Below are 57,671 nucleotides of genomic sequence, written 5' to 3'. Positions count from 1 at the left end.
ATCTTCGATGATGTCGGCTTCCGAGAAGTGGCCGAAGGCCTCGTGGGTGAAAACACCGGCGAGTGACTGGTCGAGCACGGCACGGTACTCCCCGGCTTTGACCGATTCCGCCTTCAGCAGGTCTACGCAGATTCTGACCCGGTCAGCCATCTCGGCCTCGCGTCCGCGCAGCCGGGCAAGCCCGTCACTGCCGCCGAAACCGAATCGCACCGTCTGGGTCAGGCTGCCCTCCTTGGTCACAATCGAACCCAATATGCGAGTCGTAATCAATTCCTCGCGCAGCCGAGCTCCCTCGGTCGACACAAAGTACTTGTCGCGCGTCAGGTCCCAATAGGCTGCCTGAGTTGTCGCCACTCTGGAATTGTCGAGCGCAATATCGTTGTACTTGCGCAGCAGGTCCAGTTTCTCCTCAGCCGGAACCGTGCGCGGGTCCTCGTTCAGCCCGGGATGGACCTCATCTCTGGCCGGCGGTACCGGGGCAAGCCGGACCGGCCGGGCCCCGCCGCGCGCCAGCAGATCCGCGTTCTCCACGGCCGAGCGGGCAGCCCGCTCCGCGTCCTCGGGCTTGGTGAAGGAGACCTGGGACCAGCCGCCGTTCTTGAGCACGCGCCAGACAAATCCGTCAGTCGAACTGGCCGAGAGCCCGGTGAGTTCGCGGCCGCTGAAATCGATGCTGGTCGCGCGCGCCAGTTCGTAGCGTAGGTCCGCATAGTCGGCCCGAACGAGTCCGAGCATTTTATCCAATCGGTCAAACACACGACCTCCTCTTCATCTTTGTGACTCAGCAGAGCATAGGACGCAATCATCGCCGGTCAAGTTGCGTCCGTGACCACAGGTTTGGCGGCTCCGGCCGTTGCGAGCCTTCCTTGACCCGTTCTTTGCGGTTGCCTACAATCGCCCGAGAACGCTGCCGGGCAGCGTGCCTGCTCAGCAACGCAGCAAGCACCCGAAACAACAGGAGAAGAAAGTGAGCGCAGCGAAGTCGGGGATGGGCAAGACAGTTCTGCCCGTCGTGGTGGCGGGGATCTGGGTCGGGCTTTGCGAGTTCGTGCGGAACCAGTTGGTGCTGGTATCGTGGTGGCAGAACCATTACCGGGGGATGGACCTCGAGTTTCCGTCCAAGCCGGTGAACGGAATGATGTGGATGGTCTGGTCGTTCTTGATGGCGGGAACGACCTTTGCCATCTCGCGGCGGTTCAGTCTGTGGCAGACTGCGCTCATCGCCTGGGTAATGGGCTTCGTGATGATGTGGGTCGTCATCGGGAACCTCTCGGTCCTGCCTCTCGGAATCCTCCCGATTGCGGTTCCATTCAGCTTCGTGGAGGCCCTCGGCGCCGCGTTTATATGCCGCAAGCTGGCACAGCCGGGCCGGCCCTGAGCCGCCCGGGCCGTCGGCAACAATCTGCGGTTGCTCCCCATCTGCGACTGACTTGACTTGCGGCGGCCCGCGCCGATGCTTTGGAGATGGCTAGAAAGGCAATTGCCTACTGTGGCATAGACTGCGCAAAGTGCCCGGCCTATCGGTTCCCGCGGCTGGGGGAGAAGCTGCATATGAAGCGGTTCTTCCAATGGCTGCTCAAGAGCCGGATGAACTCGAAGCCTGAGGGTTACATCATTTGTGATGGATGCACAACGATTGATGCACGATGCGTACAGCACTGTCTGACCTGTCCGGTGCGCTGTTGCGCGATGGAGACGGGAGTTGAGAACTGCGCGCACTGCGACAAGTTCCCGTGCGAGCGGCTGCAGGACATCTGGAAGATAACTGTGTTCAAGGACGCGCAGCCGCGCCTTGAGAAGCTGCGGGCGAAGCTCGGTGCCCGGGCAAAGTAGGACCGGAACACGGAGTAGAGAGCGAAGCCACGAAAGCACGAAAGACGCGAAGAGGAGTCCGGGCCCGTTTCATCCGTCTCGGTGGTTTCGTGGCCATCTGATTAGGAATCAGGGCAGGAGGCAGACACGGAGAAGATGATTGGCTACTGCGGGTACAACAGCGATGCGTGTGCGGCGCGGTCGGATGACCCGGCCGTGCGGCACAAGCTGGTTGACGGCTGGCGCAAGCTGTTCGGCCAACAGGCGTACACGGCCGAGGACGTCCGCTGCGACGACCGGCTGCCCGCCTGGACCGCAAAGCGGGGCAGCTCGAAGTAGAAACATGTTCGAGCTACCCGAGTGCGCCACGCTCGTCCGGCAGATGAACGACACCGTGCGCGGCAAGACCATCGAGCGCGGCCGGCTGGGCAACTCGCCGCACAAGTTCGTCTGGTACAACCGCAAGCCGGCCGAGTTCGAGCGCCTGACCAGGAGTAGGAAGGTAGGGGCCGCCGTTGCCAAGGGACGCTGGATGTTCATTCCGTTTGAGCCGGGCTACGTGCTCGTGCTTGGCGAGTGCGGTGGCCGATTGCTGTACCACCAACCGGGCAGCGACCTGCCGCAGAAGTACCACCTGTTCATCGAGTTCGAAGACAAGTCGGCCCTGTCGGTGACAACCCAGATGTGGGGCGCGATGGAGCTGTTCGAGAAGGGCAGAGAGCAGGAGCGGAAGTACATCAAAGGGATGCGGCCGACTCCGGTGGACAAGGAGTTCACGTTCCGGTACTTCTCCGGGTTGGTGGATGAACTGCTCGCAGGGGAGAAGCGAAGCGTGAAGGGGCTATTGACGCAGGACCAGTTAGTCGCCGGCCTGGGTAACTCGGTTGTGCAGGATATCATGTTCCGCGCCCGTCTGCACCCACGCCGACCAATATCCGACCTTTCGCCGGTCCAGCGCCGGAATCTGCACGAGGCGATTATCAAGACGGTGCGCGAGGTCGCGGCCCGGGGCGGCCGGAGTGACGAACTCGACCTCTTCGGCAAGCCGGGCGGATACGAGCGCATCATGTCGGTGAAGACGGCGGGCAAGCCCTGTCCAGCTTGCGGCGCCAAGATACAGAAGATTGCCTTTCTCGGCGGAGCGTGCTATTTCTGCCCGAAGTGCCAGCCGGCGGGGACATGACCCAATTGCCCTCAATCCGGATCGTGTACCAAGCCGACGCCCGAAAATGGGTGACTGTACCTGACTGCGGTCGCGTTCTCGCGGCCGGGGGCTGTCTCCCTTTTCGCAGGCCGAAGTCACGACATCAGTGAGTGGAGGTCCAACGATGATCGAGCTTGACGATAGTCTTGTGTCGGGGGTCAAGAACCTGAGGCGCTGGTTCCACCAGCACCCGGAGCCGAGCTTCGAGGAGCGCAAGACGCAGGACAGAATCGTGGAAGTACTGAATGGGCTCGGCATCGAAAACCGGCGGGCAGGGGAGACCGGCGTGATTGCCGACATCCGCGGCAACGGCACGGGCAGGACGATTGCGCTCAGGAGCGACATGGACGCGCTCCGTATCCAGGAGGCCGAGACCGAACTCAACGGCGAGTACCGATCGCAGAACGCCGGCGTGATGCACGCGTGCGGGCACGACGGGCATATGGCGATGCTCCTAGGTGCGGCTCGCTGGCTGCAGGAACACTGGGACAAGCTGGCGGGCAATGTCCGCCTCATCTTCCAGCCGGCCGAGGAGGTACCGCCCGGCGGCGCCGTCTCCATGATTGCCGACGGTTGCCTTGATGGCGTCGATGCCATCATCGCCGCTCACATTTTCGGCAACATGCCCCTTTCGCGAATCGGTTTCAGGCCCGGTCCGTTCATGGCTTCCAGCCGTACATTCAAGGTGAGTATCAAGGGCAAGCCGGGACACCATATGTGCCCGCAGGAGAACATCGACCCTATCCAGATTGCAGCCCGGTTCATCAGCACCATTCAGACCGACATCCGTCAACGGTTGAATCCGAACGCCAGATACGTGTTGGGGTTCGGCGAAGTGCACTCAGGGATGCAGCACAACCAGACTCCGGCCGAGGCCGAGGTCGTCGGGACCTTTCGTGCGTACGATCTACGTGACTCGGAGACAATCGCGGGCGCAATCAAGTCCAACCTCGACGGCCTGATGCTCTCTTTCGGTTCATCGCTCACCCCTCACCCCTCGTCCCCCGTCCCTTCCTATACTCTCGACGCCGAGCCGGCCTATCCGCCGCTGGTGAACAACCCGGCGTTCACCAAGCGGGCCTCGGAAGTGCTGAAAAGGAGCTTCCCGGACGTGGACGATGACATGGAGCCCAACCTCGGGGCCGAGGACTTCGCCTGCTACCTCGACAAGGTTCCCGGCATGTTCCTTTTCCTCGGCGGCGCGAACCCCGAGCGCGGCATCACCGCGATGAACCACTCCGACCGGTTCGACATGGACGAGGCGGTGCTGGCCACGGGCACCAAAGCGCTGGTGACTCTCGCCACCGACTTCCTGCGCGACCCCGCTTCGTACCTCAGCCGCTAGCCGCTCTTGGCTGCGGGCCGCAGCCGCGACCGGTCCTTGCTTCAGTTGGCACCGGACATGTTGCCGTCGCTGCTCGAGACGACGGCTGCTACTTGACATCGAAAGAGGGGTTGGTATTCTTCGCGCCGGGGCACGATGGAAGCGTACTCGCCAAAGGCTCGGTCATCTACAAGATTGCAGCCAGACTCGCGACCAAGCGTGACCCCTTTTCCCTTTGACCGGAGCATTCAGAAGTCAGAACTAGGATACCGGAATCCGGAATTGCTGACCTCCGGACATCGGGAAATAGTCAAGAGCGCCGAGGATTGCCGCTCCGGCGGAAGAGCGACCAGGAATCCAGAACCTCTGAACCCAAGAACCCTTGCTTCTACCGATGGTGCACAGCATTACGATTGAGGTCTCGACGCAGGGGTTCTGCGACGTGATTGACGTCACGCCCCAGGTCATTGCTGTCGTCGAGAAGTCAGGCATCAAGAGCGGGATCGTATGCATCGCGAACCCGGGGTCAACAGCCGGCATCACGACAATTGAGTTCGAGCCGGGGGCGGTCGGTGATCTGAAGGCTGCGTTGGAGAAGCTTGCGCCCGAGGACGGGCACTACCGCCACAACGATACCTGGGACGACGGCAACGGCTTTGCCCATCTCCGTAGCGCCCTGATCGGAGCATCGCAGTCTTTCCCGGTACGCGAAGGCAAGGTTGCGCTGGGAACGTGGCAGCAGATCGTGCTGCTCGATTTCGACAACCGCCCGCGCAGCCGGAAACTCGTCGTGTCTGTCGTCGGCGAGTAGGCAACAAGAGGAATCGGACAGAGGAGAATTCAGAAACCAGAGACCGGAAATCAGGGTTGCGGACGCGGAGCTCGCCACAGAAGCATCAGGACGCAAAGGGCGGGGAGAGTAGAAATCACAAGCCAGGTACCTGAGTACGGGGCTGCGGAGGGAAAGAGCGGTCGCGGATTCCAGGGTTCGGAAGCGACAACGCGGCGCAATGGTCTGACCCGGCGAGAGGTGCGGCGGGGCTGCGTGTCTACAGTGATGTGATCCAGAGCGAGGACCGGCTGCTGGTCGAGCAGGCACAGGCCGGAGACCTGGCTGCGTTCGACGCACTGGTTCGGGAGCACCAATACCGGCTCTACTGCTACCTCTATAGGACGTGCCGTAACGCGGCCGAAGCCGAGGAGATGACACAGGAGGCTTTTGTGAAGGCGTGGGATGGGCTGGGCCGCTTCCGGGGCGCGGCGAGTTTCAAGACCTGGCTGTACCGGATCGCCACGAACCTCTGTATCAATCGGCTGTCGCGGCGGAGGCCCAATGACCCGCTAAGCGACGAAATCCCCGCGGCGCGCCGGGATGAACCGGAGGAGGTGTTCCGTAGGCGGGCTTTGGCAGAGTCCATTTCGCATGCGCTGGCGGTGCTCCCTGCTGATCAACGGTCGGCGCTCGTGCTTTCCATCTACGATGAGATGAGCCACGAAGAGATCGCCGCGGTAATGGGCCGTTCCCTGGCCTCCGTTAACATGTTGCTCTACCGGGCACGCATGAGCGTGCGGCAGACGCTCGAGGATTTCAGAAAACGGGGACTGATATGATGTCGGGCGAAAGCTGGGAGGCCCGGCCGTGTCTATGAAGGTGATGAGTATGAACTGCGACGAGGTGAGACTCCGGCTCGTGAGCCTGGCCGATGGCGCACTCAGTGCAGGCGAGGCTGAAGAGGTGCGTGGGCACCTGGCCGGCTGCGAGGGCTGCCGGAGGCTGCTGGAGCAGCTTCGAGCCGACGCCGAGTTGCTGCGCCGGGAGCCGGCTCCGGAAGCTACGGACGGGCTTGCGACCAGGATAATGGCCGAGGTCAGAGCCCGTGAGCGGCGAGCCGAGCTCTGGTCCGGCCCGAGCCCGGCACTGGCCCGGGTCGCGGCTGTAGTGCTGGTCGCGGTCGGAATCTGGCTCGGGGTCGCGCTGGGCCGTGGCATAATGGGTAACCAGCCGAGCCTGGACCAGCAGTTGGCGGCGTACGGAATCCGGGTCGCGGAGCAAGGCCTGTGAAACAGCGGTGGCTCTACGCGGTCCTGATCCTGTCGCTCGCGGTGAACGCCGGGGCGATCGGATTCTACGGCGTGAAGAAGTACAGGGACGATCGTCACTTCCGAAGCTATGTCGGCAAGTGGTTCAAGCCCGGGACCACGCCGGCTCAGATCGACCGGCTCTTCTCCGACCTGACAAAGACCCGCAAGCCGTGGTTCGATTCCCTGCGCACGGCGACCAGGGAGCTTGGCATGCTGGCCACTGAGCCGAGCCCGGATTCGGCGCAGGTGAACGCGGCCCTCGACCGGATTGCCCGGGCGGCGCGGGAGCAGCAACGGCTCCTGCACGAGAACACGCGCGAGTTCGGGCGGCTCTACCAGCCGGAGCGGCTTGAGTTCTACAGGAGAATGTCCGAGGCCGAGCTCGACTCGATTCTCCGGGCCGAATCCAGTGCGGCCGAGGTAACCGGGGGCAAGCGGTGAAGCCGAAGTGGCTCGCGCTTCTGCTGGTGGTTTCCCTTGCCGCGAACCTCGTGGAAGTAGGCCTGTATGTCCGGGCCGAATGGCGGCGCCGGCGCGAGATGGACCGCTTCTTCCGCTGGGTTCAGACCGGTGCGGCACAATGGCACCTCAGGGTGGTCGTGGAGAGCTTCGTGCCGGAGATGCGATGGCTGGAGGGCCGGGCCCTTCGCTGGAAGGCGGAGTTGAACCGGCAGAACTACCTGCCGCAGCCGGATTCGGCCAGGGACCGGCTCGCACTCGACAGCATCGCGAGCACAGCCCGGCAGCAGTACGATCTTCTGTATCGGTCGCGACGCGCGCTGCCCAGCATCAAAGACCATAAGCTGCGGCAACGGATGGAGAAACGCTGGCGCATGCAGATGGGCCTCGACGACTGACGCGGAGAGTCCTGACCTTCGCTACTGATTTCCGAGACGAACCCGTGCCGAACCGATCCCCCGCCGGGATTGACAAACGGCCGAGGCGGGGCTACGTTGTGGGCATGAAACGCCTGCTCCCGTTGCTGTTGCTTCTCCTGCCCGTCGCTTGTGGTGAGAAAGTCGAAGTCCGTGTCCAATGCGGCTCATGGGATGTCGTGGAGGGCCGATATGCCGCAGATGGAGTGGAGACGGTCTTGGTGTCGTGCAGGCCTTTCCGCAACGTCAACTTCGTGGAGCTGTGGATTGATGGAGTGCTCGCGGGCGCGGATACTTTTCCGGGTCCGGTATCAGGCTTCGAGTGGGACTTGAGGCAGTTGCCTGAGGCCAGCATGCACAAACTGCAGGGCAAGGCGATTTCCGGCAGCCGCGAGTACGTCTCGCCCGAACTGCAGGTCTGGGTCGGGTTTCGATCCCGGCTGATCGTCGACGGGCTGGACGATTCCTTCTATGCCTATCTACCCGATGGCAAGCTGGAACAAACAATCAGCCCGATACAGGATGTGAACCCGTCATCTCCCAGGCTAGGCCCCGGCTCCCGGTCGATTGTCTACATAGCGGACCACGAACTCTACAGGGAATCACTGGTAGTCGGTCGACAAGCGCAGTTGCTCGCCCGGGTCGCCAACGGCATCTATGGCTGTGACGCGTCACCGGTATCCGATCTGGTCGCATTCGTGGGCTACCCGGCCGGAACCGGGCACTTGTTCACGGTGGACGGCTCCGGCAACCAGTCCCAGCTGACGCATGACAGTGACTACGTCATCATCGACTCCAGTCGTTTCACCTGCATCGAGAACTCGGCGCCGGTGTTCTCACCGGATGGTACGAAGCTCGCCTACTTCCGCAGGAGCAAGTGTCTCGTATCGGGGGACCCGCACCATCTCGAGACCCGGAAGGATGCGTTCGTGATGAACAGCGACGGCGGCAACCCGCTCAACCTGACCGCGGGCGTGGACGATGCCGAATTCTCGAGTTTCACTTGGACGTTCGACGGCAAGTGGGTCATGTTTCGAGTGGGAACGGGCCACAACCCCCATGGTGTGTGTGCGGCCAACATGAGCGGGCACGCGATCACGGGGCTGCCAGTACCATCTGCAGCCATAGCTTGCTCACCGCTCGATTCGATCCTCGTCTATCTTGACCCGGACCTCGGCGGACGCCCGATATTCTGGAAGAGACTGGGATGGACGAGCGATACTATCTACGCTGACACGGCAGGCCTACCACTCGGTGTCGATGCCGTAGCCTACAAGGACCACTTGGATTGGGCGAGATTCTGGAAGTAGCAAGAAAGAGAGAGTCACGGGCAGACCAGTGTGGCGGCAATGTGTTGACCGAAACGGTTCATGATACCGAACTGCCGTGCTCTCAGTCAGTCTAGGTGCGTAGGGGTTCAGAAGGGTCCGGCTGAATCTCCTTGTCCGCGGTGCTGCTTCACAAGATTGTAGCTAGGTCTATGTAGTGCAAGAGGTTGCCGATCTGGTGGTCATCGGCGGCGGGGCCGCGGGTCTGGCCTGCGCGGTTGCGGCGGGCAGGCTGGGCATGAAGGTGACGGTCCTGGAGCGCACCGACCGGTGCGGCAAGAAGCTCATGGTGACCGGCGGCGGGAAGGGCAACTTCACCCATGCTGAATCGCCGAGGATGATGGCTGGCCGGTTCGACTGCGATGTCCGGCTCATCATGCCGCTGCTGCGTGGGTTCCCCTACCAGCGCATCACTCAGTTCTTCTCGAGCCTGGGAATCGAGGCTTGGACCGACGACGAAGGGTGCGTCTGGCCGAAGGGGACCGATGCGGCCGGTATCAGGGATGCGCTTCTGAGGGAGATAGCGGAGCATGGCGGGAATGTGAGAGTCGGTTGCCGGGTAGCCGGTCTTGAGCCGGGCTGGCGAGTTCGGCTGGTGGATGGCAGCATCGTAGCCGCACGTAACGTCTGCGTTGCGACTGGTGGTGCGAGCTATCCTCGGACCGGTTCGACCGGTGATGGACTGGCGCTCTGCCGTGGCCTCGGCCTCGCGACGGTAGAGTGGTTTCCTGCACTTGCTTCTTTGCGGACAAAGGACGACCTGAGCGAACTGGCCGGGGTCACCCAACCTCGAGTGGAGATGACGTTGCTTGTCGCCGGGGATGAACCCAGGACTGCGACCGGGCACTTCATCTTTGCCCATGCCCACGTGTCGGGTTCGAGCGTACTCAATCTGTGCGGGCACGCGGCGCGAGCCCTGGCGGAGAAGAGGCAGGTGGTTCTGCGAATCAACTGGGCGCCGGACAGGAGCGAGTCAAAGCTGTCCGAGGAGTTTGCAGCTGCCCGCGCCGGACATCCCAAGAGGCAGCTTGGTACGTTCCTCGGTTCGTTCGTCGCCCGGCGACTGGCAACACGGCTTTGCGTGCTTGCCGGAGTTCCGTCTGGCCGCATCCTCACCGACCTGAGCCGGGCAGAGCAGGAGAGTATCATCCGTCAGCTTGGCTCGACCGAGTTCGCCATCGTCGGCACCGAGCCGATTGAGCGAGCAACTGTGACCGGTGGTGGTGTGAGCTTGGACGAGGTTGACCTGAAGACGATGGCGGCGCGGCGCTTTTCCGGGCTCTACTTCGCGGGAGAGGTGCTTGACGTATGGGCCGAAACCGGCGGGTACAACCTGCACTTCGCCTGGGCGACCGGAATCACGGTTGCGGAATCGGTCGCCGCCAGCCTGGGCCGGGTTTCCTCTATCTGAGAACCACCAACTTGGTGTTGTAGTCGTCCCTGCCGGCGAGCGTCAGCTTGACGATGTACACGCCGTTGGCCGGCGGCGTGTACGGGAAGCTGTGTTCTCCCGCGCTGAGCCTGCCATCCATCAGGTTCGCCACGACGCGGCCGGACGGGTCAAGTACGCGCAGCCGGGCCAGCCCGGAACCGCTGGTGCCGAAGCTAATCAGTCCGCTGCGGGCCGCAGTCTGCACCGCACGCAGGGGCCGCGACAGCACCGCAAACGGCGGCTCAGCGACCGCCACGCCGTTGCGGGTCCTGACCTGCATCGAATCTAGCGTCGTATTGCCGTAGACGTCGCTCGCGCGTACATATACCCAGTAGGTTGTATCGCCCACGAGCCCGGTGTTCCACATGCCGCTCGTGTCTGATGCCTCGATTACCGAGTCAGCGTCGGTGTTGGTGACGACATAGTAGTACTCCCGGTACTCGTAGTCGCCCTGCGTATTGCAGGTATTGTCGTTCTTATAGACGACGTGAACGAGCGCGCCGTCGAGTCGGTTCGAGAACTGGACGCCGATGGTCCAGGGCACCACCACCAGTCCGTCCTCCCGCTTGATGGAGTAGTCGACCTGGAATGGGGCGAGCTTGTCCCAGGTGTCCTGTCCGGTCGTGTACCCGGTCTTGTCATAGACCTTGGCGATGATGTCGACTTCACCGACCAAGCTGTCATAGCCAAGGTAGCGGTTGTTCCGGTTGTTTCGGCAGAAGGCGAACTTCTGATTCGTACGAGCGTTCTCGATTACCGGTGCGAGCAGATCGGTGTTGGGCTGGATGATGGTGAGAGGATTCTGGATGAACCACCAGGTAACGTCCGGGAAACGCATCCAGGTCGCGCCCGTGTCGGAGATGCGCGCGAAGTGGAGGTGGTCGAACGTCGAGGCGATCGGCCACGCTACCAGGTAGCCGATGGAGTCGCCTTCCTGGACTTCGTCGCCGAGGCTGCGGTGCCAGCGATAGGGGTCGATGTGGGCGTAGAGCCAACCCTCGGCCCGCTCGGTGAAGTCGGAGTTGGTGTCGCAGATCGCGAGCCGGTAGTGGAGTTCAGCCTGGATTGTGCCCCAGCCCTTCACCCATCCGTGCCGGACTGCGTGAACTCGGCGTCCCTGGACATCAGGTGTGATGACGTCGATGCCGTTGTGGAAGTACGGGCTGCCGCCGTAGTCCTGGTAGTTCCCCCAGTTGTTGCCGAGCGGGTGGACGGAATCAAGCGGCACGACAGGCCAGATCGCGGCGCGGGCCGGGCATGCCAACGCTACGGCAAGGAAAGCTAGTACGATGGCGGTTCTCAAGAAACTTCCTTTCGTTAGGAGAAGACCCCAGATTCTAGGTCGTCGTCAGACGTGTGTCCAGCAGTCCGCACACTTGGTGTCTTTGTGTCTTGGTGGTCGGATGCCTGGCCCGTCGCTAGAGGCCGCGCAGGTATTCAGGCTTGAAGCGGTGGTGTTTGATTGCCTCGGTCAGTTCGGCGACCATGCGTTCTTTGTCCTTTGGCAGGCGGCCCTCAAGCGGTACGTAGTTGGAGGCGTGGTTGGAGCGGAAGACGGTTGCCTTCACGTCAACCTGTTCGAGGAACAGTCTGAGCTCGGCCGCGAATTCGTGCGGCTCGGGCAGTTCGAACTCCCCGGACTTGAGCTGCCGGGCAAGCGGGGTGCCGGGAACCACCGTCACGGTCAGGGCTGACAGGTAGTTCGGGTTCATCTGCGATACGGCCCGGGCTGACTCGATAGCGTTCTCGCGCCAGAGTTTCCTGCCGCCCAGTCCGAGCAGGAAGATGACCGATGACTTCATCCCGGCCGACATACCGTGCCGGACGGCGGCGATCATCTCGTCGGCAGCAGCCTCCTTGTCAATCTGCTTGAGTATCTCATCCGAGCCGGACTCGAGCCCGAGATAGAAAATGGCAAGCCGGTGCGCCACCATTTCCTGCAGCTCCGCGACCGACTTCGAGACAAGGTCGCGAGCGTTGGCATACACTCCGACGCGCTGCAGGTCAGGGAACGTTTGCTCGAGGGTGGCAAGGATCTTGAGCAAATGCGGCGTCGGCAGGATGAGTGCGTTGCCGTCGCAGAGGAACACACGCCTGACCTCGGGGCCGTAGTACGCGCGCGCTGCCTCGATATCTTCCAGTACGTCTTCAATCGCGCGCACGCGGAACTGCTTGTCCCGATACATCGCGCAGAACGTGCAGCGATTGTGCGAACAGCCGATGGTCGCCTGCAGGAGCAGGGAATCGGCTTCAGAGGGCGGGCGGAAGATGTTGCCTATGTAGCGCATGCGTGTCTGAGCGGAGGAGATTCTACAGCGGGCCGGAGAAGTGGTCTAGCGGGGAACGGGAGTCAGCCGGGCTGCAGACGCTTGACTGGGGAGCCACCCGGGCTAAGATGACGGCGATGCTCGAGCCCAACCCCGACTTCTCTGCACGAATCCTCGATCTTGGGCCGGAAGGCGTGGACGGCCTGGAGGTCGAGCGGCTCCGTCGCATCCTCGCAGCCAAGGAGCCGGCTTCGTCCCTGCTCGGGTTCTCAAACGACGAGCTGCTGGAGCGGCTTGGAGTGCTGGTGAGGGCAGAGGGAGTCGGGAGTGGGGGGTCGGGAGTGCTGCGGCTGACGGTGGCCGGGCTCCTGCTCGTTGGCAAGGAGGACGTGCTCAAACAGCAACTGCCCGGGCACGAGGCCATCTACCTGCACATGAAGAGCGACACCGAGTACGACAAGCGGGTCGACTCGGCCAGACCTCTGCTCGCGATACTCGAGCAATTCACGCAGGCGCTCGAACCACACAACCGCATCTATACCCTGAAGCTCGGGCTGTTTCACTTCGAGATCCCCGACTTCCCGGAGGAAGTCTGCCGCGAGGCGCTCCTGAACGCGTTCGTCCACCGTGACTATAGTGTGAGCGGGCCCATCTACGTGCGTCACTTCCCGGACCGGCTCGAGATTTCAAACCCGGGTGGGTTCTTCGGCGACGTCAACCCGCAGAACATACTCGGGCACGAACCGGCGTCGCGCAACCGGCTGCTGGCCGAGAGCCTGCAGAAGACCAGGATGGTCGAGCGCGCCGGCATGGGAGTGAAGCGCATGTTTCACATCCTGCTATCGTACGGGAAGGAGCCGCCCAGCTACGAGTCAGGACCTGATTATGTCCGGCTCATCCTGCGCAACGGCCGGGTCGAGGCTGCGCCGGGCAACCGCGACGAGTCCGGTTTCGACGAGAACTTCGCCCGGTTTGTTGTCAACCGGCACCAGGAGGGGCGCGAACTGACACTGCACGACCTGCTCGTCTTCTCCTTCCTCAAGCGGAACCGAGAGATCGACCTGTCCGAGGCGGAGCGGATACTCCAGCGGAGCGAGAACGAGGCGCGTGAGACACTGAGTTCGATGGTGCTGCGCGGGCTTCTGGAGCCGTTCGGCCAGAAGAAGGGCAGGGTCTATCGTCTGTCCAAGGCGGTGTACAACCAGCTCAAGAAGAGCGTGAGCTACTCACTCTTCCGTCGGGCCGAGGCCGCGTTTGCCGAGACCGCGATACTGGGCTACATCGAGGAGCTTCCCGGCCCCGAGGAGAAACGGTTCGTCACCAACGAGATCGTCCGCACGCTGCTGCGGGTAAGCCCGGCCCAGGCCGGGTACGTGCTGTCCGGCCTGGTCAGGAAGAAGCGGCTCGTGCTCCGCGGTTGGGGCCGCGCCGCCAAGTACTACAAGTCCAGCCAACTTTCGGTCTTCTAAGGCCCGCAGCCGTAGAACAGCGATGCCCTCCACGGAGGAGGGCATCGAAAGCGGAACGGGCGAGCGGCTACTTGATGGTGGCCGAGGTTAGTTCCTCGTCGATGACCTCGACGGATCCCATGAACTCGGCTTCGCTGTGCATCTTCACGTTGCCGACACCCCTGGCATACCAGGTGTGGACTTCGACAGTCATCACCCCCAGGTTGGCGACGGTTTTCACCTTCCACGCCTTCTTGTAGGTCCCGGCGGGAACGGTTACGGTCTCCTGGCCGATGACGATGGCAGTCGCGGTGCCCTGGCCCCAGTTCTGACCGACCGCGGGATTGAGCAACATCAGGGTATCACCAGTGGTATCGTCCAGCGCGGCGTACACCATGATTACCTCGTTCTCTTCGCGCAGGAGCGTCTCCGTGGTGCTAGAGTAGCTGGAATCGGGATCGAACTCGTGGACCGCGCTTTCGTGTCTGAACCTCACGACCTCCTTGCCGTTGGTTAAGACGGCTTTCTCCAGAGCAGTGGTCGTGGTCACTGCCGTCTGAGACGTATCCAGGACGCCGCCGGATGGCCCCCCAAGACTGCGGGATTCAGTATTCCAGGTGCTGCCGAGTGTCAGCGGGAAGACGGAGCCGGCATTCGGATCGCAGTTCATCCCGGTCAGAACTGCGGCTGCAGTCGCTGCGACGATGAACATTCCTCTCACGGGTGAGTTCATTTGGGAGGCAGTCTAGCGGGGTCCTGCCCGCGAGTCAATGCAGCGGACGGCGTTTGCGCTCTGCGATCGCGATGGACAGACCGTTGTTCACGCGGACTGGGGATGTCCTGTTCCGCGGAAGAGTAGCGGGCGGACGCTTGCGCCCGCATCCTGTGTTCGGCTCGGTCTAGCGGCCGACTACCACCTTGAGCGAACGTTGTCCGCCTGCAGCGGTCAGCCGGAGAAAGTAGATGCCGGTCGGGACGTCACGGGTGTCCCAGGTCGCGGAGTGCGCGCCGGCGGAAGCTGAGCCGGAAGCCAATGTCGCCAGTCCTCGTCCGGAGCGGTCATAAGCTTCCAGCTTGACGCTTGACGCCTGACGCAAGCTGAATCGAACTTGTGCGGTCCCGCGTACCGGGTTCGGCTGGAGAACGAGCCCATAAGTGCTGCCGGACAAGAGGTCGAAGGGCGCGGATGACGACACGCCCGCCGGCAAGGGCTCACCCAGAGTCGCCAGGGCCGCGACGCCGGCCCGGATGACTTCGGTGCAGAAGCCGTTGTCGTTGTACCCGGCGCCAATCGAGTCGCCGGGTGAGTGATAGTACGGGTTCGGTGGCCAGAAGTCCTCGCTGCCGCAGAGCGCCACGTAGCCGTTGTTCCAGAACGAAGCATGATCCGAATACGGCATGTCCGTCATCATCCGTTTGTTGCAGTTGAGTGTGGTGTACGTGTCGGCGGCTGCCATGAACAAGTCGCACAGCGGTTCGCAGGCCGGGTTCGCGATCTTGCCGATGACCTCGAGGTCCTCGGGCACGGAGTCCGCGTAGCCAATCATGTCGAAGTTGAGGACGCCGAGGATAGAGTCGCCCCGGTTCCGCGCCTGGCCGGCATAGTAGGGGCTACCCAATCCCAGTTCTTCGGCGGAGAAGGCGATGAAGCGGAGGTCGCGACGGAACTGGAAGCCCTGTGTCACGCGGCAAGCCTCGATTGCTGAGACCGCGCCCGAGGCGTTGTCGTCGGCGCCGGGCGACCAGGGGATGCCGTCGAAGTGACCGTCGATGACCGCGTAGGTCTGGCGCCGGCCGTCAGAGCCGTAGCGGACGCCGACGACGTTGGGCGCGTAGTCCGCATCGTGGTCCTGGAGGATGACCGTGTCGCATCCCCAGTCTCGAAACCTCCCGGCAATCCACCGGGCAGCTGCCTTGCCCGATTCTCCGAGCGCATAGCGGTTGCCGAAATCCTGGAGCCGCTGCACGAACGCGAGCACCGAGTCCGGGGAGACCCGCGCCACGATCCGTTCAATTGTCGGATTGGACAGGACGCGAGGCAGCTCGGGTGCGGGCGTGCCCATTACCCAGCCGTCCAGGCTGATTCGGCCGCGCATCGCCGGCACGGCAAGGAAGCTCTCGATCGCGTCGGGATCGACCTCGACAAGGTACTGCTCGCCGTCGAAGTCGAGGATGCGGGAGACCGCGGCAAGGTCGGCGCGGGACGAATCAGCGAGCAGGCGCACGGTGTGGTAGCGGTGTGCCTTCGGGTTTTCGGCCAGGAGCCGCCCGTGCAGCGCCGCGAAGTCGCCGTCGGCGGCTTCGCCGGACAGGATCAGCACGCCGTGGCTGGTGACGCCGACGATGGTGTAGCGGCCGGCCAGGTCTTCCGGAGTCGAGTTCGGCACCAGTCCGAGGAACTCAGCGGCCCCGGCCAGAGAAGCCGCGACGGTGACGATCAGCAGAAACGACTTCCGCAGCACAGCCCTCCAGGCGATTCTGCATATGAGAAGGACGGCGGGTCAGCGATCTTCAGCCGCAGCCGGGTCATCCTGCAGGCAATCGCTGCCGCAGGTGCCGCAACTGCGAGAGTTCTTCGCAAGTGGCGTTCCTTTGAGGAGCAGTCTAGTTGGACACCGACGGCGTGTCAAGTTGAGGTCCCTTCCCTGGCTTGCGCGCCGCAGAGGCGCGGCTATACTCTGGGGACGAGAGTGTTGACAAAGCCATCTCCTGTGAAGCCCGTACTCGCAGCCGTGCTCCTGGCGCTAATCGCGCCGGCATGGGCCGACTTCAATCGTACAACGCTGCTGATGGATACGCCGACCGCGGACGTGATGCCGGCCGGCGCGCTCGCCATCGCCCCGAACGTGACATTCTCGCTGGTGGATTCACCGCGGGACCCCGGATGGGAAGGGGGCAGCAGCGTGCGGGTGGCGCCGTTGAAAGGCCTGGAGGTCGCCCTCACCGCCTACACTCCACGAGACTACGTCCTGGGGCTGACCTATCAGCTGGTCAGCGGCCGGTTCGACCGGGTCGGTCTGCTCAAGCTGTTCCATGTACTTGACCCCTGGAAAACGAGGCAGGCCGTTGAAACGGCCCAGCACTTGTCGCTCGCATTCGGTGTCTACGATGTCGGCACCCACGGCCACGTCTCTCCGATCGGGCGCGACACCGTCGCCTGGTCGGACTGGCAGTACTACTCCAATGACGGCAGCAAGTACATCCGGCCGCTTGAAAACCTCTCCGCGTTCGTCGTGACGAGCATTCCGATTACCGGTTCCGCCCGCGTCAGCGTGGGACTCGGCCGCGGGCGGTTTGTCGGATACGATGGCATCAACGACTACCTGAATACGGACGTCTTCTTTGACGACTACCACCAGTGGACTTTCGGGCTGTTCGGTGGCTTCGAGTTGTACGTCACGCCTGAGATTGCCCTGTGTGTCGAAGCGAACAGCCGTGACGCGAACGCCGGGATCAAGGGATTCTATGGTCCCGTCAGCGTACAGGTATCGGTATGCAAGCTGGAGGGGCTGATTCACTCCGGAGAGGAGAGGTTCGGCCGCCTGGCGATTGACGTGGGCTGGCAGTTCGAGAATCTGTTCGGCAGAAACTGAAAGGGTTAGACGCAACCGGGCGGCTGCCTCTTCCTTTCCTCCGGTTCTTGACGTCTGACGGTCCCGTAAAGATGTAGCGGGCGGGCGCTTGCGCCCGCCCGCTGTGCTTGGCTCGGTCTAGCGGCCGACTACCACTTTGAGCGAACGTTGTCCGCCTGCAGCGGTCAGCCGGAGGAAGTAGATGCCGGTCGGGACTTCACGGGTGTCCCAGGTCGTTGCGTGCGAGCCGGCGGATGCGAAACTGGAAACCAGGGTCGTGAGCTTTCTGCCGGTCCGGTCAAAGGCCTCAAGCCTGACGCTTGACGCCTGACGCAAGCTGAACCGGACTTGTGCGCTCCCGCATACCGGGTTCCTGTCGAGCGTGAGGTGAAAGGCGTCCGGCGTGAGGCGGCGGGTCGGCTCGGCGACCCCGGTGCCGGGGGCCGTCGTGTACTTGATGGCCCGGCCGGGGACAATCGGCGATGCTCCGTGGGCCAGCGTGCCGTTGAAAAGGTCCTGGATCGCGATGGCCCGGGTCGAGTCCTGGATACCGACTGTGGAACTCGTGAACCCGGCCGCGGTCTTGTATTGCGCGACGATGACGTTGTCGCCGGTCGGAGTCGTAACCGTGGTGTCGTAGAAGATGACCTCGAACTTGTCTCGGTTCGAGCCCGAGTAGTACTTGACGCTGTCGTACTCAACGATGAAGCGGTGATTGGCCGAGTCGTGGAACCAGTACACGTAGCCGGCTCCTCCGCTGCCCGACACCGGGTAGAGGTCGTCCCAGTTGGCGAAGACCGTGGCGCGCGGGGCCGAGGTGCTGGGCAGGATGGTGTTGTCGAAGTTGGACGTGGTGTAGTTTCCGGCCGCAATCCAGCCGTCGGCAGATACCGATATCTGGCTGTAACTCCGGCCGTAGTACCGGAACGGGCCGAATGCTGCCGGCAGGCTGACCGGGACGACGTCGTCGTTGTCCGAGAATGTGAGCCTCGTACCCTGCGCGTTTACTTCGACCCACTCGTAGTTCGGGTGCTCGGGATAGAGCGTATCGACGTCGTCGTAGGCCCAGTAGCGCGCGGGCACGCGCGGCCCGTCCGGTATCGGGTCCGTGTTCAGGTACTCGCCGATGGGGAAGGAGAAGGTCGTCTGCCAACTCGACTCGGCAGAGGAGATCGTCAGGTCGAAGTCGGCCACGTGCTCGCGGGGAGTGTTGGGGGCGGCTTTCATCGTGAAGGGCACCGCGTTGACCGCTGTGTCCAGCCCGGCGATGTCGCCGTAGGCCGCGTCCACGTTGTAGAGCGTGACATACGGATCGGTGGAGCTGACCGCAGCGCTCACACCGGTGGCACCGGCCATACCGAAGTTCTTCAGCGTCAGAAAGACGGCGACCGATTCGCCCGCGTCCCACTTGCCGTTGTCGTTGCCCGCAGAGTCGTCGAGCAGCTTGTGCAGCAGGCCGACCGAGGGCACGTTCTGCGGCACCGGCTCGCCCATCGTGGCGAGGGCAGCGACGCCGGCCCGGATGACTTCGGTGCAGAAGTTGTTGTTGTTGTACCCGGCGCCAATCGAGTCGCCGGGTGTGTGGTAGTACGGGTTGCCGGGCCAATAGTCTTCGATGCCGCAGAATCCCAGGTAGCCGTTGTTCCAGAACGGCCCCTGGTCGGAGCTCTGCATGTCGGAGACCATCTCTTTGCTGCAGGGCAGGCTCGTGTAGGTGTCGGCGACCGCGATGAACCAGTCAACGAACGGCCCGCAGGCCGGGCTGGCGATCTTCCCTATCACCTCGAGGTCCTCGGGAGCGCTGTCTTCGTAGGCGATCATATCGAAGTTCAGCACGCCGAGAATCGAGTCTCCCTGGCTGCGCGCCCGCCCGGCGTAGTACTCGCTGCCGAGCAGGCCGAACTCCTCGCCCGAGAAAGCGATGAACCTGAGGTCGTGCCGAAACTGGAAGCCCTGTGTTACCCGGCAGGCCTCGATTGCGGACACCGTGCCCGAGGCGTTGTCGTCCGCGCCGGGCGCGTTCGACGCGGCGTAGGCATCGAAGTGGCCGTCGATGATTGCATACGGACTACGTTGTCCTGAAGTGCCGTAGCGGACCCCGACGACGTTGGGCGCGTGGTTGGTAGTATGGTTCTGCAGGATGACCGTGTCGCAGCCGTAAGCCCGGAACGTCGCCGCAATCCACTGGGCGGCGGCTTTGCAGGAGTCACCGGTCGAGTAGCGGTTGCGGTACTGTTGCAGCCGGCGTACGAATGCGAGCACCGAGTCGGACGAGACGCGCGCCACGATCTGCTCGACCGACGGGTTGGAGAGAACAACAGGTAGCTTCGGTGTCGGGCGGTCCATGACCCAGCCGTTCAGGCTGATGCGGCCGCGCATTGCCGGCACGGCGATGAAGCGCTCGACGGCATCGGACTCGACTTCGACCAGGTACTGCTCGCCGTCGAAGTCAAGGATGCGGGAAACCGCCGCCAGGTCGGTGCGCGAAGCCTGGGCGAACAGGCGAACGGTGAAGTACAGGTGGTCCTTCGGGTCAGCGGCGAGCCAGGACCCGTCGCGCGCGAAGAGGTCGGCGAGCTCGGATTCGTCCCCCAGCACCAGCGTGCCGCGGCCGGTGACGCCGACGACGGTGTATTGCCCGGCGAGGTCGTCCGGGGCCGTGTTCGGAACGAGGGCGAGGAATTCACCGGCCAGGCACAAAGAGAGCCCGACCGCGATAATCAGGAACAGGGATTTCCGCAGCATAGTCCTCCAATTGATACAGAAACAGAGAAGGGCGGCGAGCCTGTGGTCCTCGGCCGCACCTGAACAATGTTACAGCGCGGACCGGCAGCGTGTCAAGGGGGGCGTACCCATTCCCTTCTTCTGTTTCGCCTCGTGCCTGCAGCGTCGGTTCAGGGGCCGGAGCGGGCTAGCGCTTGGAGATATGGCGCAGGGCGAGGATGCCGCCGACCAGCGCCCCGCCGTAGAAGCTGAAGAGCCGCCAGAGCACGACGTAGACGCCGAGCATCGCCTTCGGGCAGACCGCCGCGTACAGCCCCGCCGCGCCGACCTCGGCCACGCCGCTCGCGCCCGGAGTGGGTACGAACAAGAGTACCGCGGTGAGCAGCAGGTTGAGCGCCATCACCCGTAGCGCATCGGTCTGCACGCCTAGCCCGGCCAGCAGGGTCGCGCTCATCCCGAACAGCGAGACGATGCAGACCACGGTCACCAGCAGGCCCAAGGCGAGCCAGCCGAGATTGTGCGACTGGCGGTAGACCTTGAGCCCGTCCACGAACTCGTCGAATTCATCCAGCACCCAGATCACGCCGCGACGAATCAGCCCCGGTTTCGCTGTCTGTGACAGCCGGGCGTGCCACCGCCGGAACCGGGCCGGAAACGCCACGCTCGCTATGACCAGCGCCGCCCCGGCGGCGATAATCACCCCGATGTAGCCGGCCAGCACCCTGACGATTGCGGTCGAGGCGTTGAGCCGGATGGCGACAACCGGCGCGGCCGCGAAGAGCAGGCCGTAGAATACCACGCCGCGCATCAGCAGCAGCGAGGTCGCTTTGCCCGGGGAGATGCCACGGCTGTTCATGATGTAGAGCTGGAGGGGCAGGCCGCCGACCTGGAACGGGGTCACGGCAGCCATGAAGTAGCCGATGAAGATAATCTCGATTGAGGCGCGAAGCGACAGCCGGTGCTCGGTCGCCCGGGAGAACACGGCGAGGCGCAGGCCGTCGAAGATGGACGCGACCAGCCAGAGCGCGCAGGTCGCGGCCAGCCAGTACCACTTGACGTGGGCGAGTCCGGTCAGGGTCTCGCTGCTGGCGGTGAACGCCAGCAACAATACCGCGGCAGCAACCGCGATGAATACAAACACCCGCACCCCACGGGCGATGGTGCGGCGCGTAAGGCTTGGTGTCGGTGCGGGTTGTTCGTTCACTGTCGGTGTTCCGCTTCCGCATGTGCGGCCGGACCAAAGGGATGCTAACTCCCAACTGCGCGCGGGTCAACTCGGGGCACAGGCCGCAGCCGAGGTCAGAAGCCAGATTGCAGAACTGCGAACCCGGTATGACGAACCACGCATGCACACGAATTGAGAGGTCGATTGAACCCGGCTGAGTGATTCGATCTCGGACTCGGTCCCTACGGAGCCGGGCGAGTAGACAAGTCCTCCATACTTCTTCCTTGCCGCATCCTTGACTTGCTGCGGCGGCGAAATACACTCGTAGGTGATGATGTCGGGCCGGTCCGCCCCCGGGGTCGAGCCGACCCGCGAATTCGTTCTAAAGGAGAAAAGATGTCGCGAATGTTGACCGTACTATTGGGCTGCTGTCTTCTGGTGGGGGCCGCAGGCGCGCGAGCCGAATTGCACCGCCTGGGTTTTGTCCGGGAGGACCTGAGCAAGGTCGCGCCCGAACACGAGGTGAAGAGCATTCCGCCCGCGCTGGGCGCGAAGTCCTTCCTTGACCTGCCGGTGGTGGACCTGACCAGCGAGATGCCACCGGTCGGCAATCAGGGCGGTCAGGGTTCCTGTGCTTCGTGGTCGATAGCCTACTATCACCGCACCCAACTCGAATACCACGAGCGGCACTGGGACCTGAACGACCCGCACCACCAGTTCAGCCCGGCCTTCTGCTACAACCAGGTGAACGGCGGCGGTGACAACGGCTCAGGCTTCGGTAACAACATGCCGCTCATCTGCGAGTCGGGTGTCGCCAGCTTGGCCGACTGTCCGTACAACGACGGCGACCCGGTCAGCTGGCCGTCCGAATCAGCGTACTCGAAAGCCACCCCGTACCGCACCAAGGACTGGGCGTGGTTCCATACGGACGACACGACCGGCGTGAACATGATCAAGCAGTTGCTGGCCAACGGCAGCACGTCGTGTCTCTCCATCGGCGTCTGGGGCAATTTCGACAACATCGCCGCGCACAACTACATGTACTGCTCCGCCGACCGGGAAGGCGAGAACCGGGGCGGGCACCTGATAACCTTTGTCGGGTACAACGATACCCTGACTACGGTCGACGGAACCGGCGCGTTCCGGATGGTCAATTCGTGGGGTCCGGGCTGGGGCCAGGCGGGCTACTTCTGGATGTCCTACGAGGCGGTGATGGACAGCTTCCTCTGTCCCGGTCGGGAGGTCGCGTACCTGACCGATACCGTCGGGTACGTGCCCAGGCTGCTCGCGCGCGCGAACATCGACCATCCGACGCGTGACCGGTTCGGGCTCCAGTTCTCGGTCGGCAAGCGCTGGAGCGCGCTCTGGCTGTACAACTTCCGCTCCTGGGCCCGCGCGAGAACCGATCAGCCGTTCCCGGACAACAAGATCGTGTTTGATCTCACCGACGCCGCCTCGTTTATCGAGAGCAAACAGACCGACTCCATCTACTTCGTCGCCACGGACGGTAGGCGCGACAGCAAGACCGGCTCGGTCCTCAGTTCGTCTGTGCAATTGCTTGACTGGGGCACCCTCTTCTACGCGGAGTCCTGCCCGCGTTCCATTCCCGACAACGGGAATGCGGTCCCGTTCGGCCATCGCCTGGTCCAGCTGGACAACAACGTTTCCACGACCGTAATCCTCGCCCCGAGGGGAATCCTCGAACCGGACAGCTCCTACGTGCCGACCGCCGAGGTGCGTAACTTCGGCACGGCCACGGCCAGCTTCCCGGCAATGGTCTCCATCGGCGCCGGCTACGCCGATACCGTACAGGTGAACAGCCTCGCTCCGGCCAGCGCGGAGACGCTCGAGTTCGCGCCCTGGGTTGTTCCCGCCCGCTGTACCGCCGTGGTCCGGTGCTCGACCGCGCTCAGCAACGACGAGTACCACGGGGATGACGTCGCTACGTCGCTGGTGTGGGCCCGCTACCACGACGCGGGACTGGTCGACATTCTCGTCCCGGCCGACACCGTCGACTCCGGCAGGATCATCTACCCCTCGGTAAGAATTCGGAACAACGGCACGCAGGCGGAATACGTGACCGCCACCTTCCGCATTCCCGACGCGGGCTACCTCAGGCAGTCGCGCGTCACGGTTCCGTCCAACGGAGAGATGTCGGTGACGTTTGCCACCTGGGTCCCCAAAGAGCTGGGCAGCCACGTGCTGCGGTGCAGCCTGAACTTCGCCGGTGATGCTGACCCCGTCAACGACACGATGGGCGGCACGACATTCGTGGTGCCGGTCGGAATAGCGGAAGGGAAACAAACGCCGCCCCCGTTCCGACTCGATGTGCCGCGCCCGAGCGTCTTCGACCGCAGCGTTGCCATCGCGTTCGCGCTGCCGAAAGCGGCCGACGTCTCCTTGTCTCTCTACGATGCTGCCGGCAAGCTGGTCAGACAGCTCAGGAACGGTACCGCGGCGGCCGGAGATCACCGGTTGACCTGGGACGGCCGCGACGGCCAGGGCCGAGCCGTGCCTTCCGGCGCCTACTTCTGCCGGCTCGACGCGGGCGACCGCCGCGCGACCGCCGTCCTGCTCAAGCTGTAGCCGCAAAGAGCAACCACTCACTCGTGACGGCGCGGCTCTGCCGCGCCGTTTCGGTTGTCGGCTGACGGATTCTCCAGCCTCTCGTACGACGTCGCGAAGCACGCGGCGAAGCAGGAGCCGAAGCACGGCTCGAAGCACCGGCAGAAGTATCGCTCGCCGTGTACTGGACTGCGTCGGCAACTTCATCCTGCACTCGACCTTAACCTCGACCTCAATCTCCATAGTCCATCGCTCGCCGCATCGCTCATCTAGAAGCTCAGTGCGTCGCTTCTTTGATTGCTTGCTTCAAAGCTCGACGCAAAGCTCGGGTCAAAGCTCCTCTGAAAGCTCAACTCAAAGCTCATTTCAAGGCTCGTCTCATGGCTTCGTCGAAAGCTCCTCAAAGGGCTAGCCCCCAGGCGACCCCTATATGCGAACTCCCGGGCTTGCGACCTGGCCTAAAGCTTCAATAATATGGTAGTTACGCCTGCTGGGCGTCTTGCACTAACTCCTCGGTTCTTTTCGGGCACTTCCATTCGTCATTCGAGCTTCGACCTTCGAACTTCCGTCCGCAGGGAGGGCAAGCCCCGGGACTGCCCGGGGAGTAGCCCGCCGTAAGAAGCAGAGTCTTTGTCGGCCATCTACTCAAGATGCCGGACAGGATTTCAATGTCAACACCTATATGTAGTGGTGTGGACAACTCGGTGGATACAGCGTATAGTAGTTCGCCCAAGTCACGGCGGGTGTGGAAAGTGTGGATAGAATGTGGATAACTATGTGGATAACTAACCACAACCTGTAGTGGAGACCCCCGGACACACCGAGGAAGATGTTGTGCAGGCTGAGGAGCTATCCACATCCATCCACATCCCAACAGCAGCAACAGGTTCTTCTAACTAGTTTTGTTGTTGTTCCGGAAGCGTGTGGATAAACGCAAGCCGCAAGGCTCAAACAGCAGGCCGCAAACTCGGGCAGGGGGGGTGACCTGGTGTATCAGTTGTTCCAGCAAGTGCGTGCGATGCGGCTGCGCACGACAGAACCAGCCCGCCATTGCGTCTGCTTCAGGTGAGCAAGGATCTTGCCCCACCCCGCCCGCAGAACCGTCCAGCGGCTGCGGTCCTGGATCCGACTTTGGAGCCACGAAAGCACGAAGGACACGAAACGAATGGGTGCGGGATACGACATGTCCGTTTCACTCCGCTCTCGTGTCTTCGTGGCCATCAATCTCGGTTCTGGGGCTGCGGCCCTCGGCTTGACTCGGGGCAAGGCAGGCATATTCTAGACGTCCATGGGAGCTTCTCCTCCCGCATTGGTGGCTGACCTTGTCGAGCACTTCTCCCGCGACCGCGAGGTCTTCCAGTCCCTTGACGACAAGGACGAGCAGTTGCCCAAGGCCAAGACCCCGCAAGAGCAAGAATCCCTCAAGCGGACGATAGAGGCAACCGACAACCAGATCGACGTGCTCGTGTATGAGTTGTACGGACTGACGGAGGACGAGATTCGGATAAGAGAGGGCGGCTGGTGTCAGAGTCACTGATTCCGAAGCACGGCGGGTATCGCGACCTAAGGTCGTTCCAGAACGCCACCATCGCCTATGATGCCACCGTGGCGTTCTGCAACCGGTTCATCGACAAGCGCTCGCGCACGCACGACCAGATGGTGCAGGCCGCCCGTTCTGGGAAGCAGAACATCGCGGAAGGAAGCATGGCCTCCGGGACCTCGCGCAAGACCGAGCTCAAGCTGGTTGGCGTGGCCAGAGCCAGCTTCGAGGAGTTGCTTCAGGACTACCTGGACTTCCTGCGGCAGCGCGACCTGCCGGAGTGGTTGAAGGACGACCCACGCAAACAGGCCATCAGGAGGTTGGCTCAGGCGCCGGAAAGGTCGTACGGGACATACCGGACGTACGTTGAGGACGGTGACGCGGAGACTGCCGCCAACTGCCTGGTCTGCCTGGTCAACCAGACCAACTACCTGCTCGACCAGCAACTGCGCCAACTCGACCGTCGTTTCCTCGAAGAGGGCGGAATGACCGAACGCCTGTACCGCATGCGTCAGGAAAGGAGATAGCATCCGTACGGCTTGTCTGTCCTGTATGCCCTGTCGCATCCGGACTGGGAATTCGGTGGGCTGCAAATGGCTATTGACACGGCCCAAGTCACTTTGGATTGACGATTCCAGATTGCCGATCGACGCGGGCGCTGCCCGCGGGCCTCAAGCCTCAAGCCGAGAGCGGATGTCGATTGCTGATTGGCGGAGCGGTTCTGACGGCCGACAGCGATGAGGGTCTACAGCCTACAGCTAGCGGCACGGGCCGGACGGCATGATTGACATACAGGAGGTCGGTGCGGACCGGCTGCCCGAGTACGCGCGGATCCCAATCGCATTCGAAGTGCGTTCGGCATACCGTGTCGAACCACTCGACCCTGGGTTTCGCCTGGTCGAGGAACCCGTGCCAGAACCCTACGTGAAGGACTACGACGCTTCTGAAGACCCTGATGGCCGTGTCCTGAATTGGCCCGCGCACTTCGACGTCTCGAAGTGGGGCTTCTTCATTGCCCGCGAAGGTAGCGATGATCTCGGGGCGGCAACCGTAGCTGTGCACACGCCTGCAGTGCACATGCTTGAGGGGCGCTCAGACCTCGCGGTCCTGTGGGACATTCGGGTCCGTCCGGATAGGCGTAGACATGGCGTCGGCACCGCCCTGTTCCAGCGTGCCGCAGACTGGGCGCACCGCAGAGGCTGCCATCAGCTCAAGGTCGAGACGCAGAACACGAACGTGCCGGCTTGCCGCTTCTACGCGCGGCAGGGTTGCGTGCTCGGAGGCATTAACCTCTTCGGCTACGCCGCCTGCCCGGCCGTCGCTCACGAAGTGATGCTGCTCTGGTATCTCGATCTCCGCAATGACATTCGGGAGACGCAGACGATCACTGACTCGGCGGGATGACGGCCGTTAGTCCATTGTAGATTGCCGGAGCGGCAAGCCGTGAGCTGTAAGTCGAGAGCGGATGTCGATTGCCGATAGGCGGAGCGGATGAGGGCGGCCGACAGCTTGCGGCCGGTCAATCCGGGCCCGCTGGTCGCGGCAGGCGTCATGAGAGCAGGGGCGGGCCCTCTCGCTTCCAGCAGGCTTGACACGGTTGCTGTAGGAACTATGATTGCCGTCGAAAGTGGATTCTCGGTTTGGTGTTCCTGACTTGAGGAGACCGTGACGCCGGCCTTGGCTGAGAGACTTCCCGCTCGGGAACCGATGCCTCATGCGCCTGGCGGCGTGGCTACTGCGGGTCGAACCACAGGCAGTAGTACGTCGTTTCGGACCGGCGCGGTGGTACGGACCGAAGCCGGCAGGCGTCAGCCGTGACATCGGCAAGGAGGATAGCAGTGCGTAATCTTTGTCTGGCAGCTTCTCTGTTCATTGCGGGTTGTGTTACGACGCCGGACCCGCCCGAACAGCAACTGATTCACTACGGCGACAACACTCATGCGTCTATCGGCATGGCGGCGGAGGTAGACGAGTATGGGTTTGATGGGAACGCGGGCGAAGTAGTCACGCTAGTGATGGTGGTGGACTCGGGGACCATGTGGTCCCGGATCGACCTCCTCGATCCGTCCGGCACGAAGATCACCGACGCCAGGCATCCGACCCGGGCGAGGATAGACACCGTCAGGTTGACAGAGACGGGTCGCTATGCGGTCCTGGCGATGGATGGGTTCGATAGTACGCGGACGGGCAGATACGGCCTGTCCGTTCAGCGGACGGCAGACCCCGGGAGTGCGATTCCCATTACCTACGGGTCAGGAGTACAATCCTCCATCGACAGTACGGCCCAGATTGCCGCCTATACTTTCGAGGGGAATGCGGGCGACATCGTCACGATGCTCATGGCCGTAGATTCGGGGACTCTGTGGTGCGGGATCGAGATCTACGATCCGTCGGGAACCAGAATCGCGGAAGCCATCGATCCGTCCGATGCGCGGGTCGACGGCGTAGGGTTGGCGACGACAGGCCGCCATGCCATCTTGGTTACCGACGGGTTCGATGGCAAAATGACAGGAAGGTATGGCTTGTCTTTGCAGCGTACCGCCGACCCGGGAAACGCCACTTCTATTGCCTATGGGGCGAAGGTCGGACTACTGATCGATAGTACGGCTCAGATTGATGCGTATACGTTTGACGGGAACGCGGACGACGTCGTCACGATAATCGTGGCGGCAGACTCGGGAAACCTGTGGCCCAGGGTCGAACTTTACAATACGGCCGGCACTAGAATCGCGGGAGTTACAGATCCCACCAATGCGAGAATCGACACAGTGAGGTTGGCTTCGACAGGCCGTCACGCGATTCTGGCAATGGATGGCTTCAATGGAATCCTCCAGGGGAGATGCAGCTTGAGCCTCTCGCGCGCCAAGAGCGGGAAGCCGGAAGCCGGAGTGCCTGCGAGTTCCGGCCTTCTTTCACTTCGCTGAAATCCGCCGAGTCTCTTCAGTCTTGCCACGGGGCTAGAATCTGGACTGACCGCTGGGGGGCTCGCGAGGCCCAGAGACACCTATCCACTGCGGTCCACATTCTTGCAGATGATGTCACGCCGCGGCGGCATTTGACTCGTCCGGGGGGAGTGTCTATCATCGTACGGTGAATGTTGATAGGTCTCTTGTGACGCGCCGGAGGCGCGTGCCATGACTCGGCACTTGTGCCGGGGCCGTGCGCCTCGGAGACCGGACGAGACGGACTCAGTTACCAGTTTCCAGTTACCAGTTTGCTGTTACAGAACCACAACCACAACCTTAGGTAGACAAGCGGTATGATTGACCGGCTTTGTGCCGGCAGTTTGCCGGCCAGACTAGAAGAGAACCGCCAAGGACGCCAAGAGCGCCAAGGCTCGGTAAGAGACCTTTGGAGCTTCAAGCGTCGCCGCGGAGCAACAAACGGCGGATCCGGAGTTCGGCGTTCGGACCTCGGAGTTCGCCGTTTCCACGAGGAGGCATGATGCCGAAACGTTACGACTATACAGGCAAGGACGTTCAGGACGTTTATGACGGGCCGGGCGGCTTGCTGTGGGAAGCAGTTATGTCCGAGCAGATTCACTCGGGCAAGGATGAGGTGACCGACCGAATGGCCGCAGCGGTCGGGCTGAAGCCGGGCATGCACGTGCTCGACGTCTGCTCGGCCCTGGGCGCGCCGGCGCGGCACATCGCGAAGAAGTACGGCGTGAAAGTGACCGGGCTCGACTTCACCAAGACGATGCTCACCAAGGCGATTGAGCGCACCAAGGTGGCGGGTCTCGATAACCTGGTGTCCTTCGTCGACGGCACGGCGCTCGATATGCCATTCAAGAAGGACACGTTCTGTGTGGTCTGGGGCCAGGAAGCGTGGTGCTATGTCACCGACAAGGACCAGCTCATGGCCGAGGCCTTTCGCGTGCTGGCCCCGGGCGGGAAGATCATCTTCACCGACTGGGTCGTTACTGGCAAGGTTGACGAGCCGCTTATGGCCAAGCTGAACGAGTCGATGGCCTTCCCGTACATGGAGACCTTGCAGGGCTGGGGCGACCTGATGAAGAAGCACGGGTTCGTGAACATCAAGGTCGAGGACCAGACGGCGGAGTACGCGAAGTGCTTCGACGAGTACAAGAAGATGGTGGAGGTGGATCTGAAGCCGACCATCCTGAAGAACTTCGGGCCGGACCTGTTCGGCTTCGCTACCGGGCTGGTGAACCTGTGGCGCGACGCGGCTCATGCTCACCAGGTTGGTCGCGGCTGGTACATGGCCGAGAAATAGTGCATAGGACGGGCTAGCGACGGTCAGTCTGCGGGCGGGCTGCACGCGATTGTGGCTCGCCCGCGGTTTCCTTTGCCCGAAGCTATCCGGACAACTATCATAGAAGGTATGGCTGAGAAAGATCTCTTCGCCCGACTGGCTGATGCCGTCACTACGATGAAGCCGGAACTGGTGGCCGAGCTGGCGCGCAAGGTGCTTGAGCAGGGTTTGTCGCCGCAGGACGCAATGACGCAAGGCCTTGCCGCCGGCATGCGCCGGATGGGGGAGAAGTTCGCGGCCAAGGAGTGCTTCGTCCCGGAGGTGCTGCTCGCCTCCAAGGCGATGTACGCCGGGTTCGACATACTGTCGAAGGCCGCAAGCTACAAGCCGCAGGCTACAAAGGGCAAGGTCATTCTGGGCGTGGTGCAGGGCGATATCCACGACATCGGCAAGAACATAGTGAAGGTGATGGTTCAGGCGGCCGGATTCGAGGTTGTCGACCTCGGCCGAAATGTCCCGCTGCCGGAGTTCGTCAAGGCGGCTGAGAACGGTGCCGCAGTGCTCGGCGTTTCGTCGCTGATGACCACCACCATGCCAAGGATGGGCAAGGTGGTCGAAGCGCTGGACAAGGTAGGACTGCGCCCCGGCGTGAAGGTGATCGTCGGGGGTGCGCCGGTCACTGCGCAGTTTGCCGGTAACATCGGCGCGGACGCGTTCGCACCCGACGCGCACACAGCGGTGCTGGAGATAGAGCGGCTGGCAGGGCAGGCCAGCAGGTAGCAGTTAGGAGTTAGGCGTGGGCGAGCAGAACCGGAGCAGGCGGTTTGCCGCGCTGATGCGCGGCGAGAAGCCGGCCCGGCCCGTGGTCTTCCCGATGGTTGCGGCGAACCATGCCGCGCGGCTGGAGGGGTTCTCCATCTCCGAGGCCGTGACCCAGCCGGACACACTGGCGCGGGTGCTCTACTCGGCGTATCGGTTCTATGGCTACGACCTCATCATGGTTTTCACCGATACGATGGTTGAGGCGGAGGCGATGGGGGCGCAGGTGCTGATTCCCGAGGATGATGACCCGTTCCTGCTCGAGCCGCCGCGTCTTTCCAGGCTCGAACCGGCAGACCCGGAGAAGGATGGCCGAATGCCGGTCGTACTCGAGGCCACCAGTCGGCTCAAGGCGTTGCTCGAAGACGAAGCGCCGATTCTGACCTCTCTCAAAGGCCCCTTCTCCCTCGCATCCTTCTTGCACGGCATCGACAAGTTCCTGGAGGATCTGCTAACCGACCCCGGACGGGCACACCAGTTCCTTCGAATCGCAACCGACAACCAGCTCGCCTACGCCGACGCCGTCGTGAAGGCGGGTGGGATTCCGTTCATCGGCGACCCGGTGGCGTCCGGCAGCCTGGTGAGCCCGGAGATGTTTCGCGAATTCGCCCGTCCGTACCTTGAGCAGTTGGTCCGCTCGATCCACGAGGCCGGCGCCAAGGCCGGGCTACACATCTGCGGCGAGACCAAAGGCCTGCTTCGCGACATGGCCGCCACCGGGGCGGACTTTCTGAGCATCGACGAAATGGACCTGGCGCTGGCGAGACAGGAAGTCGGCGACCGCGTGGTTCTCATGGGCAACGTCTCGACCAATCTCCTGCTGGAAGGCCCGCCGGAACAGGTCACGGCCGCGGCGACAACGTGCCTCGATCGCGGCGGACAGAGTCTTATCCTCTCATCGAGTTGTGATGTGCCGACCGAGAGCCCGAAGGAGAATGTCCGGGCACTGGTGGCAACGGCGAGAGAGTGGAGGTCGGCTTGAGGGTGACGATCGCGCCGCATGGCGGACAGAACCTGCGTGAACTTCTCCTCGGCGCCGGTGTGCGGCTTCCTTCGGACTGTGGGGGCGCGGGCACCTGTGGCAAGTGCAGAGCCCAGGTTCTAGATGTCGGAGGCTGGAGCAGCGTTCTTGCCTGTCAGTATGCGCCGGCTTTGCCCGTCTCGGTGAAGGTAGCGAGAGACGTACCGGTCGTACGGGGCAGAGGTGTCAGGCGCACCGGAAACTCGGCAAGTCTCCGCCTTGCCGTTGACATCGGCACTACGACGATCTCGCTCGCCGCAGTCGACGTGGAGCGGCGCCGGATCGCGGCCCGTCGTGAGGAGCTGAACCCGCAGATTGTCTTTGGCGCGGATGTGATGAGCCGGATCGCCGCCGGCGCAAAGCTCAGCCGGACTCCGCTGACGCCGGTGCTGCACAGGTTCATCGACGATGCGGGAATCCCGCGGGAGCGCCCGATCATCGCGGTGGGCAATACCGCGATGGCTCACTTCCTGATGGGCAAGAGCGCGGCGACGCTGGGTGAGTTCCCCTATGAGCCGGAGCTGACGCTGCGCGAGTCCCTCACGAGCCAGCGGGACGGCCGTTGGACGAGGATGCTGCCGCTGCTCGGCAGCTTCGTCGGCTCGGACTGCGCTGCGGCGATCCTGGCCGCCGGCATGCATCGGACCAGGCGTCTGTCGCTGCTGGTTGACGCCGGGACCAACGGCGAGGTGGTACTGGGTAGCCGGGAGCGGATGCTCGTGACCTCGACCGCAGCCGGCCCGGCATTCGAGGGCGCGACCCTGGAGTGCGGTAGCCTGGCACAGGCCGGTGCGGTGAAGGCGGCGCGGTTCAGCCGCGGCAGATTCAAACTGGACGTCATCGGCGGCGGAGAGCCGAAGAGCATCTGCGGTTCGGGCGTACTCGACGCCGTGGCCGAAGCGGTCCGGGTCGGCAAGGTGGATCCTTCCGGCAGGATTGCCGGCCACGACCGTCTGGAACTGAAGCAGGGACACAAGCCTATCTACCTCACCCAGGCCGACCTGCGTGAGATGCAGCTTGCCAAGGGCGCGATTGCCGCAGCCATCAGAGTGCTGCTGGCTGAGTGGGGTGCGGCCGCCTCGGATATCGAACGTGTGCACGTGACGGGGAAGTTCGGCGCCGCGATGAACCCCGGCGCGGCCGTGAGAATCGGATTGCTGCCGCGGACACCGCTTGACCGCATTCGCCAGCACGGCAACTTGGCTTTGCTCGGGGCTGTCCGGGCCACACTGGACACCAGTCTGTTCACGGAAGCGGAACGGTTCGCCGCCAAGTGCCGCGAAGTGGTGCTGAGCAGTCACCCGCAGTTCGAGCAGATATTCGTCGAATCGATGGGGCTCGAATCATGGAACTGATACCGCGCGCGACCCTCGAACAGATACGGCAGGAGAGGATAGAGGAGATATCCGCCGCCCGGAAAGCAGGCGTGAAGGTTGTCGGCTACTTCTGCATCTACGCGCCGGTGGAACTGGTTCAGGCGGCCGGTGCCATTCCAGTCCGCTTGATGCGTGGGGGGCAAGCGGCCGAGGAGGCGGGAGAGCAGTACCTGCGGGCCGACGCCTGTTCATTCTGCAATGCGTGCATGGGCAACTTCGGTCGCGACCGGTTGTACCAGCAGGTGGACGCCGTGCTCAGCGTAAACACGTGCGACATGATGCGCCGGCTGCCGGAGTCGATTGAAAAGCACTTCGGCATCCCGGTGTTCCAGCTCTACCTGCCGCGAACGTCCGAGCCTCTGCCGCATCGGGTAGCGGAGTTCAGGCGGCAATTGGAGTTGCTGACCGGGAAGATGGAAACCCTGACCGGCACCGCCATCGTCACAGATCGGCTGGAATCCGAGATTGCCGCGTTCAACCGGATGCGGGGAATGCTGCGGCAGGCAAGCGACACGCGACGGATGAACGGGCCGTTGCTCTCCGGCAGCACGATGCTCGACCTTGCGGCGACTGCGTGGCTGCTGGGCCCGGTCAAGGCGGTCTCGCTTGTCGAGGAGGTGCTGCGGATGGTAGCCGCTCGGCCGCGACCGGAAGGACGACGGCCGCGACTTATGCTCGGCGGCAGCATGTTGACCGAGGATGACCGATGGCTGCTGGACCTCGTCGAAGAGAGGGCGGACATCGTGACCGACATACTCTGCACGGGGACGCGCTGGTTCTCGGAGGACGTGCCTGCAGACGGTGCGCCGATAAACCGGATCGCCCGCTTCTACTTCAGCCGGCCCTGCATGCATCGCCGACCGAACTCGGCCACGTACGAGTACGCGCAGAAGCTCGCCCGCGAGTTCCGGGTAGTGGGGCTTGTGTACAAGACCTTGCTCTACTGCGACCCATGGAGTTTCGAGGTCAGGCGACTGCAGGAGGCGCTCGGTCTGCCCATGCTGCATCTTGACACTGACTACTCGACCGAGAACCGGGAGCAGATGCGCACCCGGGTCGAGGCGTTCCTGGAGACGCTTTAGCATGCGAAGTCCGAAGTCCGAATGTCGAATGTCGAATGTCGGGTACAGCGACCCGCAGCCGGCGCGGGTCGGGTTCGATGAGTGGATGGACTTGTTCGACCGCGTGCCGGACGAGCTGATTGAACGCTACCACTACTATGGCAACGGCGAGGCCTGGTCCAAGTACCTGTTCCCTCCCCAGACATTCGCCATCTATGGTACGCGTCACCTGCGCCGTCTCAAGTTCGACAACTCCCTGGCGGCCCTGCGGATGTGGGGGTTTGTGCAGAATGAGACCGAGCGGTTGTTCCGCGCCCGGCAGACCGGGCGGCGGGTCATCGCGACGATGGGCGACCTTGGCGCAGTGCCGGTGATAGTCAATTCGTTTCCAAACTCGGTGGCGTTCTACCCCGACTGCATCTGGTGGACTCCGTTCGCGATGGAGAGCCGCGTGCTCTTTGATGCTGCCGCCGAACTGGGCGTCGGCGATGCAACCTGCTTCTCGCGTGCCGCCCTGGGCGCGTTCTCCAAGCACTCGTACTTCCCCAATCCAGACCTGGTCATTGCCTCTACCGGCGCGTCCTGCGACGACTACTCCGGGGTCGAGCAATTGGTGGAGTCATTCGCGTCCGACATGCTGTGGGTCGAGGAGCCGATGCGCTGCGACGCAAGGCCCACGGGACCGCTGGAAGAGTTGCTGGTGAAGGAGTACGAGCGTGTCGTCGAGCGGTTGGAGAAGCTCACGGATCACTCGATCACTGAGGACGAACTGCGCGAAGGCGTGCGGCGGGCGAACCGAGTGAGGAGACTGGTCGCGAGGCTGCGCGAGTTATCGTTCCGGGACGCGGCGCTGGCTGCTCTTGAGATGATGGTTGTCGAGTTTGGCAATCTGCACTACTACTCGGATATGGAGGAGTGGACGGAGGTGCTGGAGCACCTGCTGGCCACGGCCGAGCGCCGCTTGGCAAGTGGGCAGAGGGTGCTTCCTGAGGATGCGCTTCGGTTGGTCTGGGTCACGCCGCCGGCCGACCCGCTGCTACTCACCTACGTCGAAGACGCGGGGGCGCGCGTCGTCGGCACCGAGTACGTCATCAATCAGGCGCTCGAAGTGATGGACGAAGCGAGGCCGCCACTCCAGGCGATTGCCGGGTCGTTCCTGGCCGCTTCGCTGATCGGCACCTCGCGGCAGCGGGCCGCGTCGGTGATACGGCAGGCGCGGGAGCGACAGGCCGAAGGTGTGATCATCTCCGGTATCCTTGGCGGCTCGCACTGTGCGATGGAAGCGCGGCTGATATCCGACTTCGTGAAGCAGGAACTCGATCTGCCGGTACTGGAGTTCGACGTCGCGCCGCCCTCAAACGAGATTGGGCTGCAGCTGCAAACCCGGATCGAGGCTTTCCTCGAAGTGCTGAGGAGCCGCCGCTGAAAGACCTGCTGACCCCGCGCGAGCGCTTCGGCCTGCTCGTCATCGACGAACCGCAGGACCGGGTGCCGGTGTTCCCGCTGGTCACTGCCCACGCGGCGCGGATCGCCGGCATCCCCGTACGTGAATACTACACCGACGGGATGGCAATGGCGCGGAGCCAGCTCGTCGCGCAGGAGACCTATGGCATCGACTTCATCTCGTTCTTCTCCGAGGTGGGGATGGTTGCCGAGGCGCTGGGTTCCCGGTTCGACTACCCCGAGGACGACCTGCCGCTGCTGGCGAAACCGAAGTGGACGGATCTCACCACGTTGGACGACCGCCTGGCTGACCCGCTGCGAGACGGACGGCTGCGAGTCTACCTCGACGCCGTAGCCTACGCCTACGAGGCCAGGGGAGACACGGTGCCGATTCTCGCCTACGTTCCGGCACCATTCACAACCGCCCAGCAGCTGGTAGACCAGGAGGCTTTCCTGCTTGGTCTGCTGACCGAGCCGGAACGGGTGAAGGGCCTGCTTGCCTACGCGACGCGCTCCATCGTTCGATTCTGCCGGGCGATTATCGGCGCGGGCGGCCTGCCGATTCTCGTCGACCCGCTGGCCTCGGGCAGCGTCATCTCGGCCGAGCACTACCGCGAGTTCGCTCTTCCTTCCGAGGCGGAGGTGATTCGCTACCTGCATCGGTACGACCTCGACGTCGTCCTGCACATCTGCGGCGACACCCGCGCAACTATCGGCATGATGGCTGAGACCGGCGCCGACCTGCTGAGCATCGACCGGATCGAGATGGCCGACGCCGAGGCCGGTGCTGGTGATACGTGCCGCATCATCGGTAACTACGATACTTCGGCCATCCTGCTCTCGGGCCCGACGACCATTGAGTCCGCAGTAGCGGAGATGGTCATGGCCGGGCGGAAGTGTCCGAGGGGGTTCGTCGCCGCCACGGGATGTGAAGTACCGGTCGAGACTCCACCCGAGAACGTCCGGGCGTTCGTGCGTGCGGCCAGGCAGGTCGGAGTCAACCCCGACTACGGCCGGAGGAGGAGAGCGTGATCACTGCAGGAATAGACGTGGGTTCGGTCAACACCAAGCTGGTTGTGTTCGACCGCGCGAGCCAACAGGTCTTCTGCGAGAAGGTCGTCCCGACCGGGCCGAGGCCGAAGGAGACTGCTCACCAGGTCATGGCTGAGTGCCGCAGCGAGCACAGAGATCTCTCCGGACATGTGCGGGGAGTGGTAGCGACCGGGTATGCCCGACACGTCGTGGACAAGGTCGAAGGGACCATCACCGAGATCAAGGCCGCGGCCCTGGGTATCCGCTACTGGCACCCGACGTGCCGCACCGTCATCGACATCGGTGGACAGGACTCAAAGGTCCTCAGCCTCGAAGAGTCGGGCAAGGTGCGTGACTTCGTAATGAACGACCGCTGCGCAGCCGGGACCGGGCATTTTCTGTCGGTGCTGTCAAGGACACTGTCAGTTCCGCTCGAGGATTTCGGCCGGCTGAGCCTTGAGTCGCGAAGGCCCGTGCCGGTCTCCAGCCTCTGTGTGGTGATGGCCGAGTCGGAGATACTGTCGCTGCTTGCAGCCGACACTCCGGTTGCGGACGTGATTGCCGGTCTGCACGAGGCGCTTGCCAGACGGGTCGCCAACATGGCAGCGCGGCTACGGGTTGAGCCTGACGTCGTCTTCACGGGTGGAGTCGCGCAGAACCCGGGGATGGGGGCAGCTTTGGAGAAGGCGCTCGGTATGCCGATCACGGTTGCCCGTAAGCCGCTGCTGGCTGCGGCGCTCGGTGCGGCGCTGTCAGCCGCGGACTAGGGACGGGACTTCCGGACTTCGTGCAGCAGGGACTGAACCAGCTGGTCTTCGGCGCAGGTCTTGACCACACGGCCATGAGCGAAGACAATGCCGCGGCCCTTGCCGCCGGCAATCCCGAAGTCCGCCTCTCGCGCCTCGCCCGGCCCGTTCACCACGCAGCCCATCACCGCGACCTTGAGCGGCGAGGGGTGATCGCGTAGCGCCTGCTTCACGTCCCGCGTTAGTCTAACAATGTTGATACCGGTCCGGCCGCAGGTGGGGCAGGAGTAGACCAGCGGGCCGCGGCGGCGCAGGCCCAGAGCCCCCAGCAGTTCGTACGCGGCCGTGACCTCCTGCACCGGGTCTCCGGTCAGTGAGATGCGAATCGTGTCGCCGATGCCCTCCAGAAGCAGAACCGCGAGCGCGGCGGCGGAACGGATTGCGCCCTCGAAGGGCGGTCCGGCCTCGGTCAACCCGAGGTGAAGCGGGTACGACCAGTGCCGTGACAGCTCACGATACACGGCAATAGTCTCGGACACATCGGTGGACTTGGCCGACAGCACGATGTTCTTGAACCGTAGCTTCTCGAACGGCGCAAGGCAGACGGCCATGCTTTCGACCATGGCCGCGACCGATGGGCGGCGGTGTCTGCGCAGTATCGATTTCTCGACGGAACCGGCGTTGACTCCGACCCGTATCGCCGCACCGGAGCTCTCAGCCGCGCTGATGATCTCGCGCACCTTCCAGACCGCGCCGATGTTGCCGGGGTTGATGCGTACTTTGTCGAAACCGGCCTTGAGCGCGTTCAGCGCCAGGCGATAGTCGAAGTGGACGTCGGCAACAAGCGGCAGGGCGATGCGCTTGCGGATCTCCGGCAGGGCCGCGGCAGCCGCGGTGTCCGGGACTGCCAGGCGCACCATTTCGCAGCCGGCTCGTTCGAGTCGTCTTATCTGGCGGACGGTTGCCCTGACATCGTCGGTGCGGGTCTTGGTCATGGATTGAACTGATACCGGCGAGCCCCCGCCAATGACGAGCGAGCCCACACGGACGGACGAAGCTCTGCGTCCTAGGCTTGACGCCGGCCGTTCATTGCGTGATGCGTGAAGCATGAAGCGTTCAGCTTCTTCAGTAACTGACGCGCTCGATCTTCGCTCCGACCCCGCCCAGCTTCAGCTCCATCGATTCATATCCCCGGTCCAGGTGGTAGATGCGCTGGACTTCGGTCTCGCCCCTTGCGGCGAGCCCGGCCAGCACCAGCGCGGCCGATGCCCGCAAGTCCGAGGCCATCACCTGAGCACCGGACAGGTACTCCGATCCCTGGATAACCGCCATCCGCCCGTTGATGTCGATCTTCGCACCCATGCGGTTCAGTTCCAACGCGTGCAGGAAGCGCGATTCGAATACGTTCTCGGTGACGATGCTGGTGCCATGGCCGGTCGCCAGCAGCGCGGTGAACTGCGCCTGCAGATCGGTAGGAAATCCCGGGTACGGCGCGGTTGCGACCGTGACTGCCTCGGGGCGTCGTTCGGCGCTGACGACCATTCGACGTTTGCCCGTCTCGACGGTCACGCCGGCCTGGCGCAGGCAGTCGATTGCCGCGACGAGGTGCGCGGGTTCGCAGCCGGTGATCTCCAGTTGGCCGCGCGTGATGGCGGCGGCAACGGCGAGCGTCCCGGCTTCAATCCGGTCTGGGATCGGCCGGTAGTCGGCACCGTGCAGGCGCTTCACGCCTCTGATTCTCACGACCGGCGTGCCGCAGCCCTCGATCTTCGCGCCCATGACAGTGAGGAAGCCGGCGAGGTCTGAAACCTCGGGCTCGCAGGCCGCTCCCTGGATGACGGTTTCGCCCTCGGCGAGCACGGCGGCCATCATCGTGTTCGCAGTGGCGCCGACACTCGGGCCAGAAGTCCCTTCCAGCAGCATGGTGCCGCCGCGCAGGCGGCCGGTAGCATGGATATAGCCGTGCTCAAGATCGACTTCGGCACCCAGCGCCGCGATGCCTTTGAGATGGAGGTCAACCGGCCGCGGGCCGATGGCGCAGCCGCCGGGCAGCGAGACTCGCGCGTCCCCGAATCGACCGAGCAGGGGTCCGAGCACGTAGTAGCTGGCCCGCATCTTGCGCACGATGTCATAGGTCGCGGTCCGTTCTATCTTGCCAGCAGCCGCGAGCTTGATGGTATGCTTCCGCTGCTCAACCTGCACGCCCAATGACCGCAGGAGCCGGGCCATTGTCTTAACGTCTTCGAGCAGGGGCACGTCCCGGATAACGCAAGGTTCCTCGGTCAGCAGACAGGCGGCGAGGATGGGCAGTACCGCGTTCTTGGCGGCTGCGGTCGAGACCGTTCCTTCAAGCCTGGTCGGGCCGCGGACGATGAACTTGTCCATTTGCGTGATATTCTTGGTCCTTATCGCGCAAAGTCAAGTAGTAGCCTCGCGAGCGTGAGTGACGGCGGCAGTGCCGTGGCATGGTCCTCAACGTCGTTACCCGTGTCCACTTCTCCTTGACTTCCGGGACGGACGGCCTATATTCAACTCTGCTAAGAGCCCGCAGATGATACGGTGCTGCCCGGTTAGCGGCCGGGCAGTCATCAAGTAGAGCGAACTACAGCCCTGCCCAGGCGGGGCTGAAAAGGAGGACTGATGTTCGTAACTATTCTGTCAATCGTGCTGGTGGCGCTGACCCCGGGGGGCATGTTGCCGTCCAGCGCTCCCGTGCTTGGTGGCGGTGGCCCGGATACATATGGCTACAAGTATCTGGACTCGGACACCACCGGCTCGGGCGCTCCAACCTACAATTGGGTGAGCATCAAGGGTGTCGGTACCGAGATAACGACCCTCGGTGATGACAACAATGCCGGGCCGTTCCCGATCGGATTCGATTTCCCGTACTACTGGTATAAGGTCAACTCGGTAATTGTCGGGTCCAACGGCTACATAGCGTTCGGTGACAAGTCGGCGAACGCGTCGCCGTTCAAGCCGGTCCCGGGCACGGGCAAGCCGAACAACCAGTTGGCGGCGCTGCTGAGTGACCTCGACTGCAGCGCGACCGGCTCCCCGAACGGTTCGGTTTGGTACTGGTCGAATGGGACGGACAGCTTCATCGTGGAGTACGACAGCATCACTTTCTGGAGTACCGGCGGGAACAACACATTCCAGATGATTCTGACCAAGGCCGACTCCTCGGTCACGTTCCAGTACAAGGAACAGAGTGGCGCGCCGTTCAACGGCTGGGGGCCGGATGCCAACCAGACCGGCATCGAGAACATATCGGGCGCGATAGGTCTGAACTACCTTTCGGGTACGACCCCGTCGGGCAATGTGCTCCACCCCGATCTTGCGGTTCGTTTCTTCCCGCCCGAGTCAACCTCGCTGCAGATCCATGACGTGGGCGTCCGCAACGCGATGAACGACCGTAGCGGCGGCCTGTTCGCCATCAACGACCGGCCGCTTTCATTCTGGGCGGTGGTCAAGAACTTCGGCAATCAGCCGGAAGCATCCTACACCACGTACTTCAAGGTAACCAGGCAGAACAACGCGGTTGTCTTCTCCGACTCGATGACAGCGATGGCAACGGGCCCGGGCGAGACCGAATCGCTCGCCCTCGGCAGCACCTGGCGTCCGGTCACCAACGGCACGTACATCATCAAGATAATCACCAAGATGACCGGCGATATGCTGGCCGCGAACGACACCGCGATGATCGAACTCCGCGTGGTCACCCTGCCGGGGATGCTTACCTTTGACAGCGGTACGCCTGGCAACTCCATGTCCTGGAACGGTCCGGGCGGGTTCGGCAATCGTTTCGTGCCGCCGGTCTATCCATGCTCGATCAGCGCCATCCGCCAGCACATGACCTCGGCCGGCACGGTCGACGTCCTGATGGCGATATACGACGACGACGGTCCGGGCGAAGGCCCTGGGACTATCCTGTTCGCGGACACGGTTTCCGTCTCCGCGGCCAACTGGTACTCAGTCAATCTGGCGACGCCGGTCGTCGTTACGGAAGGCGCGTTCTTCGTCGGCTCGACCTCTGAGACGGCCAGCGACCCGTCGTACGGTATGGACTCAGTGCCGCCGCTCTGCTACCAGGGCTGGGAGAACACCGGCGTCTGGGGACCGAGCCGCGACGCAGTGGTGCGTGATGTCTGCGCTAATGCGACGGTTTCCGGGCCAGTCGGTATCCTGGAGTGGCTGGAGCCGGCGCCGGCGCGCGTGCCGGTACGGATTGACGTCAATCCCAACCCGTTCGGCAGCGTCACCACTCTTCGTCTACTCAACCCGACCGGGGCGGAGAGGGCGATCGATCTCTACGACGCGACCGGCAGCGTCGTGCGCACGCTGGACCTCAGCCGCGACCAGGTTGTCCTTGATGGTCGGCTGCTCGCTGACGGGATCTACTTCGCGCGGGTCGCCGGTACCGATGCGCCCGTGGCCAAGGTCATCGTTACGCACTAGGCCGACGGCTTTGCAGATTGCGGCGGGGAGGAGAATCCCCGCCGCTCCTTTGTTGCCTCGACGTCTGTCGCCCGCCTTCCCGCCTCCTTGACCAGAGCCGCGGACGGGGTAGAATCCCAAAGCTGCGGTCACGACCAGGCACCGTCGTTGTTCCGGGTCGGATGCCGCGCAACGTTAGGAGCCAAGAGAACCAGGGCCCTGCCAGAGCAGGGTCCAAAGGAGGTCTGATGTTGGTGGCGATTCTGTCGATCGCGTTGGTAGCGTTCACCCCGGGCGGCATTGCTCCGTCGAGTGCGCCCGCGGTGCTCGGTGGCGGCGGGCCGGATACCTATGGCTACAAGTACCTGGACTCGGATACCACCGGTTCGGGCGCTCCGACCTACAACTGGGTGAGCATCAAAGGAGTTGGTACCGAGATAACGACACTCCTGGATGACAATACCGCCGGGCCGTTCTCCGTCGGATTCAACTTCCCCTACTACTGGTACAATGTCAATTCGGTCATCGTCGGGTCAAACGGCTACATCACATTCGGCGATGCTACCGCCAACGCTTCGCCGTTCAAGGCCGTTCCGAGTACTCAGAAGCCGAATAACCAGCTTGCCATGCTCCTCAGTGACCTTGACTGCACCACGGGCGCTTCGCCCAACGGTTCCATCTGGTACTGGTCCAACGGCGCTGACAGCTTCATCGTCGAGTACGACAGCATCGCGTTCTGGAGCACGGGTGGCAACAACACCTTTCAGGTCATCCTGACCAAGGCGGACTCGTCCATCACGTTCCAGTACAAGGAGCAGAGCGGCGCTCCCTACCAAGGCTGGGGTGCGACCAACAACCAGACCGGCATCGAGAACATATCCGGTGCCATCGGTCTCAACTACCTTTCGGGCGCAACTCCGTCGGGCAACCTGCTCCATCCCGACCTGGCGGTCCGCTTCTTCCCGCCCGACTCCAGTACGCTGCAGATCCATGACGTGGGCATTCGCAACGCGATGAACGACCGCAGCGGTGGCCTGTTCGCCGTCAATGGCCGCCCGCTTTCGTTCTGGGCAGTTGTCAAGAACTACGGCAACCAATCCGAAGCTGCCTACCAGACCCATTTCAAGGTCACGCGGCAGAACAATGCCGTCGTCTTCTCCGATTCGATGATGACGATGGCGTCGGCCCCGGGCGAAACCGAATCACTGGCACTTGGCAGCACCTGGCGCCCGGTCACCAACGGCACATACATCCTCAAGATCTACACCAGGTTAGCCGGTGACATGCTGGCCGCAAACGACACGGTGAAGCTTGAACTCCGCGTGGTCACGATGCCGGCGTTGCTCTCCTACGACGGCGGCACACCGGGCAGCATGTGGTACTTCTACTCCGCCGGCGGAGGGTGGGGCAACCGTTTCGTACCGCCGGTCTATCCTTGCTCGGTGCAGAGCGCACGGGTCTATCTGGGCATGCGGTCGGTACCTTCGAGTCCCTACATCGCTATCTTCGATGACAATGGTCCGGCCGGCACACCCGGGGACACGCTGTACAAAGCGACAGTCAACGTGGCGGGCGATAGCTGGTTTACTGTGACTCCGTCAAGCCCGGTGGTCATCGGTGAGGGCGCTTTCTTCGTGGCCGCGATATCCGTCGCGGACAGCGAACCGACGTTCGGCATGGATTCGGTCCCGCCACTGTCGTTCCAGAAATGGGAGCACTTCGGAGGCTGGAGCCTGGACCGGGACGCCGGGGTGCGCGATTTCATGGCGAACGCAACGATCTCGGGTCCGGTCGGGATCTTCGAGTCGGTAGAGCCGACCCCGGCCCCGGCGCCGGCGCGCATCGACGTCAGTCCGAGTCCGTTCCGGGGCCTGACGACGCTACGTCTGCTCAACCCGACCGGGGCGGAGAAAGCGATCGAGCTCTATGACGCAACCGGTAGCGTCGTCCGTACGCTAGTCCTCAGCCGCGACCGGGCCATCCTCGACGGCCGGCAGCTGGCAGACGGAGTCTACTTCGCGCGCGTCGCCGAGGCCGAGGCGCCTGTCGCCAAGGTCATCGTGACGCACTGAGGAGCTGGTCCTACACACTGCGGCGGGGAGGTTACTCCCCGCCGTTCTTTGCACGTTCTATTGCCTCGACTGATTCGAAGAGACTCCAGCCAAGCCTGAGCCGGAGCTCTCGATCAGGCGACCAAGTCGGGATTGGGCACGACTCCATCTGCCCAACGGAACTGGGTCGTGTCCCGCACTCCAGCTCTTCACGCCGACCCTCTCCCTGGCGGGGAGAGGGCGAGCGGCGCCAGGGTGAGGAGGGTTACCCCAGTCCTAGTTTGACAGACTGAGGTCGGGCGGTATAGTCCTGTAATGCGTGTTAGTAGCGGCCGGTACAAGGGTAGAGAGCTTGAGTATCCACGCGCCGGCCTGCGGCCGACCAAGGCGATAACGCGACAGGCAATGTTCAACATCATCGGGACGCGGGTGCGCGGGGCCAGGGCGTGTGACCTGTACGCCGGCGGCGGATCGCTTGGCATCGAGGCGCTGTCGCGGGGCGCGGCATCGGTGGTCTTCATAGAGCAGCAGGCGACGGTGCTGCGGTTCCTGCGCGCAAACGTGAGGGGTCTGCCGGATGCGACGGTGATACGAGGCGACGTGCTGCGGGTCCTGAAGAAGCTGGCTGACGCCGGCTTCGATCTGGTTCTGGCCGACCCTCCCTACCTGCACGAGCTGGTGCAGGCGACCATCGACCGGTCAGCCGAGTTCGGCGTTCTGGGTCCGGACGGCTGGTTTGTTGCGGAGCACCACCGGCGCGAGATGCCGCTGGCTCCGGCTGGCTGGGAGATGGTGAAGCAGGGAGACTACGGCGACACCATGGTGAGTGTGATGAGGAGGATGGCGTGAGGAGACTGACGAAGGCCGAAGCTCGAATGACGAATACGGAAACACAGGCTGCGGGTGGGCAGAGGATTGCCGTGTATCCCGGCAGCTTTGACCCGATCACACTCGGGCACCTGGATGTGGTCAAACGGGCAGCGCATCTATTCGACAAGGTGGTCGTCGGTGTTGCGAGCCGGCAGGAGAAGAATCCCCTGTTCTCCTGGAAGGAGCGCATGCAGCTGGCAAAGGACGTCACGAGGGGTATGGATCGAGTCGTCGTGCAGGGATTCGATTGCCTGCTCGTGGACTTCGTGCAGCAGCAACGCGCGCAAGCCATCATCCGCGGCATGCGGGCCGTGATGGACTTTGACTACGAGTTCCAGATGGCGCTCACCAACCGCAAGCTCGCCCCGGCAGTCGAGACTATCTTCTTCGTTCCGTCGGAACGATACTTCTACCTCAGTTCGTCGCTGGTGCGCGAACTCGCTGCCAAGGGCGGCGAACTTGCCTGTTTCGTACCTGAACAGGTGATAAGTGCGCTGCGACGGAAGGTCGGGGAGACGCGGAGCAGCGGATAGGGCTAAAGAGTGACCGCTACTCGTCGCACTTCATCCCTCTGCGGACATGCGATTCATTGACGTAGTAACAATCCAGGTGCGGGCCGGTTCAGGCGGCGACGGCTGCGTCTCGTTTCGACGAGAGAAGTTCGTGCCCAAGGGCGGGCCGGATGGCGGCGACGGCGGCGACGGTGGCTCGGTCGTGCTCTGGGGTAACCACTATCTCCAGACGCTGGCCGACCTCGAGTATCACCGATTCTACAAGGCAGGCGCGGGGGGCCACGGCAGGGGCGCGAACCGACACGGCCGGAATGGAGAAGGTGTGCGCGTGCCCGTGCCGCTGGGCACCGACGTATTCGATGCCGGCACCGGCGCGAAGTTGGGGGAGATCCTGAGGTCGAATCAGGAACTGGTCGTGGCGCGCGGTGGCAGAGGTGGCCGGGGTAACGCCAGGTTCGCATCCTCGACCGACCAGGCGCCCCGCCGTTTCGATCCGGGTGAAGCCGCCGAGGAGCGCAAGATCAGGCTGGTCCTGAGACTGGTGGCCGATGTCGGAATCGTCGGGCTTCCCAATGCCGGCAAGTCAACGCTGTTGTCGCGGCTGACGCGGGCCAATCCCAAGGTCGCGAGCTACCCGTTCACCACGCTGACTCCGAACCTCGGCGTGATGCAGACCAAGGACGTGCGGTTCACGGTCGCAGACATGCCCGGTATCATCAAGGGTGCGCACGAAGGCAAAGGACTGGGCCTCGCGTTCCTGCGGCACATCGAACGGACGCGGATGCTCGTGTTCGTCATTGACGCGTCGGCGGGGCACCCCAAGCGTGACTACGACGAGTTGGTGGGCGAGATCGGCGACTACAACGGGGAGATCCTGAAGCGGCCGCGGATCATTGCTCTCAACAAGGTGGACCTTCTGGCCGGGCGCAAGTCTACCGCCCGCTGGGACGCCGAGCGGGTCTGGGTGTCGGGTTTGACCGGGCAGGGGATCGAGGAACTGCGGGAGTCGATCAACCGGCTGTTCCCAAGGACAACCTAGGCCGGCATGAACGCGGGGTTCGTCGACCTGTATGCAGTGCCGCGGATGAACGAGACGCGGCTGAAGAATCTGCTGGCCCGGTTCCGGACTCCCGAAGCCGTGTTCAAGGCGGGCCAGGATGACCTGCTCGAGGTGAAAGGGATAGACAAAGAGCTTGCCACGGCCATCCGCTCGTACCGGCGGAGCGACGAGACCGAGCGCCGTTTGAAGGCGGCGCAGGCGCTTGGTATCCGGACCATCGGCTACACCGATGAAGACTACCCGGAGAATCTGAAGCAGCTTGCGCATATGCCACCGGTGCTGTTCTTGCGGGGCGAGATTCGGCCCCAGGATACGACCGCCGCCGCGGTCGTGGGTACGCGCGTGCCGTCGCACTACGGCCGGCAAGTGGCGGAGAAGCTGGGACGCGAACTGGCCCAGCATGGCGTCACGGTCGTGAGCGGGCTGGCGCGGGGTGTTGATACGTTCGCGCACAAAGGTGCGCTTGATGGCGGCGGCCGGACAGTGGCCGTGCTCGGCTGCGGCATTGACGTCTACTACCCGCCGGAGAATCGGAAGTTGTACGACGCCGTCAGCGCTCAGGGCGCGGTCATCTCCGAGTTCTCGCTCGGGGTCGAGCCGCTGGCGATGAATTTCCCGAAGCGTAACCGGGTCGTATCCGGCCTGTCTCAGGCAGTCGTGGCCGTCGAGGCAGGGGAGAAGTCAGGCGTCCTGAACACCGTGGCCTGGGCGGCCGATCAGGGCAGGGCCGTGTTCGCGGTGCCGGGCAACATCACGTCAGAGCAGAGCCTCGGTATCAATCGGCTGCTGAAGAACGGGGCAAGGCCGATGCTCTCGGTCGACGATGTCCTGCGCCAACTGGGAGTGGCGAAGCGAGCCGAGGAGCGGTCGAAGGTTGAGGTCGCGGCTGAGGAGAAGCCGGTGATGGAGTTTCTGACCGCTGAACCGGCGCACGTGGACGAGATCTGTGAGGGGCTTGGGATACCGATGGCAGGCCTGCTTTCCGTATTAATGCAGCTCGAGATCAAGGGCCTGGTACGGCAATTGCCGGGCAAGTACTTCGTGAAGGAGATCTGACCGGGACAGGACCAGTGGTCTAGTGGTCTAGTGATCGAGTGGAGGAACCGGCGTCCAGCGTCGCGCACTGGATCACTGGGACACTCGATCACCCTTCGAAATCGAGCGCGATGTCCGCGGCCGGAGCCGAATGGGTTATGGCTCCGACTGAGATGTAGTCAACCCCGGTGTGCGCAACCCGGCGCACGTTCCGCAAAGTGACTCCGCCCGAGGCCTCGAGCTGCGCCTTGCCGCGGGCGAGCGCAACCGCTTTCTTCATCTCTGCCACAGTCATGTTGTCGAGCAGTATGCGCTTCGCTCCACCGGCCAGGGCCTCTTTGACATCAGCCAGGGTCTGCGTCTCGACCTCAGTCGATAGTCGGCTGGAGCGGCAACGCTCGAGGGCCGCCGTGATCGAGCCGGCAGCCGCGATGTGGTTATCCTTGATGAGAATCATGTCGTAGAGGCCGGCACGGTGATTGGTGCCGCCGCCGCAGCGGACCGCGAACTTCTCCAGCACTCTCCAGCCCGGCGTCGTCTTGCGCGTATCGAGGATGACGGCCTTGGTCCCGCGGGCTGCGTCGACGAATCTGCGGGTTGCCGTGGCGATGCCGGACAGCCGCTGGATGAAGTTGAGGGCGGTGCGTTCGGCGGTGAGAATCGACCGGGCCCGGCCGCTGACGACAGCAAGCACCTGGTTCCTGCGGTACCGAGCGCCATCCTCCAACCTGGGCGCGAAGCGGACAGACGAGTCAACGGTAAGGAAGACCCGGCAGCACACATCGAGGCCGGCAATTACTCCGGCTGCGCGAGCGACCAGCCGGGCAGAGGCAAGCCGGCGAGCAGGAACCGCAAGTCGGGAGGTGACGTCACCCGTGCCGACATCTTCCGCCAGCGCGAATCTGATCAACTGTGGTGTTGTCACGGTCTGCGGGCTAACGGTTGCTCGGCAGGCGGCGAAGATCTGCCGTGGGGAGCGCTATGCTTTGCGGTTCTTGTCGGCGCGGGCCTTGGCTTCGGCCTCCAGCCGGGCTTTCCGTTCGGCGAGCTTGCGTTCCTCTTCTTCGCATTCCCGTTGCAGCGCTTCGGCGCGGGCCTTGGCTTCGGCTTCCTCCTGCGTGCGCTTGCGTTGGGCCTCGGTGCGGGCCTTGGTTTCGGCTTCGAGCTTGGCACGCTGCTCGGCAACCTGGCGCTCCTTTTCGGCCCGAGCCTTGGCCTTGGCTGTCTCATTGGCGCGCATTTCGGCCAGCTTGCGCTCCGCCTCGGCGCGGGCCTTCGCTTCCGCCTCCTCCTTGGCGCGGTGCTCGGCCAGCAAACGTTCCTCTTCCTCGAGTCGCTTGCGTTCCGCTTCGGCGCGTGCCTTGGCCTCGGTTTCCTCTTTGGCTCGCCGCTCGGCCACCTTGCGCTCCTCATCAGCGCGTGCCTTGGCATCGGCCTGGAGGCGGGCACGCTTCTCGGCCAGTTTGTGCTCCTCTTCCTCGATTCGCTTCCGTTCTGCTTCGGCGCGTGCCCTGGCCTCGGCTTCCTCTTTGGCTCGCTGCTCCTCTTCCCGTCTCCGGCGCTCCTCTTCCTCTTTCCGCTTGCGTTCTGCTTCGGCCCGTGCTCTGGCCTCAGCTTCTTCCTTGGCGCGCTGCGCAGCGATCCGCTGTTCCTCTTCTCTCCGTTTGCGTTCCGCTTCGGCGTAGGCCTTCACCTGGGCTTCAAGTTGCCCGCGCTTCTCGGCGAGTTTCCGTTCCTCATCCTTGCGCTTGCGATCCTCATCAGCGTAGGCTTTCACCTGGGCTTCAAACTGCGCCCGTCTCTCGGCGAGCTTTCGCTCCTCTTCCTCGAGTTTTCGCCGTTCTCCGTCGAAGCGGGATTTGGTCTTGGCGTCGTCCTTCTCGCGTTGCTGGGCGAGTCTGCGTTCCTGCTCATCGAGCCGCTTGATCTCGGCCTCTGAGCGTGCCCGAGCCTCGGCTTCCTCGCGGGCTCGCTGCTCGGCGAGTCGGCGAGCTTCTTCTTCTTTCCGCTTGCGTTCGGCTTCGGCGCGAGCCTTGGCTTCGGCTTCCTCGCGGGCGCGTTGCTCGGCGAGTCTTCGTTCCTCTTCCTTCTTCCTGCGTTCCGCCTCAACGCGCGCTTTGGCCTCGGCTTCTTCCTTGGCGCGCTGCGCCGCGATCCTCTGTTCTTCTTCCCGGCGTTTGCGTTCGGCCTCGGCGCGAGCCCTGGCTTCGGCTTCTTCCTTGGCCCGCTGGGCGGCGATTCTGCGTTCCTCTTCCTCACGCTTCCTGCGCTCGGCTTCGGCGCGGGCCTTGGCTTCAGCTTCCTCGCGAGCGCGCTGCGCCGCGATCTTCTGTTCTTCTTCCCGGCGTTTGCGTTCGGCCTCGGCGCGAGCCTTGGCATCGGCCTCTTCCTTGGCGCGCTGCGCGGCAAGTCTCTCTTCCTCTTCCCTGCGCTTACGTTCGGCTTCGGCGCGAGCCTTGGCTTCGGCTTCCTCGCGGGCGCGCTGCGCCGCGAGTTTCTGTTCTTCTTCCTGCCGCTTCCGTTCCGCTTCGGCGCGAGCCTGGGCCTCAGCCTGCAGCTTGGCTCGTTTCTGGGCGAGTCTCTTCTCTTCTTCTATGAGTTCGAGCTCTTCCTTGGTGGGTGTCGGCGTTGTCTTCCGGGCTTCTTCCTGCCGCCTGCGTTCAGCGTCGGCGGCACGTGCCCTGGCTTCGGCTTCCTCTTTCGCCCGCCGTTCCGCCGCCTCGCGTTCCGCCTTCGCTTTGTCCAGGGCGGGGGGCGTCATAACCGCCGCTGCTGGAGCCGGTTTCGGCGCCTCAACTACCGGCGCCGGTTTCGGAGGAGCTGCTACGGGTGCGGCCACCGACGTCTTGGCCTGTTCCCCGGGGAACAGGATCTCGCGGACCTTGCTCACCAGCACCGGCGCGTCGTACGGCTTGGGAACAAAGGCGTTCGCTCCCATGTCGAGGGCTCGGCGTATGTCCTCCGGCGACGAACGGGCACTGAGGATGATGATCGGGGTCTTTGCCCCGCTCGACTTGAGCAGCTGGCATACCGAGTAGCCGTCCATCTTGGGGAGTATCAAATCGAGAACAATCAGGTCGAGGTCGCCCTGGCGTGCCGTGACGACGGCCTGGAACCCATCGGTCGCGGTGACTACGTCAAACCCTTCCTTCTCGAGCCTACTCTTGACCATTTCACGCAGGCCGGCATCGTCCTCAACTACGAGTATCTTCTTCTTGGTGTTGGTCACGCGTCCTCCTTGACTGGCAGGATGAAATCGAACAAGGCTGTCTCGCCTGAGTTGCTCCGAACCCCAAACTTGCGGCGGCGCATCTTAGTCATTGAACCGCCTGCGGTCAGGTCCTGACTTCGGCACGGCTGCATCGACTGCAGTATACCGTGCGGCCAGTGGGATAGTCAAACTCTGCGCAAGGCCGCCGCCGGCGCAAAGGTCTCGGGCTGTGTTCACGAAGCCTCCCTGATGGGCAGCGTGAACTGGAACCGCGCCCCCTGGCCTGAGGTGCTTTCCGCCCAGACCCTGCCGTGGTGCATCTCAACTATCGAGCGGACTACTGCCAGGCCCAACCCGCTTCCCGGGCAGCGCGAGTCCGCACGCTCGAACTTCTCGAAGATCCGGTCGATTGCCTCTGGCGGGATACCGGGGCCGTCGTTCGAAACCGTGACCTGGACGTAGCCGTCGCGAGCAGTGCTACCATCTCCGGCAGGTGCGCCCGAGCGCGGGTCTACAGGGGTTATCCCCACGCGAACCGTCCCGCCCACAGGCGAATGCTTAATGGCATTGTCGAGGAGGTTGCCGAAGACGCGGAGCAGTTGATCGCGGTCACCGGTCACCTGCGGCAGGAGTGACGGCACGTCGCGCCGGATTGTCAGGTTGCGCTTGCCCGCAAGCGGCGACAGGCTCTCAGTCGCAGCGGAGAGCAGTTCGGACAAGTCCACCGCCTTGGGATGCAGGACAACCTTGCCTGATTCCATTCGGGAAACTTCAACAAGGTCGTCGATCATCCGGTTGAGCCGGTTGATCTCCTCGCGGGCAACGGCCAGGTAGCGGTGCTGACGGTCGTCGAGCTGGCTGGTTGCGGTCTCCGTCAGCAGCGCCAGTGCCTCTTTGATTGCCGCCAGCGGCGTACGCAGGTCGTGGCAGACCATAGCCAGCGAGTCGGCGTACGCAGGTTCCGGCTGCCCGGGCAGTCCCGCTGGCGGGGCCTGAGATCCTGCTAGCATGTCTACGAGGTTGAGCCGACGAGCGGCGCGCTCGCGTCGGCGTCATGGGGAGTGAGGTCCTCAGCCATCCAGATGCCCGCTTGCAGCTTCAGCGCGAGCTCCGGGTTGCACTTCGTCGCGTCAGTCAACGGTATCTGCATTAATCACAAGTCGTTAGATGCTCCCTATGTTGAGACGCAAACCCGGAGCACACGGCCAGTCGTGACCGAGGATGCGACCCAGCATCAGTATCGGGAAGTCTAGCCCTCCCCCTCTGTTTGTCAACGACGGAGAAGGTAGCGACTCGGAGGCTACTCCGGATATGGTTGCGGCCGGAACTGCCGCCCAAGCGCCTTCGTTGCAGTCGTGGTCGCTTGTCCGGAATGGTGACCGTCGATTCCGGGCAGCGCGCAGCCAATACGGCTTCTATCCGGTGGCCGGGCTATGTTGTCCCGATCGGTAGCGAGATGGTGAAAGCCGTGCCCGCACCGGGCGTACTACGCACCGAGATGTCGCCAGAGTGAAGGAGGACGATGTGTTTCACTATCGACAGGCCGAGCCCGGTGCCTCCGAGCCGGCGGGAGCGGCCTTTATCCACCACGTAGAAGCGCTCGAACAGCCGGGGCAGGTGCTCGGCCGCAATACCGGGTCCGGTGTCGCGGACCTCGATAACGATCTTGCCGTCCTCACGACTGATGGCGAGTTCGACCTCTCCTTTGTCGGTGTACTTGACCGCGTTGTCGAGCAGGTTGATGAAGACCTGCTCAAGCTTGAACCGGTCGGCGCGGAGCGGGACACCGTCCCCGGACAACGAGAGCTTCAGTTCGAGTCCTTTGTCTTTTGCCGCCTTGTCGAAGAGCGGAAGCATCTGCGCGGCGATGGCCCGCAGATCGACGTCCTCAAGTTGGAGCCCGGCTCCGCGTTCCTCCAGTTCAGAGAGCGTGAGCAGGTCCTGCACGAGACTGACGAGCCGGTCAGTGTTGCGGATGATGGTCTCGAGGTACGGCCGGCTGCCGTTGTCAATGGTCGCTTCCATGGTCTCGGCGAAGCCCTTGATGGCGGTGAGCGGCGTTCGGAGTTCGTGGGAAACGTTCTGGACGAAGTCCTTCTTCATCTGCGCGGCCCGCGCGACCTCGGTGTCGTCGTGGAGGGTCAGAACGACCTGTTGCGCGGTCGCGAGGTAGTTAGCGCTGCAGGCGTAGATACGGTCGGCGATCTCGATCTGTCGGGTAGCCAACGGGGCCCCGGCCGTCACTGAGCGAACGAGTTCGACGAAATCCGGCTCGCGGATTATCTCCCAGTAGTAGCGGCCTTCGATCTTGGATTCACCAGCCAGGCGGCGGAAGCTGGCGTTGGCAAGGACGATTCGGCCCTGCCCGTCCACCACGGCCAGGCCTTCTTGGATCGACGCAACGATTGCGTCCAGAGCCTCGCGCTGCTGGCGCAGTTCGTCTACCAGCGTCTTGGTCCTGAATACCATCTGGTTGAAGTCATCGCCAAGTTCGCGCAGCCGGCCACGCTTGGCGGGAAGCACGCGGACGTCGAAGTCGCCGGCACTCAGCCGGCGAAACGCCGCAGTCAGGTCACGAAGCGGCCGCACCGTGCTGCGGGCGACCAGATATGACACCGCGCCGGTGGCCACCGTGACAACCGCGGCTGTGACCCAGAGGATCGTGTTGTGCCGCGTGCCGCGCGCGGCCAGGCCTGCGACGAGCAGCACAATGACTATCGCCAGCTGGAGGGCGAGCAACCGCAGCAGGATGTAGCGCTTCAAAGACGGGGCAGAGGATACGAGGATCCCAGGATTCCAGGATTCATGTGAGAGCCTGACTCGGGCAATCCGTTCACTGGGTTCCTTGAATCCTCGATTCCTTGATTCCTGTTCAGTCGGTAAGCTTGTAGCCGACGCCGCGTACGTTCTCGATGAGCCGGCCCGCCTTCCCCAGCTTCCTTCGCAGGTTCGTCACGTGGACGTCAATCGTGCGGTCGATAACCGCCTTCTCGTCACCCCACAGGCGGCCCAAGATCTCGTCGCGGGAGAAAACCCAGCCGCGGCGCTCCGCCAGGATTGCGAGGAGCTTGAACTCGGTAGTCGTCAGCTCCAGCTTCCGGCCGTTAACCGAGACTTCGTAGCGGTTCGGGTCCATGACTACGCCTTCGGTCAGCTCAACCGTAGCCTGCCGGCCGCCCTTGTCGCGGCGGCGGAGAACGGCTTTCACGCGGGCGACCAGCTCTTTGGGCGAGAACGGCTTGGTGATGTAGTCGTCGGCGCCGATTTCCAGGCCCAGCACACGGTCGAGTTCGTCGCCCCGTGCTGTCAGCATGACGATGGGAATGTCGGTAGTACGGGCGCCGCGTTTCATGTCCTTGCAGACATCGATTCCGTCGGCATCGGGCAGCATCAGGTCAAGGATGACCAAGTCCGGCAGGCTGCCGGCGAGCGACTTCTGGAACTGCGTGGCGTCGGGGAAGGCGCGGACGCTGAAGCCGGCCCCCTTTAGATGGAGAGCAACCAGGTCACGGATATCCGGCTCGTCGTCTACGACCGCTATCAGACGACTCAATGGTCGGGGTTCTGTGCCTCGTTCTTGCAGTGGTGCTTAATCACTTGTCCGGTCGCGATGTAGATGGTGTCCTCGGCTATGTTGGTGGCAAGGTCGGCGATCCGTTCGAGGTTCAGCGACACCATCATCAGTTTGAGGGCCCGCTCGATGGTCGCGGCGTCGGCGCTCATGACCCGGGCGAGATCGGTCTTCACCGTGTCGTTCAGCTCGTCGACGATGTTGTCGCGGCCACAGACCGAACGTGCCAGTTCGGCATCAGTGCGCGTGAAGGCGTCGAGCGAGTCCTTGAGCATGGCGATGGCGTAGTCGGCCATCTTCGGGATGTCGACCAGCGGCTTCACCGCAGGCCGCGTCATCAGGAACTGGGCCGCCTCAGCGATGTTGACCGCATGGTCGCCAAGCCGCTCAAGGTCGTTGTTGATCTTGATGATCATGGCAATGGCGCGCAGGTTCGAAGCCTCGGGCTGGTAGAGCGCCATCAGGTTGATGGCCGCGTCCTCGTTCTCGATTTCCAGCCGGTTGACGCGGTCTTCGTCCGGGCCGATCACCTGCTCGGCCAGCGCCGGTTCCCTGTGGACCAGCGCCTTGACGCTGTTGCCGATCATCTCTTCCACGATACCGGCCATCGTGAAGAGCTGCTGCTTCAATCCGGCGATTTTGTCTTCAAGTACTGTAGTCAAGACCGCGTTCCTTGGTAGGCTCACCATTATGGCCAATTCCTTGACAGATTCAAGCGAAATATTGCTGGGTGTGCTGACGCACGCTCTTCTGCTGGATGGCGCCGCCGCAAACATGCGGCAACAGCCTAGGGCCGATCTGCCAGGCGCGGATAGGCCAATTGTCAGGATTCGGCTAGTCGGCGCGGAGGACGAATCTGGAAGCCGGGGTGCAGATGCCGATACCCGGAGGCGTGTGGCGGGACAGTGAGAGCGGGCGCGTGCGAAGGCCCGCCGACGCGGGCTATGTTCTCAGCAGGGGCGCGTCATTCGTCGCGGTCGTCGGGTGTCCCGTCCGGCTTGTAGCCGAGCTTGTGGTACGGGTTCACCAGCGACGAGGCGACGTTCTTCAGGTGGGCGGACACACGCTTCAGGAAGCGGATCAGTAGCGCCCGGATGATGGCGTCGCGTCCGCACATCTGCTGCTCGGCCAGCAGCCGGTCGGTCAGTCCGTCGCAGGTCCGGGCGAGTTCGGCGTGCCGCTCCATCACCGAGGCGGCAAGCGAGGCGTCGTTTTCAGCGTAGGCTTTCATGGTATCATCGTACATCCTGGCAACGTCCAGTTTGACCGCTCGGATGCGGTCGATGTACGGGCCCTCGAGCTTCTCCGGGTAGTGGTGGGCCAGCTCGATCAGGTTCTTGCAGTAGTCGCCGATCCGTTCGATGTCGCCGACAATCGTTGCAAGGAACAGCGCCGGAATCGCATCTTCCTGCGGATTGACCGCGAGGTGCTCGGCTATCATGCGGCGAACCGCAATCTCGCCATGGTTCAGGGTGCGGTCCATCGCGTAGATGTCCTCGACCTCGCACTCGTTGTCCATCAGGACGCCGAGCGAGTAGGCGAACATCTGCTGGCCGATGCGCAGCATCTCGACACACTGCGCGGTGGCTTCGTCAACCAGCGACGTTTTCTTCCAGAGCTTCAGGAGGTCGGTCAATATCATACTGTCCTCCTCAAAAGTATAACCGCAACCAGCGGTATGGCAAAGAACACGACTATCACGAAAAGCACGGCGAACACGCGGTGCCGGGCACAGAAGCCGCCCAGCCAGCCGGCAATCGACAGCGGCACGATGCGCAGCGGATACCATATTGCTGTGCCGAAGCTGTTGAAGAGGGTGTGGGCGAACGCGACTTGCACGGCCGAAATCGAGCCGGTAACGAGCGCAGCGAGAACCGCAGTGACCGTCGTGCCGATGTTGGCGCCGAGGGCGTAGGGGAAGAGCTGGCGGAGTGTCAGCAGGCCCGCGCCCGCCAGCGGCACGGCCATGGATATGGTGACCGAGCTGGACTGGATGAGTGCAGTGAAGAAGAGGCCGAGCAGGAACGCCCGGCCCGCGTTGCCGAACAGGTACTTGTCGAGGATGACCTCGAAGCGCCGGCTGATGAGCGAGCGGAGCATGTCCACCATCACCTTGAGGGCGGAGAAAAGCAGGAAGAGAGCTACGGCAAGCTCGATCCACGCAATGCGACCCACGAGCCGGCTGACAGCGTGGAGCGGCGGTCCGGTGACGAACTGCAAGGGACTGGAAACGGAGAGCCCTCCGACGCCTTGGAACGCCCGGGCGAGCAGGGCCGACCCACGCGCCAGCGGGTGGAAGAGGGCCTCCAGTGGCATCAGGGTCATGACCGTCAGGATGTTGAAGATATCGTGGACCATGGCGGCCGGGAATGCCCGTTCGAACTCCTGTCTGCGTCCGACGTGGGCAAACGAGACGATCGTGCTCGTGACAGTCGTTCCGATGTTCGCACCCATCACGATGGGGATGGCGTGGGTGATATCGAGCGAGCCGCAGGCAACCAGTCCGACCACGACCGAAGTCGTCGAGGACGAGCTCTGGCAAATGGAGGTGACCAGCAGGCCGATGAAGAGGCCGGTAAGCGGGGTGGCGGTCAGCGAAAAGAGCGTTCGGGTGAACCCGGCGCCCAGCCCGTTGAAGCCTTTGCCCATAAGCTCGATTGAGAAAAGGAAGACGTAGACCCCGACGAGGAAGATGATGATGCGCGGGACCGTATGGAGTTTCCGGTAGTCGGGGAGCTTCATCACGAACGCCAGTCTAGAATCCCTGGCCGCGGGGTCAAGCTGCGCACACTGCCACAACGCAAGCGACGGAGCTGGTGCGGCCATCTGGTGACAGGAACCGATTGCGCAGGGACTAAGGTCGAATACAAGGGTGATTCGCATCAGCTCCATCTTGCTTGCCAGCTTCATAGGTGCTAGCGCTGCGCCTTTGCTTTGGTCGAAGCTGCCGCGTTTGGACGCGGGGTTGCTGGACGGCAGTCGGCTGGTACTGCCGGACTCCGCCAGCGGCAGTATCGCCCTGGTTGGGTTCGGCTACAAACGTGAATCGCAGCACGACCTGAACTCGTGGCTGGTTCCATTACGGAAGGAGTACTCGGCCGCAGACGGCTTCCGCGCCTACGAAGTCCCGATGATGGGCAGGCGCATACCTGGCCTGCTGCGCGGCATCATCAACCGGGCGATGCGCAACGCCATCAACGAGCCGAACCGGCGCTGGGTAGCACCCTACTATGGGGACATCGATGGCTACTCCAAGCGGCTGGGAGTGACCGATCGCAGCCAGGTGCAGATGTTCCTGCTTGACCGGAATGGCCTTGTCCGCTGGTACGCTGCAGGCCCCGCTGCCGGCAGCGCGCTCGAAGAACTCAGGATCGAGGTCGCGAAGCTCGCTGCCGAAGATAACTGACAGGCTTGCGTAGGTCTAGTACGGTGCCGTGAGACCGGAGCTGGTCCCGCAATCGGGACTACAATTGACAGAGCAACTTGGAGGGCAACTCGGGAGGCGATTCTCCGGGCAATCAGGAAAGCAACAGTCAGAGCTAGGGGGAGAGCTACGGGGACGGCGACTCAGACCGCAATGGTCAGAGCGACCGGCAGAGCAACTGGCACAGTGGCGGAGAGAGCAACGGGTGGAGCAACGGAGACCGCAACTCGGTGAGCAATCGGTAGAGCAACAAGGGAAACTGCGAGGGAAGCTCATCTAGGGGCAGCGGCTGAGATGACCCTCAGGACAGCTTCGCAGACAATTCGGTCAAGTCCGGATTCTCCTGTAAAATCCATCTCAGGCTGTCAGTTTTTGGCCGGTGGTCCGAAGGCTGGACTCCCTTTTCTGTTCGGCCATTCCCAGCGCCCGTCTGAGCGTATCCAACTGCTCGA

At 63.2% G+C, this 57,671-nt stretch carries 51 protein-coding genes (1 of these 51 running past the window's edge); 34 read left to right on the top strand and 17 right to left on the bottom strand.

Going from position 1 to position 57,671, the window contains the following annotated elements; translation table 11 throughout:
- Positions 1–756 carry the 5' portion of a TldD/PmbA family protein gene (locus tag FJY68_01710; protein ID MBM3330551.1) on the bottom strand. It extends 609 nt beyond the left edge of the window, so the window shows 756 of its 1,365 coding nt (coding positions 1–756); its start codon is at positions 754–756; its stop codon lies off the left edge, out of view.
- Between the two features lie 211 nt (positions 757–967).
- On the opposite strand from FJY68_01710, the gene FJY68_01705 reads away from it, so the two are divergent.
- From FJY68_01705 to FJY68_01655, 11 genes are all read left to right on the top strand, one after another.
- Positions 968–1,378 (top strand): hypothetical protein, encoded by a 411-nt coding sequence (locus FJY68_01705; protein MBM3330550.1) that lies wholly within the window; start codon positions 968–970, stop codon positions 1,376–1,378.
- A gap of 86 nt (positions 1,379–1,464) precedes the next feature.
- Positions 1,465–1,833 carry a DUF3795 domain-containing protein gene (locus FJY68_01700; protein ID MBM3330549.1) on the top strand — a complete coding sequence of 123 codons (369 nt, stop codon included), beginning with the start codon at positions 1,465–1,467 and terminating at the stop codon, positions 1,831–1,833.
- Between the two features lie 163 nt (positions 1,834–1,996).
- Positions 1,997–2,995, top strand: a complete 999-nt coding sequence (locus FJY68_01695; protein ID MBM3330548.1) for an endonuclease VIII — start codon at positions 1,997–1,999, stop codon at positions 2,993–2,995.
- A 145-nt stretch (positions 2,996–3,140) separates the two neighbouring features.
- A complete protein-coding gene (locus FJY68_01690) occupies positions 3,141–4,361 on the top strand; it encodes an amidohydrolase (protein MBM3330547.1) in 1,221 nt (406 codons plus the stop codon).
- Between the two features lie 373 nt (positions 4,362–4,734).
- On the top strand, positions 4,735–5,151 hold the full coding sequence (locus FJY68_01685; protein ID MBM3330546.1) for a YjbQ family protein: 417 nt from the start codon (positions 4,735–4,737) through the stop codon (positions 5,149–5,151).
- Positions 5,152–5,318: 167 nt separating this feature from the next.
- Entirely contained in the window at positions 5,319–5,951 is a 633-nt protein-coding gene (locus FJY68_01680) for a sigma-70 family RNA polymerase sigma factor (protein ID MBM3330545.1), read from the top strand.
- Positions 5,952–5,985: 34 nt separating this feature from the next.
- On the top strand, positions 5,986–6,402 hold the full coding sequence (locus FJY68_01675) for a hypothetical protein (GenBank protein MBM3330544.1): 417 nt from the start codon (positions 5,986–5,988) through the stop codon (positions 6,400–6,402).
- Entirely contained in the window at positions 6,399–6,863 is a 465-nt protein-coding gene (locus tag FJY68_01670) for a periplasmic heavy metal sensor (protein MBM3330543.1), read from the top strand. The genes FJY68_01675 and FJY68_01670 overlap by 4 nt, the downstream gene beginning before the upstream one ends.
- The gene (locus tag FJY68_01665) at positions 6,860–7,279 is read left to right on the top strand and encodes a hypothetical protein (GenBank protein ID MBM3330542.1); all 420 of its coding nucleotides are present in this window, start codon (positions 6,860–6,862) and stop codon (positions 7,277–7,279) included. Before FJY68_01670 ends, FJY68_01665 begins: the two co-directional genes overlap by 4 nt.
- A 104-nt stretch (positions 7,280–7,383) precedes the next feature.
- Positions 7,384–8,607, top strand: coding sequence for a hypothetical protein (locus tag FJY68_01660; protein ID MBM3330541.1), 1,224 nt, complete (start codon positions 7,384–7,386; stop codon positions 8,605–8,607).
- Between the two features lie 175 nt (positions 8,608–8,782).
- Positions 8,783–10,036, top strand: coding sequence for an aminoacetone oxidase family FAD-binding enzyme (locus FJY68_01655; GenBank protein MBM3330540.1), 1,254 nt, complete (start codon positions 8,783–8,785; stop codon positions 10,034–10,036).
- Here FJY68_01655 and FJY68_01650 read toward each other — a convergent pair.
- Positions 10,029–11,393, bottom strand: a complete 1,365-nt coding sequence (locus FJY68_01650) for a M23 family metallopeptidase (protein MBM3330539.1) — start codon at positions 11,391–11,393, stop codon at positions 10,029–10,031. The two genes, FJY68_01655 and FJY68_01650, sit on opposite strands and share 8 nt — an antisense overlap.
- A gap of 82 nt (positions 11,394–11,475) precedes the next feature.
- On the bottom strand, positions 11,476–12,345 hold the full coding sequence (locus FJY68_01645; GenBank protein ID MBM3330538.1) for a B12-binding domain-containing radical SAM protein: 870 nt from the start codon (positions 12,343–12,345) through the stop codon (positions 11,476–11,478).
- Positions 12,346–12,452: 107 nt separating this feature from the next.
- On the opposite strand from FJY68_01645, the gene FJY68_01640 reads away from it, so the two are divergent.
- Positions 12,453–13,793, top strand: coding sequence for a hypothetical protein (locus tag FJY68_01640; GenBank protein MBM3330537.1), 1,341 nt, complete (start codon positions 12,453–12,455; stop codon positions 13,791–13,793).
- Positions 13,794–13,860: 67 nt separating this feature from the next.
- Here FJY68_01640 and FJY68_01635 read toward each other — a convergent pair whose 3' ends face one another.
- Positions 13,861–14,505 carry a hypothetical protein gene (locus tag FJY68_01635; GenBank protein MBM3330536.1) on the bottom strand — a complete coding sequence of 215 codons (645 nt, stop codon included), beginning with the start codon at positions 14,503–14,505 and terminating at the stop codon, positions 13,861–13,863.
- Positions 14,506–14,671: 166 nt separating this feature from the next.
- Positions 14,672–16,234, bottom strand: a complete 1,563-nt coding sequence (locus tag FJY68_01630) for a M20/M25/M40 family metallo-hydrolase (protein MBM3330535.1) — start codon at positions 16,232–16,234, stop codon at positions 14,672–14,674.
- A 249-nt stretch (positions 16,235–16,483) separates the two neighbouring features.
- Between FJY68_01630 and FJY68_01625 the strand changes: the two genes are divergently transcribed.
- Complete coding sequence (locus FJY68_01625; GenBank protein MBM3330534.1) at positions 16,484–17,365, top strand: hypothetical protein; 882 nt, start codon at positions 16,484–16,486, stop codon at positions 17,363–17,365.
- 117 nt (positions 17,366–17,482) lie between these two features.
- On the opposite strand, the gene FJY68_01620 is transcribed toward FJY68_01625, so the two are convergent.
- Positions 17,483–20,089 carry a M28 family peptidase gene (locus FJY68_01620; GenBank protein MBM3330533.1) on the bottom strand — a complete coding sequence of 869 codons (2,607 nt, stop codon included), beginning with the start codon at positions 20,087–20,089 and terminating at the stop codon, positions 17,483–17,485.
- A gap of 166 nt (positions 20,090–20,255) precedes the next feature.
- Positions 20,256–21,272, bottom strand: a complete 1,017-nt coding sequence (locus FJY68_01615) for a flippase-like domain-containing protein (GenBank protein ID MBM3330532.1) — start codon at positions 21,270–21,272, stop codon at positions 20,256–20,258.
- Positions 21,273–21,629: 357 nt separating this feature from the next.
- Here FJY68_01615 and FJY68_01610 point away from each other — a divergent pair, with 357 nt between their 5' ends.
- From FJY68_01610 to FJY68_01545, 14 genes are all read left to right on the top strand, one after another.
- The gene (locus FJY68_01610) at positions 21,630–23,819 is read left to right on the top strand and encodes a hypothetical protein (protein MBM3330531.1); all 2,190 of its coding nucleotides are present in this window, start codon (positions 21,630–21,632) and stop codon (positions 23,817–23,819) included.
- Positions 23,820–23,873: 54 nt separating this feature from the next.
- Positions 23,874–24,071, top strand: coding sequence for a hypothetical protein (locus tag FJY68_01605; GenBank protein ID MBM3330530.1), 198 nt, complete (start codon positions 23,874–23,876; stop codon positions 24,069–24,071).
- 1,015 nt (positions 24,072–25,086) lie between these two features.
- A complete protein-coding gene (locus FJY68_01600) occupies positions 25,087–25,335 on the top strand; it encodes a hypothetical protein (GenBank protein ID MBM3330529.1) in 249 nt (82 codons plus the stop codon).
- Complete coding sequence (locus tag FJY68_01595; GenBank protein ID MBM3330528.1) at positions 25,320–25,865, top strand: four helix bundle protein; 546 nt, start codon at positions 25,320–25,322, stop codon at positions 25,863–25,865. The genes FJY68_01600 and FJY68_01595 overlap by 16 nt, the downstream gene beginning before the upstream one ends.
- 253 nt (positions 25,866–26,118) lie before the next feature.
- Positions 26,119–26,742, top strand: coding sequence for a GNAT family N-acetyltransferase (locus FJY68_01590; GenBank protein ID MBM3330527.1), 624 nt, complete (start codon positions 26,119–26,121; stop codon positions 26,740–26,742).
- Positions 26,743–27,176: 434 nt separating this feature from the next.
- The gene (locus FJY68_01585) at positions 27,177–28,262 is read left to right on the top strand and encodes a hypothetical protein (protein ID MBM3330526.1); all 1,086 of its coding nucleotides are present in this window, start codon (positions 27,177–27,179) and stop codon (positions 28,260–28,262) included.
- Between the two features lie 517 nt (positions 28,263–28,779).
- Positions 28,780–29,574, top strand: coding sequence for a methyltransferase domain-containing protein (locus FJY68_01580; GenBank protein ID MBM3330525.1), 795 nt, complete (start codon positions 28,780–28,782; stop codon positions 29,572–29,574).
- A 108-nt stretch (positions 29,575–29,682) separates the two neighbouring features.
- A complete protein-coding gene (locus FJY68_01575) occupies positions 29,683–30,333 on the top strand; it encodes a cobalamin-binding protein (protein MBM3330524.1) in 651 nt (216 codons plus the stop codon).
- Positions 30,334–30,349: 16 nt separating this feature from the next.
- Positions 30,350–31,354 (top strand): hypothetical protein, encoded by a 1,005-nt coding sequence (locus FJY68_01570; protein MBM3330523.1) that lies wholly within the window; start codon positions 30,350–30,352, stop codon positions 31,352–31,354.
- Complete coding sequence (locus FJY68_01565; GenBank protein MBM3330522.1) at positions 31,339–32,748, top strand: DUF4445 domain-containing protein; 1,410 nt, start codon at positions 31,339–31,341, stop codon at positions 32,746–32,748. Before FJY68_01570 ends, FJY68_01565 begins: the two co-directional genes overlap by 16 nt.
- Positions 32,739–33,851 (top strand): 2-hydroxyacyl-CoA dehydratase, encoded by a 1,113-nt coding sequence (locus FJY68_01560; protein MBM3330521.1) that lies wholly within the window; start codon positions 32,739–32,741, stop codon positions 33,849–33,851. Before FJY68_01565 ends, FJY68_01560 begins: the two co-directional genes overlap by 10 nt.
- A gap of 1 nt (position 33,852) precedes the next feature.
- The gene (locus FJY68_01555; protein MBM3330520.1) at positions 33,853–35,256 is read left to right on the top strand and encodes a 2-hydroxyacyl-CoA dehydratase; all 1,404 of its coding nucleotides are present in this window, start codon (positions 33,853–33,855) and stop codon (positions 35,254–35,256) included.
- Entirely contained in the window at positions 35,124–36,305 is a 1,182-nt protein-coding gene (locus FJY68_01550) for a hypothetical protein (protein MBM3330519.1), read from the top strand. Before FJY68_01555 ends, FJY68_01550 begins: the two co-directional genes overlap by 133 nt.
- The gene (locus FJY68_01545; protein ID MBM3330518.1) at positions 36,302–37,072 is read left to right on the top strand and encodes a 2-hydroxyglutaryl-CoA dehydratase; all 771 of its coding nucleotides are present in this window, start codon (positions 36,302–36,304) and stop codon (positions 37,070–37,072) included. Before FJY68_01550 ends, FJY68_01545 begins: the two co-directional genes overlap by 4 nt.
- Here the strand turns inward: FJY68_01545 and ispG are convergent.
- Complete coding sequence (gene ispG, locus FJY68_01540) at positions 37,069–38,160, bottom strand: flavodoxin-dependent (E)-4-hydroxy-3-methylbut-2-enyl-diphosphate synthase (GenBank protein ID MBM3330517.1); 1,092 nt, start codon at positions 38,158–38,160, stop codon at positions 37,069–37,071. The two genes, FJY68_01545 and ispG, sit on opposite strands and share 4 nt — an antisense overlap.
- Positions 38,161–38,176: 16 nt before the next feature.
- Complete coding sequence (murA, locus tag FJY68_01535; protein ID MBM3330516.1) at positions 38,177–39,436, bottom strand: UDP-N-acetylglucosamine 1-carboxyvinyltransferase; 1,260 nt, start codon at positions 39,434–39,436, stop codon at positions 38,177–38,179.
- Between the two features lie 255 nt (positions 39,437–39,691).
- On the opposite strand from murA, the gene FJY68_01530 reads away from it, so the two are divergent.
- The 6 genes from FJY68_01530 to dprA all read left to right on the top strand — a co-directional run bounded on the left by FJY68_01530 (position 39,692) and on the right by dprA (position 47,034).
- Positions 39,692–41,506: a T9SS type A sorting domain-containing protein gene (locus tag FJY68_01530; protein MBM3330515.1), complete on the top strand. Its 1,815-nt coding sequence runs from the start codon at positions 39,692–39,694 to the stop codon at positions 41,504–41,506.
- A gap of 227 nt (positions 41,507–41,733) precedes the next feature.
- The gene (locus FJY68_01525) at positions 41,734–43,557 is read left to right on the top strand and encodes a T9SS type A sorting domain-containing protein (protein MBM3330514.1); all 1,824 of its coding nucleotides are present in this window, start codon (positions 41,734–41,736) and stop codon (positions 43,555–43,557) included.
- A 294-nt stretch (positions 43,558–43,851) separates the two neighbouring features.
- Positions 43,852–44,385, top strand: coding sequence for a 16S rRNA (guanine(966)-N(2))-methyltransferase RsmD (rsmD, locus tag FJY68_01520; protein ID MBM3330513.1), 534 nt, complete (start codon positions 43,852–43,854; stop codon positions 44,383–44,385).
- 26 nt (positions 44,386–44,411) lie between these two features.
- Positions 44,412–44,939, top strand: a complete 528-nt coding sequence (gene coaD / locus FJY68_01515; protein ID MBM3330512.1) for a pantetheine-phosphate adenylyltransferase — start codon at positions 44,412–44,414, stop codon at positions 44,937–44,939.
- 46 nt (positions 44,940–44,985) lie between these two features.
- Positions 44,986–45,957: a GTPase ObgE gene (gene obgE, locus FJY68_01510; protein MBM3330511.1), complete on the top strand. Its 972-nt coding sequence runs from the start codon at positions 44,986–44,988 to the stop codon at positions 45,955–45,957.
- A gap of 6 nt (positions 45,958–45,963) precedes the next feature.
- Complete coding sequence (gene dprA, locus FJY68_01505; protein ID MBM3330510.1) at positions 45,964–47,034, top strand: DNA-protecting protein DprA; 1,071 nt, start codon at positions 45,964–45,966, stop codon at positions 47,032–47,034.
- An 88-nt stretch (positions 47,035–47,122) separates the two neighbouring features.
- On the opposite strand, the gene nadC is transcribed toward dprA, so the two are convergent.
- The 8 genes from nadC to FJY68_01465 form a co-directional block, all read right to left on the bottom strand.
- The gene (gene nadC / locus FJY68_01500) at positions 47,123–47,938 is read right to left on the bottom strand and encodes a carboxylating nicotinate-nucleotide diphosphorylase (protein ID MBM3330509.1); all 816 of its coding nucleotides are present in this window, start codon (positions 47,936–47,938) and stop codon (positions 47,123–47,125) included.
- A 54-nt stretch (positions 47,939–47,992) separates the two neighbouring features.
- Positions 47,993–50,242: a response regulator gene (locus FJY68_01495; protein ID MBM3330508.1), complete on the bottom strand. Its 2,250-nt coding sequence runs from the start codon at positions 50,240–50,242 to the stop codon at positions 47,993–47,995.
- Between the two features lie 215 nt (positions 50,243–50,457).
- Entirely contained in the window at positions 50,458–51,234 is a 777-nt protein-coding gene (locus FJY68_01490) for a HAMP domain-containing histidine kinase (protein ID MBM3330507.1), read from the bottom strand.
- A 421-nt stretch (positions 51,235–51,655) separates the two neighbouring features.
- Positions 51,656–52,987 carry a HAMP domain-containing protein gene (locus tag FJY68_01485; GenBank protein ID MBM3330506.1) on the bottom strand — a complete coding sequence of 444 codons (1,332 nt, stop codon included), beginning with the start codon at positions 52,985–52,987 and terminating at the stop codon, positions 51,656–51,658.
- Positions 52,988–53,096: 109 nt separating this feature from the next.
- Positions 53,097–53,777: a response regulator transcription factor gene (locus tag FJY68_01480; protein MBM3330505.1), complete on the bottom strand. Its 681-nt coding sequence runs from the start codon at positions 53,775–53,777 to the stop codon at positions 53,097–53,099.
- Positions 53,774–54,571: a phosphate signaling complex protein PhoU gene (phoU, locus tag FJY68_01475; protein MBM3330504.1), complete on the bottom strand. Its 798-nt coding sequence runs from the start codon at positions 54,569–54,571 to the stop codon at positions 53,774–53,776. Before phoU ends, FJY68_01480 begins: the two co-directional genes overlap by 4 nt.
- Positions 54,572–54,759: 188 nt before the next feature.
- Positions 54,760–55,584, bottom strand: coding sequence for a hypothetical protein (locus FJY68_01470; protein ID MBM3330503.1), 825 nt, complete (start codon positions 55,582–55,584; stop codon positions 54,760–54,762).
- Complete coding sequence (locus FJY68_01465) at positions 55,434–56,705, bottom strand: hypothetical protein (protein MBM3330502.1); 1,272 nt, start codon at positions 56,703–56,705, stop codon at positions 55,434–55,436. The genes FJY68_01470 and FJY68_01465 overlap by 151 nt, the downstream gene beginning before the upstream one ends.
- A 19-nt stretch (positions 56,706–56,724) precedes the next feature.
- On the opposite strand from FJY68_01465, the gene FJY68_01460 reads away from it, so the two are divergent.
- Positions 56,725–57,201: a hypothetical protein gene (locus FJY68_01460; protein ID MBM3330501.1), complete on the top strand. Its 477-nt coding sequence runs from the start codon at positions 56,725–56,727 to the stop codon at positions 57,199–57,201.
- The last annotated feature ends 470 nt before the right edge of the window (positions 57,202–57,671 follow it).

The organism is candidate division WOR-3 bacterium, assembly GCA_016867815.1.
Classification (GTDB): domain Bacteria; phylum Hydrothermota; class Tepidihabitantia; order Tepidihabitantales; family Tepidihabitantaceae; genus UBA2258.
The sequence above is the reverse complement of the archived record's forward strand: the minus strand, read 5'-3'. Positions and strand labels throughout refer to the sequence as shown.

What these genes read in the sequence shown, in the direction of transcription:
- FJY68_01700 (MBM3330549.1), top strand. Translation starts at nt 1,465, where the DNA reads ATGGCTAGAAAGGCAATTGCCTACTGTGGCATAGACTGCGCAAAGTGC.
- FJY68_01695 (MBM3330548.1), top strand. Translation starts at nt 1,997, where the DNA reads ATGCGTGTGCGGCGCGGTCGGATGACCCGGCCGTGCGGCACAAGCTGG.
- FJY68_01690 (MBM3330547.1), top strand. Translation starts at nt 3,141, where the DNA reads ATGATCGAGCTTGACGATAGTCTTGTGTCGGGGGTCAAGAACCTGAGG.
- FJY68_01685 (MBM3330546.1), top strand. Translation starts at nt 4,735, where the DNA reads ATGGTGCACAGCATTACGATTGAGGTCTCGACGCAGGGGTTCTGCGAC.
- FJY68_01675 (MBM3330544.1), top strand. Translation starts at nt 5,986, where the DNA reads ATGAAGGTGATGAGTATGAACTGCGACGAGGTGAGACTCCGGCTCGTG.
- FJY68_01660 (MBM3330541.1), top strand. Translation starts at nt 7,384, where the DNA reads ATGAAACGCCTGCTCCCGTTGCTGTTGCTTCTCCTGCCCGTCGCTTGT.
- FJY68_01645 (MBM3330538.1), bottom strand. Translation starts at nt 12,345, where the DNA reads ATGCGCTACATAGGCAACATCTTCCGCCCGCCCTCTGAAGCCGATTCC.
- FJY68_01640 (MBM3330537.1), top strand. Translation starts at nt 12,453, where the DNA reads ATGACGGCGATGCTCGAGCCCAACCCCGACTTCTCTGCACGAATCCTC.
- FJY68_01635 (MBM3330536.1), bottom strand. Translation starts at nt 14,505, where the DNA reads ATGAACTCACCCGTGAGAGGAATGTTCATCGTCGCAGCGACTGCAGCC.
- FJY68_01620 (MBM3330533.1), bottom strand. Translation starts at nt 20,089, where the DNA reads ATGCTGCGGAAATCCCTGTTCCTGATTATCGCGGTCGGGCTCTCTTTG.
- FJY68_01610 (MBM3330531.1), top strand. Translation starts at nt 21,630, where the DNA reads ATGTCGCGAATGTTGACCGTACTATTGGGCTGCTGTCTTCTGGTGGGG.
- FJY68_01600 (MBM3330529.1), top strand. Translation starts at nt 25,087, where the DNA reads ATGGGAGCTTCTCCTCCCGCATTGGTGGCTGACCTTGTCGAGCACTTC.
- FJY68_01590 (MBM3330527.1), top strand. Translation starts at nt 26,119, where the DNA reads ATGATTGACATACAGGAGGTCGGTGCGGACCGGCTGCCCGAGTACGCG.
- FJY68_01580 (MBM3330525.1), top strand. Translation starts at nt 28,780, where the DNA reads ATGATGCCGAAACGTTACGACTATACAGGCAAGGACGTTCAGGACGTT.
- FJY68_01575 (MBM3330524.1), top strand. Translation starts at nt 29,683, where the DNA reads ATGGCTGAGAAAGATCTCTTCGCCCGACTGGCTGATGCCGTCACTACG.
- FJY68_01560 (MBM3330521.1), top strand. Translation starts at nt 32,739, where the DNA reads ATGGAACTGATACCGCGCGCGACCCTCGAACAGATACGGCAGGAGAGG.
- FJY68_01555 (MBM3330520.1), top strand. Translation starts at nt 33,853, where the DNA reads ATGCGAAGTCCGAAGTCCGAATGTCGAATGTCGAATGTCGGGTACAGC.
- ispG (MBM3330517.1), bottom strand. Translation starts at nt 38,160, where the DNA reads ATGCTTCACGCATCACGCAATGAACGGCCGGCGTCAAGCCTAGGACGC.
- murA (MBM3330516.1), bottom strand. Translation starts at nt 39,436, where the DNA reads ATGGACAAGTTCATCGTCCGCGGCCCGACCAGGCTTGAAGGAACGGTC.
- FJY68_01530 (MBM3330515.1), top strand. Translation starts at nt 39,692, where the DNA reads ATGTTCGTAACTATTCTGTCAATCGTGCTGGTGGCGCTGACCCCGGGG.
- FJY68_01525 (MBM3330514.1), top strand. Translation starts at nt 41,734, where the DNA reads ATGTTGGTGGCGATTCTGTCGATCGCGTTGGTAGCGTTCACCCCGGGC.
- rsmD (MBM3330513.1), top strand. Translation starts at nt 43,852, where the DNA reads ATGCGTGTTAGTAGCGGCCGGTACAAGGGTAGAGAGCTTGAGTATCCA.
- coaD (MBM3330512.1), top strand. Translation starts at nt 44,412, where the DNA reads ATGACGAATACGGAAACACAGGCTGCGGGTGGGCAGAGGATTGCCGTG.
- obgE (MBM3330511.1), top strand. Translation starts at nt 44,986, where the DNA reads ATGCGATTCATTGACGTAGTAACAATCCAGGTGCGGGCCGGTTCAGGC.
- dprA (MBM3330510.1), top strand. Translation starts at nt 45,964, where the DNA reads ATGAACGCGGGGTTCGTCGACCTGTATGCAGTGCCGCGGATGAACGAG.
- FJY68_01490 (MBM3330507.1), bottom strand. Translation starts at nt 51,234, where the DNA reads ATGCTAGCAGGATCTCAGGCCCCGCCAGCGGGACTGCCCGGGCAGCCG.
- phoU (MBM3330504.1), bottom strand. Translation starts at nt 54,571, where the DNA reads ATGTTTGCGGCGGCGCCATCCAGCAGAAGAGCGTGCGTCAGCACACCC.
- FJY68_01470 (MBM3330503.1), bottom strand. Translation starts at nt 55,584, where the DNA reads ATGGTATCCGCTGCGCATCGTGCCGCTGTCGATTGCCGGCTGGCTGGG.
- FJY68_01465 (MBM3330502.1), bottom strand. Translation starts at nt 56,705, where the DNA reads ATGAAGCTGGCAAGCAAGATGGAGCTGATGCGAATCACCCTTGTATTC.